We start from the raw sequence: 57,671 nt of genomic DNA on the forward strand, positions 1-57,671 counted from the left end.
ATTGGCTGCTTGCAGGAAAATACGTATGGAAACCACCTGGTCTTTTTCCAGGTCTATCTTCGGCTTCAATCCACTTTTCTTCAAACGCCATTTTTGCAAAAGAAGCCATTTCTTCACCAAAATGTGTAAAGTTCTCGATAATAAATTCTGCACCTTCTTGATAGGAGAGCTTCACTTCAGTGTTGCCCATTGGTGCATCAAGGTCATACCAGCTTAATTTTTCTAATCCTAGCAACTCCGCTTTTCTGTTCAAAAATTCAACAAGTGGCTGTTTATTCTTCGCGATAACTTCCCACATTGTATCGAGCGTTTCTTTTTCCATTCGATTAATGGCTAGCGGCTCTTTAAGAACATCCTCCCATCCGCGTTCTTTGTATACATTTAATCTGAACCCAGCTAAATGATTTAACGCTCTTGATAAATAATCTGATTGCTGTTCCCAAGCTGTTTCCCATTTTTCAAAGATTTCACGACGTACTTGTCGATCAGGATTTGAAAACTTATTCGCAGCCTGTCCAATGGATAATTGCTTTTCTTCACCATTATCCTTAAACGGAATCTTAATATTACCAACAACCAAATCATAGAGTTGACTCCAACTATGATACCCATCGATGGCTAAAGAATTAATTAAGCTTTCTTCTTTTTGTGATAATTTTTCAGTAGCGGCTGTTCGCCTTTCTGTCAAAACAAAGGATAATTCAGTTAACTCAGCTGAATTCATAATACTTTCCCACACAGAAGCATCATATTTTGTTAGCTTTTCATCTAAAATGGTTAACGCAGATTGAAAGGCTGCACTAAGCGTCGTTAATTTCGCACGATGCTCGTCTGCTTTTTTGTCCTCTATATTTTGAGCTTGAAGACAGCTGACAAATGCACTAGCTTCTCGAATTTTTTTCGTACCTAATTCAAATTTCTTTATTATGTTTAAAAGCTCTGTAGTATCAGAAATCGAATTAGTTGGTTCCCAATTATGTACGTCTGTCTTAAATGCGTTTATTTCCTTTTCCGTTTCTACTACGTGTTCAGCAAATGCAGGTGAATCACTTCCACCTTTAAAAAATACGTCTAAGTCCCACACAGGTGAATACATTTTTGTTGTCATTCAAAATCCCCCTTATTATCAACATTCTATTAAATTATAAATTAACTTTTTCGAAACTTCTATCAATAAGGCTGTCCATTTTTCTTTCAAGGGTAAAGCAATCATGAATAAATTGCTTTACACCAATCATTATTCACTAACAGCAATCCCCTAGAAAAAATACCCCCCCAAATATAATTAGTAGAATTAGCAATACGACTGCAAGAGCTAACCAAAATCCGCCTCCTCCATAACATGGCACAGGGTACGCCGGTGGGAAGTAAGCAAAGGTATACGGATAACCAAATGGCATTGACTCTTAACCTCCTTTATTGAATTCCTTTCTACAAAATATGTCCATAGCGAAAAAAAGTATAGGCAAACATGATAGTTTGTATAAATTTTCATCACCCATTCATTCAAATCTTTGCTCATTAAACACTTTTCCGTTACTATTGGGATCGAATATAAGAATAAATTAATAGTAGTTGGAGTGAAAAACATGAAAACGGCAAAATATTTTTTCCTTCCTGTTATCTTTATTTTTGTTCTATTCGCAGCAGGCTGCACGAAAAATGAACAAAATACAAATACAGAAAAAAATGATAAAGAGACTGCTCAAGTAAGTGAATTCGCCATTACAAAAGCTGCCCCCCAGCGAGTTGAACAAATATATGGGTTAGGCTATCCTGGAAATGATTCAGGATTATATGTCGCCTCACAAGATGGAATTAAAATTTTTGCAAATAAGATGTGGTATGAAGGAAATTCTCAGAGACATGAATATGTAGGATTCCAACCAACAGAGGAAGGTTTCATTGCGAGTGGTCATCCTGAAAAAAATACAAATCTAGAAGATCCACTTGGCATCATTAGAAGCAGTGACAAAGGGGCCTCCTTCGAAAAACTTGCCTTTTATGGAGAAGGAGATTTTCATTTTCTTTCTGTAGGGTATGAAACGAATATAATATATATTATTAATGAGAAGGAGCGTTCTACATTAAAAGCAGGTGTATATCGTTCTGAGGACGATGGGAAGTCGTGGGAGCCTCTAAAATTTAATGGTTTAAATACTGATACAGTCGGAATGATTGCCGCTCACCCTACAAAACCTAATCTAATGGCAATGTCAACAAGGAGCGGAATCTACTTATCTGATGATAAAGGTGATAACATGAAGCTCGTGACTGAACCAAATATGTCAACAGCACTCGCATTTTCTGGAGATAACCTTTACTATTCGTCTGTTGAAAATAATAAAGTTTTGTTTTATTCAATGGACATTCATTCATTAAAGACTAAACAAATAGAAATTCCCTTTTTAAATTATGATAATCCCATTACATATATTGCTGTCGATCAGAAGAACAATAACACCCTTTCGTTCTCAACCTATTTATATGATGTATACGAATCGACAGACAGCGGCGAAACATGGGGCTTATTATTAAAAAATGGGAAAATCGAGTGATTGACCGTCTCATCTGCATTCAATAGGAGAGGGTCTGTCTCATAAGTCAAATTATTGGCTTAGAGACAGACCCTTTCACATGTCTAAGATAGGGATTTATCTAATAGCTATTATCTATCGACCATTTTTTACGATTTCCATTGAGATTCTGTCCGATAGCTGTCTCCTATCGACCAAATTTTCTTAAATCTATTTAGATTATGCCGATTTAGGTTAGGGAAAAGTGTTGAAAATGGCATTCCATTTTCTTTTTAAAAATTACCCTATTGTACCCCAATAAATTAAATCCAATGAGAGGGCCGTTGAAGATATGATGGCAATATTGTCGCTTCGTTTCCTTTTGCAGAATTCATTTGCATTTGAGTGAGAAACATGCTTGTAGATAGATCGGCACCACTAAAGTCAGCATCTCGCAAATCGGCGCCGATAAAGTCTACACCTCTTAAGTCAGCATTTTTCAGTTGCGCGGCAATTAAATATGCACCTCTCAAATCAGCTCCTCTTAAATCTTTGCCATTTAAGTTTTTTCCAATCCAATCGACGACTCTATAATTGCGCTCTTTTATTTTTTTGGATTTATACATTTTCTCCATTAAATCATGACGAATAGCCTCACTCGTTTTTAAAAGCAATTCATTTACGGGGAGGCGATAAAGTGTGATATTTATTGATAGCAGCTCATCAGCTTCTAGCCTTGTTAGCATATTTAATTGTTCTAATTGTGTATTTAACTTTTCGAATAATGTTCGTGAAACCTTGTAGGACAATGCCTCCGCAACATAAGCAATCATCTCGTATAGCTGCTCCATAATTGGAAATACACGAAACATTTTCTCTGCAACTTCAGGACTTTCTCGCCAATCCTGTCCGTTAAAAGTAACTTGGGATACCATTTGTCCTGCACCTAAGCAATCAAATACTGTACAACCTTTAAATCCTTTTTCTCTAAGATCCCGATGTATTTGACAGCGAAAATCAGACATTAAATTAGGACAAGGCTTGCCAGCTTCCTTGTTAATCGCGAAATCACTTGACACAGCAATATTAAGAGCTGTACAACATAAGCCAAAACATTTCTGACAATCGGCCTGCAAGCTCTCCCTTATTTTTTTCGCTGTTTCAAAAGTAACTCCTGAATCATTCATCATTTTCATACCTTCTTAATTTCATATTTTCTGTCATATTATCTTATTTTTAAAATTATACTCTATTATCATTAACTATTTCGACTACTATATTGTTTTCCGCTTATTTCTATATGTTATATTTGATTTCCAACAATCCCTATGATAGAATTATTTTAACTCAAAACAAATAATGGGTTTAAAAAAGGAGCTTTTATGTTAATTGTCGTTCATAACTAATTCGTAATTAAATAAGGTTGAAATCTTCAAAAATTACATTCTCCTTGAATGTTTATTTTCTATGGGATTTTTTAACCTTTTGAATTAGTTAAAGAACAACGGATAACAATGCCTTCATGTTCAATTCTGAACCCTAGGTCCGTGCTGTTCAAGCACGGACCTTTATTTGTTTTGGGTATAGAAAAGGCACGAAATGACGTTTGTTCATTTTGTTGCCTTTTTTTATTTATTGAAATTTCATGAGTTACAAAAAATATAAAAGATGGGGAAAATCACAATGAATTTTATTGAAAAAGCAAATGAAAATCTAAAACTTGACGAAGGTTCAATTATTATTGAAAATCTATTAATCAAATGTTATCTTTCTCCTGGAATATCTACTAAAGAGCTTTCACGAAATTTATATCTTCCAGTCCCGATAACTGTAGCTATAAAGAAAGAGCTTATTAAAGCAGGTGTATTGCTTCAGGATAAAGGAGTGCGTTGTACAATGAAAGGAAAGGCCTTTGTTGAACAAGAACTTGGCTTTAAAGGTATAAAAACCTCCTTATATCAAAAATTATTAAAATATGATGGGAATGCTCTTCCTGATTTAAGTGACGTTTTACTTAAACTTCAAGATTTATTTCCATTGCGGCCACAAGTCGACGTACAAATCGATCAATCACAGTGTACACCTGATACGAGTTTAAGAAGAGCACTTTTATGCTTAAAAGAACATTCATTAATAGGCAAACGTATCTTATGTGTTGGAGATGATGACTTAGTTAGTATATCTATCGGTTTATTACTTAAAAAATTATTTCCTAGCGAGCACTCTTTTCAAACGCAGATCGATGTCATGGATATAGACAAGCGCTTTCTGAAATTTATAAAAGATTTTGCAGAAAAAGAAGGGTTGCCGATTAATTGTATTTATCATGATATGCGTCACCCATTTAAAGAAGATTATGTAGAAAAATATGATTGTTTTTTTACTGACCCGCCCTACACCTTGCAAGGGATGAATTTGTTTTTATCACGAGGTGTCAGTGCCTTAAAGAAGAGGAAAGGGTTAAATATCTTCTTATCGTTCGCCCATAAGTCTCCTGAATTCACGTTGAAAATGCAACAAGCATTCGTTGAAATGGGACTTAGTGTAAATGCGACTCTTCCTTCATTTAATAAATATGTCGGTGCCCAAATGATAGCGAATCGCAGCCAAATGATGATCATAAAAACTACAGACCATACAACTGTACCAGCAAACCTATTAGATAAATTTACGGGACCACTTTATACAGGAGAAGTAAAACAGTCGACAAGAATTTATCGTTGTACGAATTGTGGTGGTGACGTAAAAGTTGGAACCCAATGTAGTTTTCAAACTATTGAGCAACTAAAAAGAGAAAAATGTCCATATTGTTTTGAAAACACTTTTCTCCTAAAAAATAGAATATAAACAAAAAAGCTTTGCTTGCAAGGAGGGATGATTCCCCTCTTTGTCAACAAAGCTTATTGATAAAAACTAGCTATAATCATGGCTGCTGGATAAATCAAAAGTTGACCAATTAATGTTCCGAGAAGCTTTGTGCCTATTAACATGATGACCAGCGCTTTTACGTCCCCATATGGTCGTTTATTTCGTAACGCCTGGTCAGTAATAATGGCGGACTGTGGATCAACTAATAAAGTTAATAAAATCGCAGCAACACCGTTAATCATTCCAGATGAGCCTGCTGCAGCTAAATAATATTGTTCATCTACAAAATAAGCTGCATAATAGGCGGAAAGTACGCCTATCGTATAAATAGCCGTAATGACCGTATTAATAATTAAAAGTCGCTTCGGAATTTCTTTATAGCGTAAGCTGTTTATCATCCTTTTATGTGGTTTCGTTGTCTTTTTAACGATACGCTTTATATTCGACATGCTTAAGGCTTCTACTACAAGGGAAGGTACTGAACCTTTTACTTCAAGTTTATTTACTGCAATTGCAAAGAGTTTAAGAAACGTAGGGATTAATAGAATCCCAATGAATGTACCAATTGTTGCTGCGAAAATAACTAGTCGAATATCTGAAAGTGGATCTATTTGTTTCGCAATGCTAATTCCAATAAGTCCTCCAATTAGTGGAGCTTGAATCATATTTGCCGTTCTCGAAACTAAAACAATTATATTAAATAATGACATTGAAAGTGCGAACTTTCCACTTTTAACAGAATTTAACCGCACAGAATAAGCAAGCGTATCAACTAAATGAATGACAATTGTTAGGCCAATAAGCCAAAACAGCATGAATGTTCACCTCATCCTAAATATGGTTAAGCTCATATAGATGGAGACGATAACACTCTAGCAATTGTTACATATTTTAATCCGTATGTATGAAAAGAAATTCAGCAAAAATGTATTAGAAAAATTTCATTCACATCATTATTCACTCAAATTTAATTGATTTTAAAAATTTGAATGTGTATGATGAAATAAAAAATGAAGGAGATAAAATATGGAAATTAAGAAAAAAAATCCTGAAAATCTCGCACCACCCATTGCTCAATACCATCATGTTACGGTAATTCCTAAAGATGCTGAATTAGTGTATTGTCTGGACAAGTTGGCAATGATAAAAACGGCATTTTGCCAAAAGATATTGAGAGCCAATATATTAATGCCCTCGAAAATATTAAAGCCATTCTTGAAAGTGAGAATATTAGTACGAATAATATTTTTAAAATTAATTTTTGGCTGACAGAAGATATTAATAGAGAACTATTTTTAGAAAAATGGAATGAGTTTCATAACGGGAATCCACCTGCAACGATATATGCATATGTAGCTGGATTAGCGAACCCAGATTTAAAAATTGAAATTGAGGCTTGGGCAGCAAAATAAAAATTCATTCTGATTATTTTTCGACTAATGAGTGTTCTACCTACACTCTTTTTTTATTATAATACAAATGCTAAAGCCTAAATGGAAAGATTTCAAAATTTAGAGTCTCTCTTATGATTAACTCTTGCTTATTTCATTCCCTGAATAATAAGCCAACCCTTTTTTGTATGTTCATAAAATTGTACCGCTTGAAATCCAGTCCTATCAAATAGTTCTTTCATTTCATCCTTTGATTTAAAAGATTTCATATGATAATTGATTTTGTATATCTCGGCACCATTCCTAAGTTGCGTGTTAAGGCAATGATTCCCCCAATTGCTCCGACAAAATCTATTGGCACATGCTGCATAATAAAGCTATTGTTTGGAGAGGCGATTAATCCCATTCCTAATCCGATAAAAGCAAGAATGATGATTACGCCAACAGGAGATAAAGGATGAGGAAAAACAACACTTCCGATGAAGCCTAGATTATGAATCAAGCGATGGCCAAAACGATCTCCTAAGCTTCCCATTATAGGAAGTGATGAGGCAATAACGAGTAAATAACCGATTGTAATCCATTGTACAGTTCCTAAAATTGTGTGGAATATATTTGATAAATATGGAAGCGAAACATTTACAACACCTGCTGTAAAATGCGAAATAAAAGCACCGATACAGATCGCGACCATCATATAAAATGGTTTATTTTTCATAAGAGTTGAGGCAGTATTCAAAGAGGATCCATCCTTTCTCTGTCCGATAAAAATTAAACTTACATTTTTTAAACAATGCAAGTAACACATCTAGTTTAGCAGCTAAACAAAATGAACAAATCATGTTCTTTGTCATATAGTCGCAAACACAGTATTTTCTTGTAACGCATGTGAAGTTTTCAAAACTTCAACCGCGTTCATTCCTTCTGTAAACATATTCATTTCTAAAAACATGACTTTAATAATCTGTTTCATATTATTTAGTTTAGTATCTAAACTAAAATGCGTCAAGAATTTAACTCGAAGCTGATTCAACTGCTTACCTCCTCTACTTTATGGATGTAGAAAAAGGGAATAACTAAAATAACTAAAACTTGTTGAATCATATAAATAGCCTTTATTATTAATATGAATAAAAAAAAATTACAATGTATAGGGGTTGAAATATAGGTGACTCATGCAAAAGAAGTCCTTTTGGATCAATTATTGGCTAATGCAAATGACCCTAGCTGGTATGTTCCTTTTCACAAGTCGATAGAGGGAATCACGAATAAAGAGGCATTTTGGAAGCCTGATGCTGAAAGCCATAGCATTGCAGAGATTGTGCAACACCTTATTTATTGGAATGAAACATGGCAAGTAAGGTTTAAAGAGTCACATGTTAATGCTGTGCCACCAATTAATCATAATGCAGATAGCTTTCTTGTCCCCGAACATAAAACCTTCTCAGACCTTAAAGATCAGCTATTAAAAGTGCTGCTGCAGTGGCAAGAGCTGATTACAGAAGATCAGCTTGAATCAAATGTTAATGGATTTCCTGTGGAAGCAAAATGGTGGGGGATCATTGCAAACACAGCAACACATAATGCTTATCATATTGGACAAATTATGTATATCCGAAAAATGAAAAAATGAAATATATAGAGATGGCTATTTTTGATTAAAACATTATTGATTAAATTAATATATCGTTACAGAAGTATGAGGCACCTTTCAAAGGCCTTGTCCCAGTCATCATTCAAAAAGTTACATATTATAATAACCATAAATCATTTTTCTTTCGCTTAACCGTTTGCTTCTGAGCCTAAATAGGCTCTTTTTTTCATACATAAAACCGCCAGCTTACAATGAAGATTATTCATTTTTCTTATTTACCACTTTTATGATTTCATCTAATTTCTTTTCCATTTCAATCAAATCGGGCATTTTATTAACCTCGTTTCATAAATTCCTCTAGTTAGATTCTAGCATATTAGAGTTAATTTTAATTCTATTAGAATAGCGTTGAGGGGGATCTGAATCTTCTTGTCCTAAATCGGCATCATAATAAACAGTCACTATCTCCCCTATTTCAACTTTTTCATATTCATCTTTTTCAATAGAGAAATATACTCCATTTTTTTCGCGAGCAATCTTAATGATTTCATCATTTGTTTTATCAAACAATTCTTCACGTTGAATTTTTTCTACTACCAAGACTTGATTTTTATCTTGGAAAATCCTCTTTGCTATTATAGTACCTGTAAATTCCTTCATATTAACATCTTTTTGGCTTATTGATTGACAAGAAGCAGTGATAAAAGCTAGCAATAGTACAACAAATAATTTATATATTCTCATACCCCTCTCCTCTTGTTTTCATTTAAATTATTTAAACTTTTTCAATAATAATAACTAATGATAACACTTATGATGTTCTTATTTGAGTATCCCTTATTTTTTAGTGTAACATCTGCAATAGTAAAAACAGCTTATTTGTTATATAATGCAACAGTAAAAAGTTTACTCTTTTATTCTGTGAAGGAAGGGCATGAACTATGACCGAAAAAGAATTTAATGTAGTCGAGCACCTTGATGAATTACGAAAAAGATTAATCATTTCGGCAATAGCTTTCGTAATTTTTCTTATCGTAGGAATGTTTTATGTAAAAGATATTTTTCTCTTTTTCATGGGAGACCTAGATTATAATCTGATCGTTTTAGGACCAAGTGATATATTGTGGATATATTTCCATATTGCAACCATCGTTGCCGTTGCTGGAACAATCCCAGTAGCAGCATGGCAAATATGGATATTTGTTAAACCTGCTTTAAAGCCTATAGAAAGAAGTGTTACATTAGCTTATATACCTGCCTTGTTTTTTCTTTTTCTAGGAGGATTGGCATTCGGGTACTTTTTCATCTTTCCAAACATCATGAAATTTCTCATACATATGGGTAGTGATTTAATGGCTAACTCTTTTACCGCAGAAAAATATGTTAGTTTTTTAATTAATATGACCCTACCTTTTGGAATAGCTTTTGAATTGCCGCTTGTCTTGATGTTCTTAACAACCTTAGGCTTAGTAGATCCATATAAAATAGCTAAGATAAGAAAGTATGCTTATTTTATTCTAGTCATCATTGCTTCTATGATTTCACCACCTGAATTTTTTTCTCATATTTCAGTAGCAATTCCGCTGATTTTATTATATGAAATAAGTGTTTTGTTATCAAAAATCGTCTATAAACGAAAGCAAAGAGAGGATAGCATAACATACAGTGAGGAACCTAAGCATTCTTAAATTGAAATGTTAAAAATAAGCTTTATTAATAGGCTGGCTCAAAAGGTCGATAATAGCGACCTTTTGGGACCAGCCTAAATATTTTTCAAGTGAGAAGTTATTCTTAACCATCCGATAAGAGCAATTCCAAATGTTCCATGCTTTTTTCGAACCTGCATATCCATTAGTCCTTGACACATCCATTAGTTTAATAAACTATTTAAAAATTTAAATTGCTTTTTTGCCAAACCAATGAGCAAAAAATAAAACAGGGAAAATAAGGAAAATAAAAGGTATACTAATATATAAAGTATTCAAAGTTATAACTTGGTGTTTAAATAATGAATTAAACAATATAATCGTGTAAGGAAAGACTATTAATACTGATGTTATAACACCAGGGGTAATTGACCTTAGAAAAACAGACTGACCAACATGAGTGAATACATGTAGAAAAAAAACCGATATCATAACTGTAAATAAATATATGTTGCCAAATGGACCATGATTAATATATTGACTTGCCAGATAAGTCGAACTGCTAACAAATACAAAAATAACTAATACAGCAACTGAAAATTGTGCAGTTGACATTGAAAATTGTTTGATAACTTTATCGGCAATTTTTCTTGGCAACTTGTCATAAATGACATTTGAATTCTTCCCCATCCACTTTTCAATCATAATTATTTCTTCCAAATCATGAAGAACAAATATGATAGGAAATAGCCAGATAAGTGTTTGAACATTAAACCACTGTTCCATCCCGTTCCATTCCTTTCTCATTCTATTTTAACCTTGCTTCACCTCTGAATTTTCTTCATAGAACTTGAACATTATATCGATTCCTGATTAATTCTTTAGTTCGTATAAGGGACTCTTTATTACGACGCAACTAGTACTAAATGAAATCCCTTTTTAGCTAAATTGTGAGCAAATTGATTTCCCGTTCCTGATATTGCACCAGTTATTATTACTGCCCATGGACCATATTTTTTAATAAAATCATCCATCCATTACACCTCCTGAGTAAATACTCAATATTATTCAAAAAAAAATGCTCAATTAGAAATCTCAAGTCCTTTAAATATAAAATTTACTAGACTCTCAATATAGTTTTCATTTTCATGAGCGATTTCATCTGTTGCTCTTTCCCCAACTAAAAAATGAGTTAATAAGGTTGAAAGAAACATTGAGGTTGCTAATTCAATTGTCTGTTCTTCAACAGGACTAGAAACAGCTCTTGTAAGATGCATTTTAATTTGTTCGGACATTGAATGAATAAGGTCAACCACCTTCATGTTTACAGCTTTGTTTTGTACCATTTCGGGGGACCAAATAAATGATAAATAACTTTTATTACGCGATAAAAAATCAGAATACAAATGTCCTAATTGAATTAAAGCTGGAACTGGATTCATTTCCGATAGTTGTTTCATTTCCTTGTTCATTGACCCAGCAAATGATAACTCACTAATTAAATGATTAAGGAGTTCGTTTTTATCTTTAAAATAATAGAATATAAGACCTTCTGCTACACCACTCTTTAATGCAATTTCTTTTGTAGTTGTCGCTTTAAACCCCTGTTCTGTAAAAAGCTCCAATGCAGTATGTATAATCTTATCCTTTTTTGATACCAATAAATTCACCCCTGAAAATCTTATGTTTGAGTATTTACTCAATTATAAGCGATATTAAACTTCTGTCAATATATACCACAGACCTAATCGATATGTATGAAAAAAAGAAATACAATCCACTCTCGTTTAAATCCTATCATTAAAGTCATTAAGACATTTTTGATGGATCTTATCTATAATCGAGCTTTATTTAAAAATCATAATTGCATTTTATAAATGTCCTACAAAATATTAATATTTAATTAAAAAAGTCAAATCCTTATTGTACAGAAGGATTTGACTTTTTTAACGATAGTGTTACTTTAAATGGATTGCTATTTGAGCTAGTAGGTTCTTCATTATGTACTAGCTTGTTTATCCCACTTACGATAGCATCATATTCATTTAAATTAAAATAATCCATTGAATTGATCAGTAGGCTGATGCCATACTCGCCATCAAACAGAACTCTTGAATATGTGTTCTCAGTCCATCCATTATGGGAAATTCCACCATTATTTACTTCCCACCCCATCGCATAGTAAGTATCATTTCCCATGTAAGAAGTGGGTTGATGCAATTTGCTTATAGCATTCAGTGATAAAATACTTTTTCCTTTGAATTTACCTTGGTTCACTTGTGCAATCATATAGTTTGCCATATCCTCAGCAGTGGAAATAATGTAACCAGAAGGAACAGTGCCCTCGTGATTTTATCGATTTTCGAAATATCAAGATTACCATTTAAAGACTCATCTTCGTTTGCAAATACAACTCTACTAACACTTGTTAGTAGCATTAATATGGTGATCATTAACACTTTAAAAATTCCAAATTGTTTATTAGGCATATTTCTAATTTTCCTTTATTTTTATATTTAGTAATACCTTGTAATCTTTCATTATTGCATTTTCCATTTTAGTTGTTGGGTAGGGGCTTGATTACTTTTATTCCATTGCATTATACCTTCGTATGAAGTATCGTCTATAGTAGCAATCGTGCCTATTAGTATGCCATCTTTCCATTCAATGATTGGGATTGGATATTCAAATGACTCAAATAATATCAAATCCTCTGGAGGAGATATTTTTTGAAAATCTCTCAAATTGATAATAACTACTTGGTTTCGAACGACTTCAGAACCTTCATTTCTACCAAAGAGAAATGCTAAATAATCATTATTGCCCTTAAAATCTTGGAGATAACTTGAAACTGAAACCTGTATGGACTGTATATCCCCTTCCTTTTCTTCCAGTAGAAGTTGATTACAAAGCTTCGTTCCACAGCTGTAATTTACAAGAATATAATCCTTCTGATTATTTGTATATAAATATCTACCTCGAATTCTATTTATTTCACTATTTTTATCCTCAAACTGTTCTAGGTATGACTTTAAAATCGGCACCTTGTCAATGGATACATAGAGTTCTTCTTGGTTTGGTATTTTAACAGGAAGAATAAGTTCTTTTTGCTGATCCGTTTCAAGGCTATTATTTTTAGATTTTTGAGTTTCTTCTCTATCAAGCTTAGAGATATAGCTACTCTCCTTTGCTTGGCAAGAAACTAAAAATGTGATTATTAAAAACATAATTGCTAAGTGCTTCTTCATATTATCCTCCATTACTTGCAATGTTACTAATCAACAGCTAGCAATTTAATTAATTCTATGATTTTTTCATCGTTACCTAAGTCAATGGACACTAACTTTACATTTTTAATCATATCTGTGTAGAGTTCTTCACCGGCAGGGTAGTGACCATCCCAACGTAAAGGAACATTGTATACATTAATCGTGCCATCCCCATTCCCACTATAAGTTACAGATCCGTCCACTAAGCGACCACCTGCTAACTGGACAACATTTTCCGGATAGTTTGCGCTGGTCTCATCATTAGGATTAAGTGGGGTGCCAGCTGAAATTTGTCGAACATTCAATTCATCTAACTCTTGATTCGCTCCAAGTTGCAACCAAACCCGAGCATATTCGATTTCCTTGGAAGAATATTTAGATAATTGATTCTCTTCTTCGCTTTTAGGTGTATTATTTGATAACTTGTTTCTTGTTTCTTCTGAAGTAGTTTTCTTAGAATCCTTCGTTCCAGATTCTTTAGCTTTTATTGTGGACTCCGATTCATCTTCCTTCTTGTTTTCTAAATTGTTTTTTTCTGTATTGTCCTGCAAGTCTTCATTATTGGTTCCAACATGTGTTATCATTTTTCCTTTTTGATTATCGTCATCACTGCACGCTATAAGCAGTAATGCTGATGCAAATAAAATCAGCATTGAAATTAGGATTTTCCTCACTTTTTTTCCTCCAGATCAAAAAAACTTCGGCATATCGACCGATTAGATGTATTTTTGTTCGACTAATCCACCTACATAGAAAAAATGAAATTCGAGTTATGATGTAATTGAAATTTCAGATGTTTTAAATTTTACATGGGCCTTTAAAACAAAAAGGGCGCAATTATTCTTATTATAATTATTGCGCCCGTTTAAGTACATTTCTTCATAAAAATCTAGGAAATAACCACCATACAATAAGAATGATACTAACTATTCCCCAAATAGTGGTCCCTGCTATCCTCCAAACGATGGATCGGGTAGCTGAACTTTGATGGATCTTACTTTCCATATTTCTTGTTAAAAAAGCAACAACGACAAATCCGATTATAATGAAGCCAATAGCTAACCAAGATAATAAATCCACTTTTTATCCTCCTTTTTGTGAATACGTCCTAATCTGCTGCTTCGTAGTTTAAGTAAACTCCTTCGCAATTTCTATTATATTCTAACATAAATATCCAAACATCTTCGGAGAAAGTCTTCTACAAGTGCTCCTAACGCGAGTTGTGGATTTAAAAAAATCCTGTATTTAAACACAGGACCTTTAATCAACTTTTATTTTATATACTTTAAATTTGTTTTATCTTTTAACCCCTTCCATAATCCAAACAAAATCATTCAGATTAATAAAACTGACGGAAAATTGATTTGCCTCCATAAACTTCGTTAAAATTGGAATCGTCGTATAATATTCTCGCTCCAAATCTTCTGCAAGATTATGAAAGCCTTTTTCTATCGAATCTCTGATGGCTCTTTTATATGCTTCAACAGATTCATACATTGTATCTGCGAAAACGATTTTTCCACCAGTTTGGAGTAGATTACTATAGGCTTCAATGGCTTTTTCCTTCTCAACATCTGTAAGGTGATGGAAGGCATAGGAACTGACAATTGTATGGACTTCCTTATCTAGATGGAAATTGAGAAAATCCCCTTCTTTTATTTCTGCCCGTTCGCCTAGCTTATCGATAGCGAGTTTTCGCATAGATGGTGATGGTTCAAATGCAGTCACAGTTAACCCTCTTTTCAGAAGCTGCTTCGTAAGATTCCCCGTTCCCGGCCCAAATTCAACAACATGACCATAAGAACGATTTGCCACCTCATTAAGGATTTTCTCGTAATGTTCAAATACTGCCTTATATTCAATATCATGACCTGATACAGCATCATCATAGCTTTCTGCCCATCGTTCAAATATTTCAATAAATTCTTTTCCCATATTGCACTCCCCATATCCTATATATTTTTTATAATTCATATAGGTATACTATGATTTAATAAGAAACTTGTTCCTGCACTAATTCAACAATAGAAGACATGAGTTAGAATACACCTGCACAACGGTTAGGCATGACGGACAAAGTATTTGACTTGAAAATGTTATTTATCTTAGATAGGGTTCGTTTAATAATAACGAACTGAAGAAAGTTACCATCCTTTCAATTTCAATTTGCTTTTTGTTTGTAGTGGGATTTGTGATTGTTAGTAGTGGTTTTCTGAAAATAGATAAAGATATTATCAAATATGAGGGACGTATTTATTCTAATATTACGGAACTTGATTGGTTCGAAAAAGAAAAAAGTAGGTATCAGAAAGGGGAAACAATTGGAGAAATTAAAAGAATTTCAAAATCTTCCCTTTCTCTGTGGAATTTTTCAGCAACAAAATTACCAAAAGGAACTGTCTTATATCATACAGATGATACAAAAGAAGGAATAAAACCACTTATAATTTTAGCTGAAACAGAAACTGGTGGTATTCTATATTATAGATGGCTACCTAAAGAGTAACAATCTATTCTGCTCTTTACTTGAAGAACAAAAATTAAACACGATTAAAAACGCTTAGGTTTCCCCAAGCGTTTTTTAGTGCTAAAATAACTGTTAATTTTTTAACTCATGTCCAAAGCCTAACTTATTGTATTCACCTATTATTATGTAAAATAACTTAATAATCTATCAAAAGAATGGAGCTCGTCATATGGTTTTATTTCGGTATCATTCTTGATCATATGAGGATTGAACCATATGCCCTTTATATTTGCATTTTGACAACCACCAATATCCTTTTCTATGTCATCTCCAACGAATAATGCGGCTTCCGGTTGCACATTAAGCCTATTTAATGCTAATTCAAATATACGTTTGTCAGGTTTACTAAATCCCACTTCTTCAGAAATAATTATTATATCAAAACAATTATTTAAATGAGTATTGATAATTTTAGCTTTTTGCCTCTGAGTTGAACCATTTGTTATAATTGCAACTTTAACTTGAGTCTTTATCGTATTTACGATATTGATCATATTTTGGTCTATAGAAAAACACTGAGGAAAATTGGTATTCCAAAAATCTTGTATATCATTGCTTGGCAATCTATATTTTGGTGGAAATTCATTGAAAAATGATTCCAAAACCTTTGCTTTATCATTAGAGCCATAGCCTCTATTATCATATTCTTTGAATTTTCGCAGCATTTCTTTTTTTACTGAATGTTTAACATCCTCATAACACTTTTCTAAAATAATTAAAAACATATTATCTACTGCCTTATCCCTATTAAGTAAGGTATCATCTAAATCAAATAGCATTGCTTTATAACCTCTCAATAACTTTCACAGCCTTTCTCACATTATATAAATAATCCCTAGTTCGAACCTCAAAACGTTCAATTTACCGAAAAATACAATCTTAAACTATCATTCTCTTCAGTGGGAAGGAGGTTTTCTTTTATCCTTCCATTTAGTTATTGGACATTTTTTTAATTGTTTGTAAACCCTTAATGTACATCTTGAATATTTTGTTCATTTACCTTGTCATATATAAATTGTACCACACCATATTTTACCACATTCTGTTTACTCCTTGTTTAAAGTGTTATTCGATTAAATAGCTCGATGGTTGAAAAAGTGATGACCCTTCCTTATCTTAATACACCTCTTATTAAGATTTTTTCTTTTTTACTCCAAAGAGTAATTAAAATTAAATTAAAGAGTAATTTTTATTGCAATTTAAAGCCATTTAATTTACTATATAAAATTAAGGAGGTAGGTTATGGAAAAAATGGATGACTTGAGATTAAATGTAAGTTTATTACGCAGGAAAGTACCGAATCTAACAAGTGCAGCCAGGCAAGTTGGCTTACGACCAGCTACCGTTTCTAACCTATGCACAGGAAAAATACCTGTTGGCAGAGCTGAGGTTCGAACTTTAGTTGCACTAGCATCATTAGCTAATTGTAGTTTGGATGAACTGATTATCAGAGGGGAGAAAGTCGAAATGATAGAAACGAAAATCAAAACGTTAGATTTATTTGCTCCTTTAGCAAAAGGAGGTACTGTCGGTTTGGTTGCGCGCCCTGGAATGGGTCAGCTCGTTGTATTAGCAGAATTACTCTATCGATTTAAGAATGAGGCATATAAAACAATCCTTTTAATGCCTGAAGGTGATTACCAAGGGTTAAATGATCTCGTTGAAAATGCAGAAACTATTACAAACTCTATTGAAGACACATACGAGTGTATTGCGAAAATTGGTGGAGACAAAAATATTATGTTCGTTGCAGACAGAACCCATGTAATAACAGGAGGCATCCAACAACTGCAGGAGAATCTTCAAGGGATAGGAATTCATTCTGTTACAACTTTCCTCGTTGATTTGACAGGCGAAGTTGTTGATGAAGATTTACCTTATGGACCACTTGAAACCTTTTGGCAATTCGATGTTGATCTTGCTGCAAGACACCGCTATCCAGCCGTTAATCCTCTAAGTTCAACATCATCTGTTCTCGAAGGAGCTCATTTAGAACAAGAACACTTCGCCATTCAACAAAAAGCATTAAAACTTCTTCGCCGCTATCGGGAACTCCGTTCATTAGTGAGTGTTAGCGGGATTGAACGAATTCCGACATCTGAATTACAAACATATCAAAGAGGAGAAAGGCTTGAAGCATATTTAACTCAGCCTTTTTATATTGCCGAACCCTTTACAAAAAAGTTAGGCCAAGCGGTTACCCTGCAAGATACTTTGAATGATGTAAAAGAAATTATGAACGGTGCCGTAGATTCTAAAGATGTATCAGAACTAGAGTTTATTGGGAATTTACAATCCTAATATTTGGAAAGAGGTCTAAACAATTGACCATTCATTAATTGGTCCTGTCTATATAAGAGAGGCAAAGCCAGGTCAAACTTCAGAGACTTACGAATTACACAAATTGTCATTACTTCAAAAGGAGTTCATGCATTTCTTCCCTTTGGAGTACTAAGATAGGACAGAGAAAGCGCTTCCTTTTTTGAAGAAGCGCTTTCATCTTTTGCTTTATATTAGTAAATCATGTTATTTGATATGGGGAAATTTCAATTGATGCCATTCATTTTGTTCTACGTTTATACTCTGATGCTGGAACGGTAAAAAGTCTTCGCCACATTTCAGGACATAGTGTAAATACATATGTTTGGAGAAATGCTCAAGGGATTAGAAAGTACGTTAAATACCATTGGTACCCATTTGAAGGGATACAATACATTGGTCGGGAAGAAGCAAATAGACTAGCCGCTGAAAATCCTGATTACGCTGGTAAAGATTTATATGATGCGATTGCCAGTATTAAACCCGTGGAATATGGCTTATATGTCCAGCTTATGGACCCAAAGGATGAAGCAAATCTTTCTTATGATCCTTTAGACGATACAAAAGTATGGGATGAAATAGAGTATCCCCTAATACCAGTAGGCAAAATGGTATTAAATAAAAACCCTGATAATTATATGGAACAAGTAGAAAAGGTCGCCTTCTCCGTTTCTAATTTACTAGACGGCGCAGAATTATCTGATGATAAAGTACTGCAGGGCCGTGCCAATATTTATAGTGATTCTCAAAGAAGAAGAATTGGAGCTGAATTTCGTAAATTACCTGTTAACCAACAGCAAAATTGGACACCAGCTAATCAAATAACAAGTGGTGATGGAAGATATGTTGAAGGCAAACTAGAGAGAACTTCTATAACAAAGCAAGATGATTTTGGGCAGGCTGGTGAATTCTATACGAAGTTAACTCAATTGGAAAAAGAACATCTTGTCGAAAATTTAGCTAATGATTTGAAAGTCATATCTGATGATATTAGAAAGAAAGTAATGGAGTATTTCAATAAAGTATCATCTGACTTAACAAAGAGAATTGAAATGGAAATGGGAAAGTGATATGAAGATTAAAAAACGTCATTATTTCGATTAAAATGACGTTTTTTTAAAAATTATTTATGTTTCCTTTATATATTTACATAATCTTCGTTATTGGAAGTGAAATGAGCTTACACATCCAGGCTGTTGATGATAGCTAATATTTGATGATCTGTCCATTTGCCATTAATTTTTATATTTTCTTTTGCTATACCTTCTTTTATAAACCTAACTTTTTCCAATACACGAATAGATGCTATATTGTCAGGCATAGCTCCCGCTTCAATTCTATGTAGTTTTAATTCTCTAAAAGCAAAGTCCACAACAAGTCGAAGAGCTTCTGTTGTATAGCCCTTTGCATTAAACTCCTTATCTAAAGTAAATCCCGTATAACAGCTTTGGAGGTCTCCCCTAGCAATTTGAGTTAATGAAATGTCTCCGATAAGTTTATCAGTAGCTTTTAAAAAGATTCCAAAAGCATATAATTGCCCTTCATCAGTCTTTTTTAATGCCTGTTCAATGCGTATTTTTTGATGTTCTTCTGTATAAAAGGTATCTGGCAGTAATGGGCAAACTCGTTGAAAAAATTTGCGATTTCTAGTATGTAAGTTTGCTAACTCGCTGGCGTCAGAAGTTTTATAAAGTCGAAGATATATTTGTTGTCCTACTAGTTTCATAAAACCCCTCCGATTCCTTTTAATACAATTTTATCATGGTTAATGAAGGAAAAGAATGATGAATATCGGCTTGAAGGAAAAAGTTAATGATTGTTTTTTGAATTTAATATCTCGTTAATTCTAACTTTTGGGTTTCATTCTTTGGCCCAGTTTCCTTACTTAATTCTAGATGTTCCCGAAGAAAATGAGATAGCTTTTGTCTTTCATTATCGGAAACAATGTAGTACCAGATCTTTTCGCCTTGTTGATTAGGTATTATTTGACCAGTGCCATTCAATTTATATTCTCGAATGTTTTTTCTAATATCTTTATATGTTGACTGAATACTTACCATTTTATCTAGACGGAAGTTTGTTTTGATGTTTTTTGCGACTGCCTCAAAAATATGGTCAAAACTCCACAATGATGAAATATTTGAACCTTTTTCGAGAATTGATTCAATGATTTTACGCTGTCTTTTTTGTCTTCCAAAATCCCCCTCCGGATCGTCATGGCGCATTCTTGAAAACGTCAATGCTTTTTTTCCATCAAGTATTAGCTCCCCTTCTTTGAAGGATTCACCGCCAGCCGAAAAGGCTAAATCGTTATAAACCGTTACACCTCCTAAAGCATCGACAATATCTTCAAAGCCCTCCATATTTATCTTAACGTAATAGTCTATGGGAATATTTAGAAACCTTTCAACTGTCTTCATTGACATTTCTACATCCCCAAAGGCATAGGCATGATTTATTTTATCTACTGTGCCATGTCCAACAATTTCTGTACGTGTATCCCTAGGAATGCTTAGCATATTGATTGATTTCACATGTGGATTTACTGTCATGACAATCATTGTATCGGAACGCCCTTTATCGTTCTTACGCTCATCAACCCCTAGCAAAAGGATAGAAAACGGGTCACCGTTTTTGACAATGATTTCTTCGCTTCTTTTTTCAGATTGCATTCGTTCTCCATGGTCATAGATAGTTTTAACAGCTTGATTAAAAGAATGATAGAAGAAGTATGCATAAGTTCCTCCCCCTAATATTGCTGTCGACAAATAGTAGTAATAAGGCATAGATCCATTTCTTCTTTTTCTTCATATGATTATTCCCTTTCATTTAATAATTTATCTATTTCATATTCGCCTTCAACGCTTGGTCAATTAATATTGTTAATGCTTCAATCCCTTTAGACACTAAGTGTACACCATCAGGAGCAAAATATTCCGGATGGTTTTTAGCTGCAGAATGCCAGTCAACCAATGTGATATCATCATTCACTTTCGCTTTCTCTGCTAATGCACTGTTCACTTTGCCTTCCCACGGGCGGGGTACACGTGTATTTACTAAATAAATATGAGCTTTTGAGAATGATTGAAGTAATGAATCTATCGAAACATTAGAGAAATATCCATTTGTACCTAATTCAATGATGACAGCATGATCAGGCTGATTAAAACTTGTGTAGGATTGTGCGAGTTGAACTGCTTGGGATACTTGTCTTCCGACTTTACCGTCAATCGTCATGTCTGGATATTTAATATGCAGGCTTGCAGCAATGTCTAGCATGACAGAGTCCCCAATGGCAAGGATTTTCTTATAAGGTTTATTTACAGGTGTGACACTTGTTTCCGATTTCTCCTTTTGAAATGAATCTTTGTTCTGTTCAACTTTTGACGTTAATTCTTTTCCATTATCTTGATCGGTAGGATTTTTCTCTAATGTAATGCTTTCCTGACTTTCAGAGGAGCCAGTAGTAGAACCTTTACTACTTGAGGACGGCTCCAGATGATTTATTTTTTCTTGAGTTGGATATGTCTCCATAGATTCCTTTTGAACATCCCCTTTTACTACACCAGTGATACCTGTAGTGAACACCAAAAAGAATAGTGGCAGGAGGATCGTTGTTATTTTTCTAACCAAAGTTAATCTTCTCCACTTACAAACATTCATTGCAAGGTACTGTCGAAAAAATGCCCTAAAGCCATGTTCTCGAATTGGCTTTTCAATAAAACGATATGAAAGTTCTGCAATGATAAATGTGACCACTACTTGCAAGCCAACACGCCAGTATTCTGGATTTCCTATTTCAGCCACAGGCGTACTAAGCACAATAACAGGGTAATGCCAAAGGTAGATTCCGTAAGATCTTGAACCAATCCAGCAAAGGGGCTTAAAAGAAAGCAATTTTCCTAAAAAACTAACTGGATGACTAATACAAGCTATCAGGATGGCTGCATTTACACAAACCAGCAGCATCCCTCCTCGATAGAGAAAAGATTGAAATTCATCTAAAAATAGAATAGAAAGAATAAGAACACCAAATGTGATGAAACTTGTTATATTTAATATGTTTCCTAACTTAATAGATAGATTTCCAGAAGAAAGTCTCTTCATTGGCCAGACAAAGGCAAGAAAACAACCAATAAGTAATTCAAAGGACCGTGTATCTGTCCCATAATAGACACGGCTGGGATCTACACCAGGTTGATACAATAAGCCCATTAATATAGCTGAAAATATTACGCCAATAAGCAAAAGGATTGTAAGGTTGCTACGCTTTTTAAATATATAAAATCCCGCAGCTAAAACGATTGGCCATAGGATATAAAACTGTTCTTCTATCGCTAGAGACCATAGATTCTTTAAAGGTGATGGTGAGCCGAGACTATCAAAATAGGACAGTTTGTGAAAAATAAACCGCCAATTACTCACATAAAAAAGAGAAGAAATGGCGTCTCCTCGAACAATGTGTAAGAGATCGCGATTAAACAACATAACCCACACAACGGTGGTCATAATCATTACATAAGCTGCTGGTAATAATCTTCGAAAACGTTTGATCCAAAATTTACGCAAGTTTAGATCCATTTGATTTCCCTGAGCCGGTAAAGCAATAGATGTGATTAAATAACCAGATAATACAAAAAAGATATCGACTCCTAAAAACCCGCCTTTAGCCCAGCTAAAGCTAAAATGATAGGCCATGACGGATAGGACAGCGAAAGCGCGGAGTCCATCTAATCCAGGAATATAGTTGTGTTTCTGTGTCATGCTTAAAAAGCCCCCTCATATAACATCTTTCTTTATGGTATTTAGCCATACTTTCTCCAATCCTATTTAATCAAGCAGAAATAGTTTTGTTCCATTTAACTTTTTAGTTCCAGATAATAGACGTTAGCACCTAACTATTTTGTTTTACTAAAATAATAAAATTCAAATGGTAATAACTTCCGTTTTATTTTGCAATAAATAAAAAAAATCCACTTTGAACATAGATTGCTCAAAATGGATTCTTACTCAGAAAGATTTATATTTAGTTTTTATAAAAAATCGAACTATATTTCAAATCAACAATAACTTACATAGGTTCAGAATATTAACTACATAGATATAGTTTTTGTTGCGACTGTTTGTTGAAATGCCTGATCATGCTCAACAATAACCATTGTGGGATTAAATCTTTGAATAATCTCTTCAATCTGTATGCGCGAATAAATATCAATAAAATTTAACAGTTCATCCCAAATATACAAATGAGCTTTTTCACATAAACTTTTGGCTATAAGCAGCTTTTTCTTTTGTCCACCAGAAAAATGAGATATATCTTTCTCAAATTGAATTCGGTCAAAATCCATCTTACGTAGGATGGATTTAAATAACGTTTCATCAATCTCATGCTGTTCAATAAAGTCCGATAACAATCCCTTCAGATGAGAAGTATCTTGTTGGACATAGGAAATAATCAAGCCTGAACCTAAATTTATGGAGCCTGTATGCTGTATCGGATTTCCTAGAATTAGTTTTAGGATACTACTTTTTCCGCTCCCATTCTTTCCATCAAGTACAATTCGGTCACCTTGTTCAACATTAAAGCTAATTGGCTTATTCACTATTTGGTCATCGTACTTAACAGACACATCAGCCAAAACAATCAATTCATTTGATTGAAAATCCAATGGTTCTAATTTTAATGACTCCATTTTTTCCACATTTTTTAGTAATTTTGACTTTTCCTCAATCGCTTTTTGTTGCCTTGATTCAAGGTTCTTTGCTCTCTTCATCATCTTTGCCGCTTTATGTCCTACAAACCCCTTATCAAGCTTAGAACCCGAATTTGTTGTCCCGTTTTTGGAAGCTTCTACTTGGCTAGACCAACCTGCTGATCGCTTTGAAGACTGCTTTAATCTCCCGATGTCTTTTTGTAGACGCTGATTTGTAGCCTCCTCATGTTCCTGCTGTCTATCAAAATTTAACTTCCATGAAGAATAATTACCGCTTTGAACTTCAATATTTGCCCTATTTATAGATAAGATATGGTCTACACATCCATCTAAAAAGATTCTGTCATGTGAAATTAAGATAAAACCCTTTTTCTTCCTTAGATAATCAGAGACTATCTTTCGCGCATCAGTATCTAAATGATTAGTTGGCTCATCAATTAAAAGAAATTGACCCTCAGTCAAAAAAAGTGCAGCAAGCAACACCTTTGTTTGTTCTCCATTTGATAATGTTTTAAAAGGTCGGTACATGACCTCGGCATCAACATTTAGATAGGATATTTCACGAAGAAATTCCCAATCTTCCGCTTGGGGGCAAATTTCTTCAATGATTTCATAAGTATACTTGTTTTTATCCGAAACAGGATAAGGAAAATAATTAAATTCTACTGAAGAATTGATTTTCCCACTATACTCATATTTCCCTAATAATAAATGAAAGAAAGTTGTTTTACCTCGTCCATTTCTACCGATAAATCCAAGTTTCCAATCCGTATCTATTTGGAAGTTTACACCTTCAAAAATATTGTCAAAGCTGCCTGGATAAGAAAAAGTTAAGTCTTGAACTTGTATCATTGACATAATAATTCCTCCTTTGTATATCAACACTTTTTACTTTTTATACAAAGTCGGCACATCCATCTATTCTAAATTTCTCCGTACAATCTTGATGGATATTATCGACTTATACGGAGTATTACATGCGTAACAATCGTATCTGAATTGCTCATTTCTTTCCCTCCTTTATTTATTTAATTGGCTGCGTTAAAGCACATTGTTGATTTTGAGCACAATGTTGATTGGAGTGGAAGGCGCGAGACTCCTGCGGGACAGATGAGACTCCTCGGGCGCTTTAGCGCCGAGGAGGCACACCGCCCGCCCCGCGGAAAGCGAAGCGCCTGAGCGGAAATCAACATTCACTTTTACACAGCCATTTAATTAAAAGTACAGATTAAAAAACATCAATCTTATCTATGGGAGAATAAAAAATCCTCCCAATTTGCAATTGGAAGGATTAGTCTTTCACTAATAGTAAATAAGTTCTTTTTTGCCATAAGATCATGACAAAAAAGTGTAAACTGATTTATAAAAATGGATAGACTAACCCTATATTTTGTCGTTTGAAGTTATTCATTTCAAATAAAAATATAGATTAGTTAATCATTGTCCATTCATCAGTCCTCTCATAATCTTATTTTTATATTAACAAATTTTTTTAAGGATTACAATTCAGCACCATCTTCACCTCAAATTACTGCTTATTGCTCTTTTGATAATTTCCATACAATTGACCACACGCAGCATCTATATCAATTCCAAATTGACTTCTAATGGTTACATTAATACCTGCTGCTTTTAATTTTTTGTAAAAATTAACAACATGACCTTCATCAACTTCACCGAACCTTAAAGGAGAGCTGACGGTTGGGTTATATCTGATTAAATTTACATGATATAAACGTCCTTCCTTATATCGACCTTTTAATAGACTCACTACTTCTTTAGCATGATCAATAGAATCATTCATACCAGGTAACATAATATAAGCGATGTAAACTTTTCTGGAAGTTACTCGTATATGCTCATCTAATGTATCCAACACATCTAATAATGGATATTGCATATTAATCGGCATCAACTTACTTCGTTGCTCATTAAAAGGAGAATGCAACGAGAACGTCAAATTGACTTGCGGATGATTCAGAGTCATTTTTTTTATACTTGGTATAATACCAATCGTTGAAATAGTTAACCTACGAGGGCTTAAAGCAAAAAGCATAGGATCAGTGAGTACATCTAAGGCATCGAAAACTTGCACATTGGCTAACGCTTCTCCCATCCCCATAAAAGAAATACTATCAATTGAATGACCTTGTAAGTAAAAATGGAGGATTTGGTCAGTTATTTCATCTGATGTCAAATTTCTTTTTAATCCAATATCACCTGTAGCACAAAATTTACACCCAAAATGACATCCGCACTGAGAAGATATACAAAATGATTCCCACCCAGCTTTATATTTCATATTTACCGTTTCTATTTTTTCATTTCCTGATATTTCAAATAAGACTTTCGTGACTTGCTCAGAATGTTGCTCCTTTAAAGGAACAATATCTAAAATGGACTCTCCAAATTCGTTAACTAACATTTCTCTTAACGATTTTGGAAGTACATTCATTTCATCGAATTTATCTATTCTTTCTTTAAAAATGGCATTCAAGATTTGTTTCATTCTAAAACTTGGGCAATCATGTTCCCCTAAAAATTCTTTTATTCTTCTATACTTATTGCTTAGTTTTAATTGCATCTTTCTCATCCTTTCATAAGACTCTCTAGTTTTATAGGAGTAAATAGAAAGGAGTTGACTATCCCTTAAGTTAAAAATAATCGCAAAAAAGCACCGATAGAATTATCGGCGCTGAACTTTAAATAATATATGCACAAATAAATAAACAAGGACTCTAAGTCATTGCGTTGTCATTTATTCGCCATAGAGGCAAAGCTCCGATAACTGTTTTTATATGGTTGTATAGCATAAAAAAGGACAGACTACTCCCTTTGTCCGCTAAATCATTACCAATTTTTACATTTTTACCAAACAGAATTCTAAAAACAGTTAACATTGCTTGCACCTCCCTTTGTTGAATTTATTATAGAGTAATCTAACATAAAAGTGAGTATATGTAAATTTATTTGGAAGTCCATTCATATAGAATATCAGGTAAATTTTCTTCATTTTCATGTCCTCTACCTATGATTTCAAATCCATTTTTTTTATAAAATCGTTGTGCATTCTCATTTACTTCAAATGTGTATAATGTTAATCTCCCACTTGATTGTGCTTTTACTCTATCTATCAATGTTTGACCTATACCGATTCCTTGATGATCTATATGAATATAAAGTTGGGTTATTTCCTTTTCATTATAGGCTATCACCCCAACTACTTTTTCATCAATTAACGCTAAATCTATTTTACACTGTTCAGATAATATATGATTTAAATAATAAACGTGATTTTCAAAGGAATGAATTTCTTTCTGGCCAATTGCCTGTTCCTTGCTATCTCGCCACATAGCCACTGTTTGTTCAGCGTATTTGGGGTTAAACTGAGTAATTGTGATTTTGTTTTTGTTCACTACAATACCTCCTTAAGTTTTTTAATTGCCCATAAGTATTAAATTTTTCGTGGTATTCTTCCTTCATTAAATAACTCGATCGTGGATAAGAAAAAATCCTACAATAATGAAGTGACCCCTAAAAGTTAGACACGGTTATCTCATTAGGCAGCGGATTGGGTATGAGTCCGATATTGTATCGGACTCATGCCTTTTAATTTAGCCTTAATTCGTTTGTTGTTATAGTACTCGATATATTTTTCTAGTTCTAGTTTAAAATGTTCTACACTTTCAAATTCTTTCAAATAGAGAAACTCTGATTTCATGATACCAAAGAAATTCTCCATAACGGAATTATCATAACAGTTTCCCTTACGGAACATACTCTGGGTGATTCCTCTTTTTTGTAAAGCCTGACGATATTTCTTCATTTGATACTGCCAACCTTGATCTGAGTGCATAAGTAGCTGGTGATCTTCCGGCAACCGTTCTAGTGCTTGTTCCAGCATCGTTGATACGAGAGAGTACGTTGGTCTAGAGCCAATCGTGTATGTGATAATCTCCCCATTGAATAAATCTAATACAGGTGAAAAGTAAAGCTTCTCTCCAAATAATTTAAACTCTGTAATATCCGTTACCCATTTCTCATTCGGATGATCCGCTCTAAATTGACGATCTAAAATATTGGGCACAATTTTACCTACTGCCCCTTTATAAGATTTATATTTTTTCATGCGTACAAGGCATTTTAAACCTAATTCCTTCATGATTCTTTGTACTTTTTTATGATTCACTTTTTTACCACGATTCGCTAATTCATCACGAATTCGACGGTATCCATAACGACCTTCATGTTCGTCATAAATAGCGCTTATTTCGATTTTTAAATCGGCATCTGGATCGGGTTTATCCATTTGTTTTACATAATAATAGTATGTGCTCTATGGATCCCAGCTAGCTTCACTAATTCTATCACCGGAAACTCATGCCTTAATTCATAACTACTTGCGCTTTGTCTTGTTTGGTGATTTTTCCTTGTTTTGAACTAAGGCATTCAACTTTTTTAAATACGCATTTTCCATTTCAAGCTGCTTAATACGTGCTTCCAGAGCTTCGACAGATCCTTCGGCTGGTAATTGATTTGTTTGTTTCATAGACTCTTTTTTCATGGATAGACATCCTTTCTTCTTGGATTGAAGGGCATCTAATCCTTGTGTTTCAAATTGCTTTTTCCAAACAAGAATTGTGGACGGTGCCGCTATATTAAAGATAGCTGCTGTTTCAACAAAGGACGTACCGTGTTCAATCATATAATTTAGTACGTCTAGTTTAAACTGTTGTGTGTAATTTGTATATCGCTTTATAAATGCATCAACACCATTGTATTCGTATTGTTTAACCCATTTAAGAATTGCCTTATGATTAGTTCCTAAAGATTTGGCTATTTCATATGAACTCTCATTTCCATTTAAGTAACGACTAACTGCTTGTACTTTGTCTTCTGAAGTAAATTTAGCCATATAAAAACTGCACCTCCAATTGTTAGTTGGTGTCTAACAATTGGGGTGCAGTTCAATATTTTTATTGTACTAACGATACTCCAAATTAATAATTAATTGTGGAAGAAACCTACTCATTTCTTAAACGCTAAGCTTTTGCCCCTTTTATCAATATTCATCATAGATATCGTCAGCATTTTCAAATCGAATTTCTTCAGAATTTAACGTACCCATTTTATCACTTCGATCCTCCCTATTACCTGGGAGGTTACCTTCTGGGACTAAATCTTGATTATCTCTAAATACTGTTTTTTGTTTCTTCTTATCATTGACGGCCATATTACCACTCCTATTCATTATTGTATGAATAGTTATTATCCCCAGATTTTTAAGCTCCATCCTAACTACAGTCTATATTTTATTGGACCTACTATAGCTAAAGATTATGGACATATACATAGGAATTAGTATCCTTCTTCAATTTCATCTGTACCTTAGTAGAACCTCCTCTAGCAATTATTGAAACGAAAGAGGATACTGTTCGAGAAGCATTTAATAAATACCAATATCCTTGGCATGAGAAAGATCCATTTGACAGCCAATATCAACGATGGGTTTTAGGACATCCTGATTTTCCTGAAAAAATTAATGCGTTACTTTATGCTCGAGAACATGCAATAAAAGAAAATAAAAAGAAAGATGCCAAATTTCTACGTGAGGATTTTTCAAAATTAGATGTAATCATTAGAGATGAAAGAAATGGTCAATACGTTAGGCTTGCTAAAGGTGCTAATCATTAACTTTGGTGTTTCTCCTTTTTTCTTCTTATCTTAAAAAATCTATTCAGGTTTTCTATGCAAACTTTTTAAAAATTATATTTCAAACTTCTCCTCTCTTGAAGAATTATCCCCTTAGTATAGTTATTTTAGTTCTCAATGACATGGAAATATACACAACAAACTCCATTTGTGGTTTAATATCGAAGAGAGGATAATAGTGTAATAATATTAAATAACTTCTGAAGTTAATAGATAGCGAGGGTATTAATTGAACAGATGGATGCTTTTTTCAGTCATTGGTATGGGTATAATTATGTTTGCTTTAGTTTCTTTTTTGTTGGTTCGCCATATTATACAAGAGAAAGTTCTTAAAAAAAGTAACGAATTGATAGAAAATGGCGGTGTAAGCGAACTGGTAGAATTAAATATAAACGAGACTAAACAATATATTTTTATTGAAGGAAAAGATAAACAAAAATCAGTTATTTTATTTCTTCACGGCGGTCCTGGTCAGCCGCTCCCATTTGGGGTAAGTTCAAGAGGTGTTTATCCGGAAATAACTGAAAATTTTATAGCTGTTTATTATGACCAGCGGGGTGCAGGCAAAAGTTATCAAAGTGATATTCCTTTAAATACTATGAATATCAATCAATTTGTAGAAGATACAAATGAAATAGTGGATTATTTGAGGGAACGGTTTAATCAAGACAAGATTTATTTAGCATGCATGTCCTGGGGTTCTATTATTGGAATGAAATATGTTGATCGGTATCCAGAAAAAATCGATACATATTTTGGTATTTCTCAATTTGTTAGCAACACTAAAACCCAAAAATTATCAACCAAATGGTTAAGCGAAATAGTTGAAGATAAAAAGATAAAAGAAGATATTGCTTCATTTGGCAATCCCCCTTATTCAATAGAAAATGAAGAGAAATATAGCAAATATATCAGCAAATATGGCGGAGATAATTATAGCGATGAAACGATTTCCAAAGTCAATATCCTTAGTTACCTAAAACCTATGTTATTCAGTCCCGATTATTCATTGGGAGATATCTACAAAGTCGTTTATAGTGGCGCAAAGTTTAGTTTGTTTGAATCAAAAGTATTACAAAAAGAAATACAACATGAAGTTGACTTGCAAGAAGAAGTGAAAATAGTAAAGGTTCCTATTTATTTTTTCCAAGGAATCCATGACCAATTAACCAATTATGATTTAACAAAGGAATTCTTTAATGAATTGAACGTTCATGGGGAAAAGGAATTTATCCCGCTAGAAAAATCTGCACATTACCCAAATAAAGAAGATTTTAAGATATTCATTGATAAGATGATAGACGTCTCTAAATAAACCAATCTCCATTTAAGCCCTTCCTGCCTGAATAACAGGAAGGGCTTACTCTTTAACGTCACTAATATAGCTAGTTTTTCTATTTTACTTTAATTACCTTCTTAATTGAAAAATATCTTTTTTTACAAATATTTTTTGTAATCTTCTACTATTATTTGAATAGTATTAAATGCTGCTTTTGCTTTCACTTTATCAAAATTTTTTCGAGATCCTGTTAATTTAAGTGTATTGTTACACAATCGTTTTTTGTCAGTTGAATAACAACCTTGTTTTGAATTAATGTTTCTTTAAGAAGTTTAGCATTTCATTGAAAGCGTTTTGGGATGATTTTTCATTAAACTTAGAAGAGAATGGGTCACTGAATCCGTGTTGCCCGAAGTATTTATATATCTCGATATTCTTCTCTTTATTCAATTTTGAAATTAACTCATCCACACTAAATGATTGTTCCTCTTGAGGAAAGAACAAAATTATAGGGCATAGAGGCACTATTTGTGTGTAATTCCTAATTCTTGAACCATAATACCCCACAACCCCATCAAGACACTCCTCCTCACTACACAACCAAGCAATAGTTGCTCCAACACTAAATCCAATAATATATATTTTTTGGTATTCATTTTTAACACTTAATAATAAATTCTTTATTTTTTGTACAGCGATTGAGAACCCTATATTCTCTATAAAATTGAAATAAGCAATCTTCTCTTCAAAATAATCAAATGGTTGTTCTCGTTCTAATAAGTTCGGACAGATAACGTCAAAGTCTTGTTTTGATAATAAATCACAAAATTTTTTTATATGTTGATTAATACCATAGATTTCATGTATCACAATAATCAAAGTATCTGATTTTTTTAGGATCTGAAGCATTTTATTCCCCTTCAAAGTCATTCTACAATCATATAATCAAAAGAAATTATATAATTTCCTATTGAACTGTTGTCCATTTATATCACAAATTCAAACCCCGTCGCTCTTTTGAATGGCGGCTTATATTCTTTAAAAACCAATTTTATTTCTGAAAGATCATCAGGTAATGATGGTGATACGATGAATGTATAAGATTCGTGTCCTCCTGAGCCTCCCCCTCCTTCGTTTCGGCAGTCGTAATCGGCCTCCTTTTTTACTTTACAATTTAGTTTACCATTTCCTTGTTCAACAATTTGTCCCTTTTCATGAAGAAAGACGCTTTCCTTATTTCAGAAAAGCGCCATTTAGTTTAAAAAGAAACCCCCTTATTCAAAGACAACCATTTCTCCGACATCTACAAATCCAAATCGCTTATAGATATTTTTCCCATCATCTGAAGCCTGTAATACAACTGGTTTTTGTTTATCCTTTGTTTGATTTAGAAGAAATTGAAACATTTCACTGCCAATTCCTTTACCTCTAAATGTTTCTTTTGTCATCACATCATAAATACCATAACTATCTTTGCTTTCTATTAATAAACCAGTAGTTACAGCCATTTCGTCTATGCATCCAATAAACATTTGAACTTCTGAACCTAATTTTATTTGTGAAAACTTATTAAAATAACTTTCTAAGGCATCTTTTTCTGGTGTACCTTCAAATAAGCTCATAAATACCTCTATATATTTTAAAAGTTCTTCTTTATTTTTCACATTAGTAATCATAAGCTGATGGGAAATTCTTTGACCAACATTAAGAGTATTTTCAAGTTTCATCATTACATTACGTTCCGTTTCTCTTAGGTCATATTCTTGCATAAGTTTTTTCCAATCATCGTTTAAATACTGAGCATCAATCCAAATACTAAAGGGATATTCTTTATAAGAAAAATTATCGATTCCATTTCTGATCTTAACTGCATTTTTGATATTTGGAGATTTCGGCAATAATACATTGAATGTATCAGTAGGAATTTCTGTATTTGCTATGACGAAATCTTCTTCCTTTGTAAGTTCTCCACTAACTGCATGAGTAAATACTTTTAATTTTTCTTCAAAATTGTTTATTACTAATTGTTGATTTGTAAGCATGTTTTTGCACCTTTCAATTTAATTTAGCGCGCTCTTTTTTATTATAAGGTCAATTAAATTCTAAAAAAACTGTGTTCACAGTATTTATATCCTCCCATAATTTTCAGAAAAAATAGAAGCGATTCATTTTCTTTTCTCAATAATACTAAAGCATTAGAAAGCAACTTAATTGTACATGATCATACCGAATTAATTAACTCACCTTACTCCCTCGCTACCCGGCAGCAGAACTTGCCAGAGTAAAAATATCTTCAACAAAAGTTCCGGATTATTAAAAACTAATAATACTCCATCAATTTTTAGTATTTTTTCTCCGTGTACCCAAATAAAATTCTTCGTCATTAATATTAGCTCTCCTTGTCATATCCTCACTATCGTCCCCGTTAATTTAAGTACAATGTTTCAATGATTATTTTAATATATTTACAATCAATATCAGTAGAATAGAGATTGAAAGGAAACCAATCATAAAATAACCAATATATTTTAAGGGTCTTGGTAACTTCTTCAAGTCTGCATTGGCAAGATTTGAAACATTTCCTTCAATCTTATTCATATGGTCTATTGCATCATTGAAAGGTTTTTTATCCTCATCCATCCTCAATTCCCCCTTTATTATACATAATTCCCTCATTTCATAAAATTTTATTAAAAACATCTAAGTTTAATCAGTATTAATTTTTGATGTTTGAGTAGTCTGGAACAAACCCACGAATAAGGTCAAACCAGCCACAATTGGAGTGATTCCAGAGATAGTTAATTTAAACAGCCAAAGTGGAGGTGGTTCATTACTAAGGTAAGAAGAGAAGGTTGCATTAGAAGCGATAGTAGATACTATCGGAATATAAAGCGAAATAAATAGACATGGAAGGGTTACGCATAGTAATAATGATTTATTGATTTTAAACGACCTTCCTTTTAAGAAAAGTAGCGAAATGTAAACGCCGAATAAAAAAGGTTCAATTGAATTAAACCAAATTAGAGGCAATGTGTTAAAAGTTCTGTCAACGGTTTGTTTTACTGTTTGTTCAATATGATAATCAATAATGATTAATCCAAATAAACCTACAACCCATAATAATTTCAGGACCGATTTTGACCACTTATTAAGCATACTAAAACCTCCTTTTATCAACTGCTCCTTTACTTCAATAAGAAAAGGCTATTCTCCTTCTTGAAGAATAGCTCCTTTTACTTTATTTAAAAACTTTATTCAATTCTTTGTATACCTTGTAAATAAAATTCGTTATTTTTTCATCGTACTCAGGGTATGGATAGTTTAATGAAACAGCTACTTTTTTTGAATACAATCGGAACATATCACAACATAATTCAAAGGCTTTCCACGTTTTTGAATTTCCGGCTAATGAATAAGTTTGAATTAATTTTTCATACTTTTCGTTAGAAATATATTGATTAATAAACTTATAATTCTTCCCTATACTGAAATTATACCCCTTTCTTTCCCCAATCTCCCAAGATATCATACGTAGAAGTTCAGGACGAAGAATTTGGTTAAAGTGGTCTATAGCAAATAAAAGCTCATTTCTATATAACCCTTTTGTCACATATGTTGCTACACTCCAAAACTCATTACAACAATCATTAAATTCTCGTTCAGTCGGCTTCTTAATCCAATACTTTTTATCAGTTGGTACTACATTTTCAGTAATACGCCTATCTTTATCAATCAATATTTCGACTAATCCATCTGACTCAATAAAATATTGTTCAAGGTCTTGTAAAGGTATTAAACCTAAATCAATCTTAATTCCATCTGCAAAATACATAATGTATGTAAAGTAATTTTCGTATTCAGCAGGGAAAAGCTCCATATCTTCTGGTTTTTGCATAAAAACGCGTTCTCCAAAAACGTTTAGCCAATGATCATCCTTCTTATATTCCTCTATATTGGTCACAAATAAAGTTAGGTCATAATCTTGAAAAGCGTCTTTTATAATGTTTGGATTAGTTCTAGAACCTTCAAGTACTGACAATCTGATTCGATTATCATTCATAACGATGTTTTTAAATAAGTTTAGCATTTCTTTATCTGAACGCAATCATATCTCTCCCATTCATTAATTTAAAATAATGATATCATCCCCTACTCAATAACTGTAATTATTCACAAAGCCGTATTATGGAATAGTTTTGTCTCCAAAGGGGGAAGGTGTCGGACCATCTGTTGGTGGAGTAATTGCCGAATATGCCCATTGGTCTTATATACTGCTTTTGCCTATCGTGACAATTATCACTGTTCCATTCCTTGCAAAACTATTGAAACAGGAAGAGATAATAAAAGGAATGTTTGATACTAAAGGAATAATATCTATGTCCGCAGGTATTGTATTGTTTATAATGTTTACGACATCTTATAGGGTTTCCTTTCTTATCATTAGCATTATATGTTTCTTAATATTTGTTAAACATATTAGGAAAGTGTCTAATCCTTTTGTTGATCCTTCGCTCGGAAAAAATGTCTCATTTATGATTGGAATCATTTGTGGAGGACTTATATTTGGAACCTTAGGATTTATTTCTATGGTCCCTTATATGATGAAAGATGTCTATCAATTAAGTACCGCTGCAATTGGGAGTGGGATTATTTTTCCTGGGGCAATGAGTGTTATTGTTTTCGGTTATATTGGGGGATTGCTTGTTGACAAAAAAGGTTCTTTATTTGTGTTAACAACGGGAGTTATATTTCTTTCATTAAGCTTTTTAGTAGCTGCCCTTTTTATAGAAACAACACCTTGGCTCATAACAATTCTAATCGTTTTTGTTTTTGGAGGGCTTTCTTTTACGAAAACAGTTATATCCACCATTGTTTCAAGTAGTTTGGAACAAAAGGATGCTGGTGCTGGAATGAGTTTGCTTAATTTCACAAGCTTTTTATCAGAAGGAACGGGTATTGCAATTGTAGGTGGATTACTATCAATACGTTTGCTAAATCGAAAATTATTACCTATAAATGCTGATCCGTCCACTCATTTGTATAGTAATTTGCTATTTCTTTTTGCAGCAATTATATTCTTTAGCTGGTTGGCTACTATGAATATGTATAAACGCTCAAGAAGAAATATATAAAAGAACTTATAAAAGAACAGCAACTACAAAGAATTTTATAAACTAAATTAGTAAATTACAAAATTCTATGTAGACTATAAATAAGTAAAAGGTTCTATATTTTAAAAAAAGTGTTATAATGTATACAAATAACATAAAATAAAAAAGACAGTAGGTGCTGGAACATCCACTGTCCTATACAATAGTCGCCCCTCAAAGAGTGGCTGGCTCATATGGTTCCAAGAAATAGACCAATCCCTGTTACTTGTCAGGTCTCAAGGGAGGTCTATTTCTTTTTGTTTTGCGACAACATGGCGACAATAAGCGAGCCGAACGTTAGCATTAACATAAGTGCTTCAAATATTGTCATAAAGCTTCACCCCCTTTTAAAAGCATAGGAGTGAGCCAGACCACCCTTGAGTGAGCCGATTCTATTGTTGTGCATATTATAAAAAAGTCATGGAAGATTTTAGTTTCTAATTTGAGCACTTACTTTTTGTAGCTTTCTATCCTTTCCTGCCTCTTCTTCTTATAAAGAAGCAGCTGCAGTTATAAGCGCCTTTTTTAGTCTTTGAAGAAGAAGGACTTTGTTGCAATACTGGCGACTGCGAGATATCGTAGCTCAAATCAATCTCCATAACTTTCTTATCTTGCAAAAAATTCTACATTCAAAGGGATGAAAATCGCAAGATACTATTTCTTTTTATAAAAGGAAGAAATGTAGGAATTAGCCCAATAGGGTAATGTTAATCAATGGGTTTGTATGAAGGAATGAGAATTACTGAATTTAACAAACAAAAGTTACACAATTTTTTATATTTAATAGCATTAAGAGAATCAAGCACCCTATATATGGGAAAACATGTAAAAAAACTAGTTGATCGACTAGCAAGCACCTGAAAAATAATCTCCGTTACTTCTTTAAAACAAAATAGTTTTATATCTTAGAGATTCAATTTAATTAAATTACTATTTATGGTATTTATTACATATTACTATCAAAAACAAAATTTGTAAATAACAAGATTGAATTTTTAGAATAAACAAACATATAATTATAAAGGATAATTATCAAAAATCAACCTAAAATAGATAAAGATTAACATACTTATCCTACATTCTTTTTATTATTTCAACTCTCTCTAAAAATAAAACAAAATTTTTTCAAAATGCAATATGTAATTATTTTGGTATGACAGGAACCAAGTGCACACTATTTTGAATTCTATCAGGTGCTAAATAATTCTCAATGCAAGGTAAATTCGCCAATTCATATCCTGAGGTTGGAAGCCAGTCAGTATACAAACACCTTCAAGCATCAGTAATATTTGGAAAAACAGCTCATGTACTTTTAGGTACCACTATTTTCTCCATATCGCTAGGGAATTCACTCATATAGCGACACCCCATACCATATCCATACTTAACAGCAAGATCAATGATTCGAACGACGGTATTATTTTGAAGTTCAAATGCTGCTTGCGATAAACGTCTTCGCCTAATAAATTCAGAGAAAGCTAATAAATATCGGTTTGGACATATACTTTCTTTAATTCAGTTTATTGGGATAAAGTGAAACTTAATCAGTGGGGGTTTTCCTTCATCCCCCACTGATTATTAGTTGAACCAATCGGGCTTTTAGGGGCTGTTAGATCTTCCACTTAGAATTTTTATTTCCACTACATTCTTGAAGTGGGGGTCTTACAACCCGTTAATGCGGGATAAATATAGAAAAAACACTACCTTCTCCCTTCACAGATGATACTTTCATATACCCACCTTGCTGAGTCACAATTTTGCGTGCGAGATACAGGCCGATACCAACGCCTTCTGTCTGCTTTGCGTTTTGTCCGCGATAAAATCTTTGGAAGATAGTATTTATCTCGTGTTCTGCTATTCCCGTCCCATTATCTTTCACATCGATACGTGCAAATATTTCATATTTCTGAATGGTAATATCAATCTTTCCTTGTTCCTTTGTATATTTCACTGCATTATCAAGTAAATTCACAATCGCTTCTCCCGTCCATCTAACATCATGCTTTATGACAATAGACTCTTCTGAGTGAAACGTAATCTCGATCTGTATATCACTTGCCTTTGGTAATATTTGCTTTATAGCAGTAAGCACTGTGTTTTCAATCGACTGATTCTCCATATTCAGTTTAATAATTCCTGTCTCTAGCCGTGACATTTTAATCAAACTTTCCATTAGCCAATTTAAGCGGATTATTTCATTCTGAACAATCTGTGTAAACTCAATCCGCTTATCCGTAGACAGTTTCTCATCAAGCAACATATTATAATACATATTCAAATTCGTAAGAGGTGTTTTTAGTTGATGGGAAATATCCGAGATCAATGATTTAACGGCCTTATTGTCTTCTTGATGCCTTTGATTTTGAGCTTTAAGCATACTCGATAATTTAATAATCTGTGTCTGAAGTTTAGAAAGCATCGTATCCTCTAATGTAGAGAAGGATACATGATCTTTCATATTCATGAGAGACTGAATCGTTTCTGACAATTTTTTCAAAACGATATTCAATTGTTTACGAACGGCCAGTGTATATCCTATGAATAGTACAAAAAGTAATATAATGAACAAAATACTAGATAATAGAATCTTATTACTCGCATTTACAACGACGAGAATTGTAATAAAGCCTCCGCTTAATAATATAAATCCAATCATGGCGCCTATTATTATTTTTGAAAAAGTCAGGTTCACCGTTTTAGTCACCCCAAGTGTAGCCAATTCCAAAAACCGTCTTGATAATAACAGGATTTTTCGGATCCTCTTCGAGCTTATTTCTAAGTCTTTTGACATTTACACTGAGTGTATTCTCATCGACAAAATTTCCATCTATATCCCAAAGCTTCTCAAGGATCATTTGCCTAGTTAACACTTGTCCACTATTCTGTGCAAGAATCGCCATTAATTTAAATTCATTCGCTGTTAGCTTCACTTCTTGGTCATTCTTATAAACTTGCATTTTTTCAAAATGAATCTCTAGATTATTATAATGATAAAGATTATCGCTCTCACTTGTACTACTTCTTCTTAAAATAGCTTTGAGTCGTTGAGAAAGAACGAGCATACTAAAGGGCTTCGCTATATAATCATCTGCCCCTAAACGAAAACCATTCACCATGTCTTGCTCTGTATCATTAGCAGTTAAAAACAAAATCGGCACTTGAGAGGATTTGCGAATTTCTTCACATAGACTAGCACCACTTTGATCAGGCAGATTGATGTCCAGAATGATAAGATCAATCTTATTATTTGTAAAAAATAACCAGCCCTCGTGAAAGGAATATGCTGAAATCGTATTGTAGTTTTCTTGCTGAAGCATAAATCTTAGACCTTCATTAATAAGCCGATCATCTTCAACGATCAGGATCGTATTCATATAATCATCCCCTTATTTTCACTACTATTGTAGCATATAGAGGAGGCATATTTTGCATATGCCTCCTCTCGTTTAATCCTATTCTCTTAGCCGTTCTATGATACTCAGTTTATTCGTCATATTGTAAGCAATCAATGGAACCGTCAAACATATTCCAAATACAAGAATGATAGAAATAAAGAAAGGAAGCCACGGGAATGTATAGATTGCATAGGTAGCCTCCATTCTGAATAATTTAAAAGCTCCATAGCTTATTAGGCTTCCTAAAATTGCAATTAATGCTGTCGATATAACTCCATACCATGTCCCCTCAAGCAGAAGCATTTTTGTTAACTGTTTACGAGTCATCCCTATGCTTTCCATAACAGCAAACTCAATCCTTCTAACTCGAACACCTGTATACATTGTATTGATGTAGTTAAGAATTCCGATGAAAGCAAGAATGAATGCAATTCCACCGCCTAAAATGTAAAGCGTTATTTTCGAAGACTGCATACTTTCTGCTGTTTCCAATTTCGACTCCAGATATAGTTCTCGATCTTCTGCAATCATAGTTCTTAGCTGTTCTAGAATCTCTGGCTGCTTGTCTTTCTCAGCCTTTATATTCAGTTTATATATCATTGGCTTATCTACTATTTGCTTAAAAGCTTCATGGCTTATATAAGTATTTGGTGCAATCATTCCACCGGGTGCTTGAAACATCATATTTACGAATCCACCAATTTCGAAGCTTCTATTTGGATGATCGGTTAGCTCAAAACGATCTCCAAGCTTAAAGTTTTCTTCATCCCCACCAAGCAAAGCGATTTCACCTTTATTAAATCGGTCCATATCAATGGGCTTTTCTAGATTTTGATTTAGTTCTTTCACATACTTCGTGTCAATTCCAATCGCATTTGCCACAAATCTATTCGGTTTGAGCAATTCTTCCTTGCTCGGACGTTCCATTTCAGTTCTATTGGCAAAAGCATCAACATGCTTAACAAATACGTCAGGATCATATTTTACTTCTTTATTTTCTATATACGTTATTCTAACATCGGTAACACCATTGATCTGCTCAATTTGTTTAACCATATCTTCCGTAATCTTATCTTTGCGTTCATCCTCATAACCAATAGACATCGTATTGTTATACAGATCAAATTCATTCTCCCAATAGCTGTCTACAAAATTATCAGTATCCATACTTAGTACAAGTGTATTAACTGTCATAAAAGTCGTTAGCCCCAGAAATAAGGAGAGGAACACGACAAATGCACGTTTCTTCTCTCTGAAAATATTGCGTAAAGCCATTCGGTTCAGCTTAGAGCCATAGCTCGTTCGAGCCGTCCTCGCCTTCATAGTAGTTCCAGTGTACCGAATCGCTTCAATCGGAGAAACTTTACCTGCAACACGAGCAGGCTTAGTGCAGCTAATCAGTGTGGTAATAAGTGCAAATATTGCAGCTCCAATAAAGATAACTGGGCTGAATGAAATCTCTACATCGCTATTTAATGTTGAAATGCTAAGCGCCATTGGAACGAAGACAAATGATAATAACATACCTAATGCAATTCCTATAGGTATCCCAATAAAGGCTAATTTTAAAGCTTGACCGATCACAATCCTTCTTATCTGTTTAGCTGTTGTACCAATTGTTTTAAGAAGGCCGTAAAACCTTGTATCTCGAGACACAGAAATATAGAGCACATTATAAATCAATAAATATCCACTTAGTACTAGAAATAATACGACACCAATATAGCCTATAAGTGTCGCAGTATCAGCACTTTCTGCTTGATCATAAAGCGGAACAATTTTCACCTTTTGCTCCGTACTTAGCTTAATATCTTGCTCTAGCTGCTCTACTAAAGCCGGTACATTCTTGTCACTATTAAAAATGATAGATGCAGCTCCTGATTTAGCAGGATACCTTTCTTTTGACTCAGCAAAAGAGGTTGAAACGAACAGGCTCCCAATATTGCCTGAACGAATATTTACATATTCGGTATACCAGCCACTTAGGACAAAAGATTCAGTTATTTCATCAGACAGCACACCATCTTTCTCAGTTGTGTAAGTAAGAGAAATCTCCATTCCGATCTCTGGATTCTCGATGCCCATTGCCTTCAGAATCCAGGTTGGCGCTAGAATTTCATTCTTTGCCTCTGGATAACTCCCCACTATTTCTTCATTTAACGGTGCACGAAAAGTGTTCCATTCATTTTGGTCAAACCAATGCAAATTCACCGAAATATTTCCCATTTCAGGTGTATTGGATACATAAGCAACACTTGTGCCAAGCCCAACCTCTTCAACATAATCAAGTTTCTCTAGCTGCTTAACCTGCTCATCAGTCGGTAAAGTCAATGCTGCATGCGCTAATGTCCCCATCATTTTCAAATGTTGATTTTCTATCGACTTCAAAAAACTCATCCCAATACTAAAAACAAACGTAATAAGTAGCGTTGTAAGCACAATCGCTAAAATGACAAATCGATTTCTCGTTTTATTATTTCGTAAGGTTCTGCTTGTTAGTTTGGCAATGACCTTTTTGTTGTTGTTAGGAAACATCATGATTCATGACCCCCAACAATTTTCCCGTCTTCGATACGTATAATGCGATCAGCAAGCTGTGCAATCTCTTCATTATGTGTAATCATCATGATTGTTTGATTGAATTGACGACTAGTTACCTTGAGTAATCCAATAACCTCCTGACTTGTTTTACTATCCAAATTGCCCGTAGGTTCATCTGCTAGAATAATAGCAGGCTTAGTGGCAAGTGCTCTAGCTATTGCGACCCGCTGCTGCTGTCCTCCGGATAAATGATTTGGGAGGCTTTCAAGCTTATCGTGAAGTCCTAATGTTTGAATAATATGTTTAATAAATTGCTGATCAACCTGATTCCCATCCAGTTCAATTGGTAACATAATATTCTCGAGTACATTTAAAATCGGAACAAGATTATAGTTCTGAAATACGAAGCCAATATTTCTCCTTCTAAATATTGTCAGAGCTTCATCATTCATCCGGAAAATATCATTTCCCCCAACGGTCACTTCTCCACTTGTCGCCCTGTCTAATCCACCTATCATATGCAGTAAAGTAGATTTCCCACTGCCAGACGTTCCGACAATCGCAACAAATTCACCTTCATTAATTTCCAAGTCAATTCCATCAAGTGCTTTCACTTGATTTGCATCTTTATTGTAATATTTTTTAAGACCTACCGTTTTAAGTATCCTCATGTTTTACCTCCCCATCTCTATATAGATTTGAACTTCGTATATTAAATTATAAAGTCCACTTCTTACGATCTAGTGACAGGCTGACAAAAAATCCCCAGGAAACACATCTTTTATAATAAATGAAGAATCCATTTTGACGTAGGTTTGATATGCTCCCTATTAGATAGACAGATTAACTAAAAACTTGTTTATCTAAAGGGAGTATTCCTATGATCTTTTCCGGAACAAAAAAAATCAAAAGATTACCGAACCTTTTTCGCTAGAGTGACAATATAGTATGTAAAGCTGCTTACTCTGGAGGGCCTTCTGAATGCAAAATGAATATATGTATCAATTACTCACAAAAATGAAAGGTGGTGATCAACAGGCAGTTCGTACGATGTAGGCTGTCAACTATCAGGGCGTCTGCTTAGCCTAGAAACCTTACATTATTTTAAGAATCAATGGTCAGGAGCCGAATCCATTGAAGCAATATTTTCAACGAATAGATAATTTGTTATAATAAGGAAATACGTAAAACCATTGAGGTGAAAATATATGTACTGGACTCCTCTATTTGAAAACGATGTACCAACAGTACTCTCCCAATCTTAACGGAGAGAACTCAAGAATAGTATTTCTCTCCGTTAAGGCATAACAAGCCTAAAAAACACGGAGGGTACAAATATGAAAAATACAATAATCGGTTCTTTATTTTTAGTAATCAAGTATTTGGGGAGGATTGCTATATTTAGGGATCATATCAACAGCCATAGCATTTCTATTGTGGAATCGTGGTCTACAAATTCTAAATGCTTCTAGTGGTGGAGTTTTCTTCTTTTTCCAACCTGTTGTTGGAACATTATTAGGTTGGTTGATATTAGAACAGTAGCGGACTCAATCAAATCTCAATATATAAAAAGGTAATGAATACTCAAACTGATGGAGGAATTAAAATGGTAACTTTTGACGATTTTCAAAAAATAGATATGCGTGTCGGAGAAATTATTAGAGCAGAAGCATTCCCTAAAGCAAGAAAACCTGCATATAAATTGTGGGTTGACTTTGGAGAAGAAATAGGAATTAAACAAAGTAGTGCTCAAATAACAGATTGTTATAGTTTAGATGAACTAGTTGGTAAGCAAGTAATAGGAGTAGTTAATTTCCCTCCTATGAAAGTTGCTGATTTCAGCTCAGAAGTTTTGGTGATGGGGACTTATTCTGAGCAAGGTGTAGTTCTAATAGAACCTCAACAAAGGGTTAAAAAAGGCGACCGATTAGGATAAGTTCTAAGAACACAAATGATACATTTCATTTGTGTTCTTTTATACAAACCCCCAGTTTGTTGAACAAGAATGAACTCAATAACTTGTTAAAAATACTTTCCCTTTTGTTTTATTAAATTCAACAGCGTCAATTGCCTTTTTGACTTCCGACAAGTCATATTTAGAATCGACCCTCATCAAACGTAACTTTTTATTATCTATTAGCTGTATTAAATGATTAAACATTTCCTGCCATTTTTTTGCTGATACATTTTTATTCCAATTCCGCAAATGAAACATATTCGCATTCACTTTTGCTTTATGTACAATATCTGCCCAATTTACTTGTATCCCAGATAAAAGACCGATTGTTAAAAAATGTCCATCAGGACGGACACTAAAAGCTAATTCATTACCATCCCAACCACCAATAGAATCAATGGCAGCATCTGCACCCATTCCACTTGTTAATCCCATAACGGTTTCATTTAAACGAATTATAGAGGTGTCTAGTACATTAGAAGCACCGAGATGAAGTAATTCCTCTGTATGCTTATTATTTCTAGTCACTGCAATCAATCGAAAACCTAAAATCTTTGATAATTGAGCAAAAATATGCCCAATAGAAGAACCACATGCATTAACCAATAAAACATCATTTGGCCTTAATTTTAAAAATTCCGTACAAACCACCCATGCTGTGACGGGATTAATATACATTTGTGCTGCAGTAAAATCATCAATAGAATCAGGTATAGAAACGGCAAATTCTGCTGTTGTCTTAACAAATTCTTGCCATGTACCTTCCCCACGTAAAGGTAAAACCCGTTTACCAATAAGGTCTTTTGAAACTAAAGGACCTAAATCCTCTACAAACCCAACCCCTTCATAACCAGGAATATTTGGTAAAGAAATTCGATGTGAATAAGCCCCTCTAATTGGAATTAAATCAGAAGGATTGATAGGTCGTGCCAACATACGAACAAGAACTTCATTATTTTTTGGTGGTTCAATTGGTTTATATTCAATTTTCAACACATCTTTAGGACTACCGAATTCGTAGAAATTAATATATTTTCCATCCAAAACAATAAAGACTCCTTATTATAAATTAGAATTATTTTTTAATTTGGAATTTCATTAACGTTGTAAATCCTGTTTCCTGATTCCAGCCCTTAAAGGAATGCAAAGATTAGTGCCTAACATTGGTTTTGAAAAATGTTTAGTCGCGTAGATACCCTGCTGCGATAACAATGTTTTTTTATTACGCCGTTGATTTGGTCGTGCTTTATCATTCAACATACACAATAATAACTATAGAATCTGCATGGCTTCCATCCGAGCTCCATATTCGGATAGAGTTGCCTCTATCAAATGTTTTTGCCCAATGTGATATAAAATCAGAATATTCAATTTGCTCATATTTATAGTATTCTGCTGAAATGGCCGTGAAAAAATAGTCTGTTTTTTCATAGCACATATATATTCGGCTGTTCTTTGTTATTTCTATCGTTGCGTTTTCTCTCTTTTCATTTGCATTAGAGATACTTTTTTCGAGAGTTAATACTGGTTCATCAAAATCTATAAACTTACCATTAAGATAAGAAGATGTTTTAATAAAATCTGCTACCAATTCCTCATTTTCAGTGATTACCTCTTTCGGGGACAAAACCAAAAGATCTGTATTATATACAAGTAATACCCCCACACTAACTGCACCAGTCATTAAATGCAAGATGAGTGTATAGATTAGAAATGCAAAATTAGATTTTGTTACTCTTTTTATAAAGCGGAATAATTGATATCCAATCAACACACCGACGGTGTTTAGAATGAGATCATCAATGTCCGTGCTTCCTAATCCAAAAACAAACTGTACTATTTCAATAATGGTGCTCGTGCATATTCCAAGGAGCAAGATGATTTTCCCTGATTTTCGAATCAAAGTTGGCAAAAGTATTCCCAAAGGAATAAACAGAACAATGTTGCCAAGAACATTCTCAATGATTCTTTCAAATGAAGTTCCAGTTTTTATCATTTCCAAGATAGAAACAAAGGGTACAATGCTTATGATTCGCTCACTCGTTCCGATAGCAGCTGATAGATTGAACAACGCTACCTGTTTGAATAAAGTAATGCGGAATAGAAGCAGACAGTAAATGATCAAAACAATCCATAAGGAATAACGGATCATTTTTTCTTTTCGTTTATCTTCCATATTGTTTACCTCTTTTTATATTCAAAATAACTTGTCCGTTTTGAATATATTCTATCAAAGGAAAACAAGTGATTTATTCTCTTTTCATTTTCTAAATCTTATTTTTTTCTTATAATTTATGGTTGAATTGGTAATGTAATGATAAATCTTGTAGTTTCCTCTGAACTTTCTACGCTTATGTTTCCGCCATGCAACCTAATAATTTCTTTTGCAATTGCTAAACCTAATCCAGCACCGCCTTTGTCCGAGTTTCTAGTTTCGTCATCACGATAAAATTTATCAAACAGACACTCTAAACTTTGAGTTGGTATGGTTTTTCCTTTATTTTCAATAATTGAGGATATATATTCTCCCGATGAATGTGCGGAAAAAGTAATCGTGCTATTAGAGAAACTATATTCAATGGCATTTTTAATAACATTCATGAATACTCTTGCGATTTTTTCGCTGTCTGCAATAATATACAAATCACTTTCAATCTGCAAATCTAATTGAAGGTTTTTTCTCTCTAAAATTGGGAAGAACTCATCAGCTAATTGTTCGAAAAGAAAACTTAAATCAACTTCTTTTTTTGACAATATTTGATTAGACAAGCTGTATCTTGTAATATCAAAAAATTCATCAACTAAGTTTTCAAACTTTAATGCCTTGCTAAATGCTATCCGCGTATATTTCAAACGCTGCTCTACGGGCATGTCGGGTGCTTCGCACAATAAACTTAAATATCCGACTACAGAGGCCAAAGGTGTTCGAATATCGTGGGCAAGATAAGTAAGTGTATCAGATTTTTCTTTTATTTCCATTTCCAATAAATGCTGTTGCTCTCGATTTTGTGTTTTTAATAGATTAAGTTGATTTTCCAAATATTCAAAACCCTGTGGTAACACGATTTTTTCCGTTGTTTTATTAAGAACTTCATCCATGGTATCCACTATACTTATTATTTTTTTTGAGTAATACAATTCAATTACGATCCAAACAAAAAGCTGTGAAATAATAAAAGTAAACAAAATGACAGCAGGTTCATATGAATGGATTAAGTATGACATATCATAACCAATGGTTTGTTCAAGAAAAATATAAAAACTATCCTTTGAAACTATACTAATTATCAGATAGACTACACCAAACCCAACCAGTGCAATGGTTCCCCAAACAAAATGATGAAGCAGCCGGACTTGACTGAACTTTTTCGAAAAACTTTTATTTTGGTTATTCAATGATATACCCAACCCCCCATATTGTTTTTATATATGTAGGTTTATTAGAAATATCATCTAGCTTTTCCCGTATGTTCCTTATTTGCACCATTACTGAATTGCGACTGTTTTTAAAATATTTTTCACCCCAAACTTTTAGAAAAAGTTCATCTGCACTAAAAACTTTTCCTCTATTTTCAGATAGCAGCCAAAGTATGGCGAATTCCGTGGGAGTAAGATTTATAGTTTTTCCGTTTAATTTGCACTCATGTGCTTTTTTATTTAATGAAAGTCCCATAATTGATATAGTATCTAATGTGATGCCTTCTTTTCCATCATACTCTTGTACACGCCTTAACTGTGCTTTCACACGTGCAACTAATTCAACAGGAAGGAATGGCTTTGTCACATAATCATCAGCACCTAAAGATAATCCAGCAACTCGGTCTATTCCGTCAGTTTTGGATGTAAGCATAATGATAGGATATGTATGCTTTTTTCGAATCATTTTGCATAATTCAAACCCATCTATATCAGGAAGCATTATATCTAAAATGGCTAAATCAAATTTTTCATTTTGTATATACGACAGTGCTTCTTTAGAAGAATAGCATTTAGTTACTTGAAATTTTTCATTCTGCAAGAATACTTCTAATAAGTCGGCAATTTCTTTTTCATCATCCACAATTAATATTTTACTCAAGCTGTTCACACCTTCCCATTTATGCTCTTCCATCCAAGGGTATTTCAGAATTTTTTGGAATCATCCACACTCGACTAAACCGAACTACACCCTTTACTCTATTTTCTTCTCAGAGCTTCTGAACCCAACATTCTGTAACGTTCTATTTTCGGCTGCTTCCTGCACAGTCATATATTCCATGTCAACGTAATCTTTTAAGGTATATATTAACTATTGTATTCGTTTAACCGAATTGATCAAGAGAATAAATCTTATCTTTATCAGTCGTATAGCCCTCTATTTTTCCTTAAGAGAGAGGCATTTTTATGCCTTCTTTTTCTCGTTGGTAAGGAGAGTTCGTGAACATGTTTCAACATTGAATTATATTCAGTTAACTTTACTATTTTTAATATCCATTAATTGAAAAAACCACTCACAGTATTTACATATGAGTGGAATAAATTTAACTAGTCGGCAATCTAATAGGAATTATTCATTTGGATTTATAATAGCTAACACCTGATGATCTTCCCAAATACCGTTAATATTAACATTTTTAATGGCTATTCCTTCTTTATGAAAACCAGCTTTTTCTAAAACTCTTATTGATCCGATGTTATGTGGCATTACTCCAGCTTCAATTCTATGTAAGTTAAGGGTATCAAAAGCATAATTGACGATTAACTTAACTGCTTCTGTGGTAAAACCGTTACCATTATGTTCTTGATCTAAGTCGTATCCAATAAAAGCACTTTGTTGAGGTCCACGCATAACTTGGAATAAGCTGATAGTGCCAATGAGTTTATGACCATTTACTTTATAGATGCCAAAATAGTATTCAATATCTTTTTGTTTGTTTTGTTCCCATTTTACTATTAATTCTTGCTGAGCTTCTAATGACCAGTAAGTAGTAGGACGAGTGATTGAGTGCTTCTCAAAAAATGAGCGATTTTTATTTTGCAAAAGTAGTAATTCGTCAGCATCCGAGAGAATAAAAGGTCTAAGATAAATATTTTCACTTTTAAGCATCTAATCTTCCTTTCACTATTTAATACATTACATTATATCAGAAAGAAAAAACGTTATCCGAAAGGAAAAAATATTTCATAAAATCAATTTTCATCAAATTTAAATATTGTGTTTAATTTTGTCATATTTATCCATCTTCGTTATTCTGAATCTAGTCCAATTGCGGAATAAGAAAGGGCATTTAATCAATCTTTTTTTTAGAAATACAAGAGCCAATGTTTCTCTTTAACTAATGTAACTCTAAAAAAAGAGAACAAGTATACCAAACATAAGTGCATTAGGATTTGTCTCATATATCGATTTAATGCATTTTCAACATTCAGTTCCACACGCCCAAAACCTGTAATTTACTGCATATTCTTTTCATAATTTATAAGTGTCAAGTACTGGTTTATTGGTTCCTCCCCTGTTTTTTTAAACCCGAGTTTTTCATAAAAATGGCGATTTCGATGATCATCTTTTGGGGTGTGAAGCGACCACTTTCGTACATGAGGGAATCGTCTTTCTAGCTCCTGTACTATTTTAGAACCTAAACCTTTGTTTTGAAATCGGGAGCTAAGAAAAATCGAAAACAAATAATAATGAGTATAGTTCTGTATGACAATGCAGATTCCGCCTGCAAGCTTATCATCAACAAAAATAGAATAATGCAAAGAGTTTTGCATTCTAAATAAAAAATATTCCAAGGATTCAGTTGCTGGATTTGTATCGTAATCCTTATATTTCATTAAATCGAAATAAAACGCTTCTTTTTGAATCTTTAACAATTCGTATGCTTCTGTATTTTTTGATGGTAAAATCTTAAATTTCATCTCCCTACCTCCTAAGCCATTTAGACGTTTAGTAAGAGAAAAATTCCGGTTTCCTCCTTTTTTACAATTTAAAGAAAAACTTATATAATACAGTTAAAATTCACTTTTCAATATAGAAAGTTATTAGATTCTCTATTAGAGAATCATGCTGATGAGCCAGATAAACAGCTTTATTATATTATGACAACTGCCTTTCAGATAGATGAACCATTATTCAATAAAAAGTTAAACTATTCCTTTTCGTAGCGTTTTTACTGTTTTTAACTTTTCTGTTCAGCCTTTTGGTAAAAGAAAAAGATAACCCTAAAAATAAGGAAAACTCTACTATTAATGATTTAAAGGAAGGAATAAATTACGTTTGGAGTATAGAACTTCTTAAAAGAATGTTGATGATTCTTGTTATCATTAAAATTACCTTTAAAGCAAGCTTTTTCATATTTATCCTGTCTTTTTAAAGGCAGAAATAAAAGGACATAAGTTTAGATAACTACCTAACTCATATCCGAATGACTGTCTCAGTATAATGACTAACCTATTGTGTTCATATAAAGCACTTTTGTGTTTCTCCTTTTTCCCTTCCTATCCTAATTATTTTTCCGCTTTTCTTTCTCTGCCCGATAAAATTCGTGAAACATTTTCATTAAGGCACGCTTTTCAATTCGAGATACATAGCTTCTAGAAATGCCAAGTTCTTTGGCAATTTCTCGTTGTGTTTTTTCTTTCTTCAAGTCGAGCCCAAAGCGACCGATGATGACTTCCTTCTCTCGGTCATCAAGAACGCCAATATATTCTTTTACTCGTTCAAGCTCTAAATTCAACTGAATCGTATTAATAATGTCCTCAGAATCAGATTTCAAAACATCGATCAAAGAGATTTCATTCCCTTCTTTATCCTGGCCAATCGGATCATGAAGGGATACATCCTTCTTCGTTTTCTTTAGAGCTCTAAGATGCATGAGTATCTCATTTTCAATACAGCGGGCAGCATATGTTGCCAGCTTCGTTCCCTTTCCCTCTGAATAGCTTTCAATTGCCTTAATTAATCCGATCGTTCCAATTGAAATTAGATCTTCGGAGTCTTCCCCAGTATTTTCGAATTTCTTTACGATATGAGCTACAAGTCTTAAATTATGCTCAATCAGCATGTTGCGGGCATAAGTATCGCCAGCAGCCATCTGCTGCAAATATTTCTTCTCATCAGCAGCCGATAGCGGTTGAGGAAAGGCATTGTTTTTTACATAAGAAACAAGAAAGACGATCTCCTTAACCAAATACCCAAGTGCAGTTAATATTCCAGACATTTATTCCACCCCCGCTTTCAAACAATAGATTATAACTAATACTTATGAGCTTTAAGAGTTGTTTTTGTCTGTCCACCTGCATTTATTTTCCTTAATAACATTATTTCTAAATAAATAGGGGATTTATCCATTTAAATTCCTTCCATCCTGTCAATTTTACATTATTTTTTACGTGCCTAATTTCATATATTTGCTGTAAAACAGGCGTATTCAATAGTACATTGTCCTTCCGAGATACATATATATGCATGGAATAAGCTTATAAATTCCTAAGGAGGAGTATTGAATGAGTAATGATATGATGGAAGCTTTAGTCAATAAAGTTATTAAAATAAACAGAGGCGGACCTGAATCATTAACTGGTAAATTATTAGAAACTGGAAATGACTTTTTAATCTTATTATCACAAGATGACGGAGTAACGTATATGAAGAACCAACATATTAAAAGTATTTCTGAAAATTCAAAGGATAGTCAGAAATTCAATTCTTATTTGCTAGAGACTTTAGATTATAAAACCGCCTATAACTTTTCCGACCTTATGGATAATCTTAGATACCAATGGGTAAAAATTAATCGCGGCGGGCCTGAAAAGGTAGAAGGCGTTCTTTATGATGTTAGCGATGATTTTGTAACAGTCATAAAAAATGAAGAAATCGTTCGTGTGTCAATGTATCATATTCGTAGTATTAGTTACGGTTTAAAAGCAGAAAAAAATCAAGTCGAATCAAATAATTAAGCCCCATAATTGATAAAGGAAGACAATAAAATAAAAAAGGAGTCTATGAGAAATGAATCACTTAAATGAGAATTTGTCCTTACTCGTTGGGCACGAGCTTAATATTTTATTAAGCGACGGGAACTCAATTGAAGGTGTTTTGGCGAGTATTAAAGATGATTATTTAGTAATAGAAACAGATAAGTATTTTATTTACCATAATCTTAAAAATGTAAAAGGTTTTTTGAAAAACACAAAAAAATTAAAATCAAAATATTTTACAGATTTATCAGATGAAGCACATACTTTAACAGATGTGCTTAGAAAGCTGCAAACAAAATGGGTTTCAATCGATAGCAAGGTGAATCAAAATAGTGATGATAATCAAAGCAATAAAGGTTTTTCTGGCTTTTTAAGTACTGTAGAAGATGAATATGTCATTTTAATCGGAAAAGAAGTGCAAATGTATTTAAACACTGCCAATATTAACAATATTATTCTTGAAAAAGAAGATACGAGTAGTAATTCTAATTCTGCAGATGATTATTCAAGTTCGTACGGAGCTTATACCTACACTGGAAGAGATTCCATTTTTGGGGGAGGAAGAAAATAAATAACGATAAGTTCATATCTTTTCTGCAAATAGTGAAAGGAGGTTCAATATTTGAAAAACATCTTGAATAAATTAATTGGCGAAAAAATCGCACTTCAACTTCCTGGTAAAAAGATGATTCATGGGATGCTGAATGATATCGGAAGTGATGTCATTGTTTTATTTGACGGAAAAGACTATCTTTATTTACCAATTGTTCATATTCAAAATATTCGTAAATTAGAAGCAGCTAAACATGAAATCTCACCCCCAAGCGATTTGCCCCATATTGAACATGATGACGAGCTTTCTTTAAGAAAGGTTTTAAATTCAGGAAAAGGGATGTTCACAGAAATTTACATTACAGGGAATCAGCCCATTCCGGGCTATATTTCGAGTATTATGAATAATTACTTTGTCTTTTACTCACCCGTCTATAAAACAATGCTTATTTCACTAAACCATTTAAAATGGATTATGCCATATACAGCTAATCAGCGCCCTTATAGCTTAAGTAATCAACAATTACCAATGAGTCCCACAAATATATCTCTTGCGAGAACATTTGAAGTACAAATTGAAAAAATGGTCAATGACTTAGTCGTTCTAAATGTCGGAGAAAATGCTAATTTAATTGGAAAAATAAATAGCTTGCAAAATAATTTTATTGAGCTTATTACTGCAAGAGAAGAACAAGTTTATTTAAACATGCAACATATTAAAACAGTCCATTTTACAAACATTTAAAAAGCCGTTTTTACGGCTTTTTTTATGTGATATGATAGCAGTAATCGTCCATGAGATGGAGATAGCATTTTTTGATGAAAGAGGGAGCATAATTGACTGCACAACGATTAATTTTATTATTAGTTATGGTCATTGTACTGATTGCGAGTGTTGCAGAAATAATATTTAACGGGTTTTCTTTAAAAACCATCCTTTTACTGGCCGCCACAGTTATATTAGTCATTTTCCTCTGGTTTCGACCTGAAAACAGGCAATAAAAAGGATTAACCAAATGGTCAATCCTTTTTATTTTTAGTCGGCACTTACTTCAGTGAAAATGACTACACCAATTGTCGCACATAATACTAGCCCCATAACGATTGAAAACAATTTTTTCAGCTCCTGTCAAACTTCCTTATTTAATAATTAAATTAAATTTACCATAATCACATTGTTTATATTTACAGTGAATATGAACTTTCTGTTAATAAATAAGTACATTTTCTAGGAGAGCGTTTTTCTCAAACGGGTGTTTAGTTTCTTTTCTTTTTTCTAAATTCCAGTGTCAATAATAATACATGCAGTGACATTAGATTTTCCCTCCTAACTTACATTCGCTAGGTGGTATCTTTCTCCACCGATAAAATAGCCTGCTTTCCTTGCATTAGAAATAACATCTTCATTACCACCTTCCAATTATTGTATTTAAAAATTAAAATGGGTGATTCATTGTCGTGTGTTGCTTGTGATTCTCTTCATAAATTTTCATAACCATTTCATTATGAAGTGCTTCTTCAACCGTTACTTTTCTTTTCTTAATCGTAATCGTAAAAAACAAAATATTTAGTGTCATAAGGGTTTTCACCTCCTTTAAGATATCCTCATTTAAAATGGCTGCAGCTTGGCACAAGCCGAATCTACGCAAAAAAGCCGCAAAGAGACATTGCTCCTGCGGCTAAAATGGCATAAAAAAGCCACAGGTGCACGATCCTCCCTGCGGCATGGATATCTAATAAAGAAAAAAATTAAGCGATCCATTCAACGTAGGTCGAATTCGTAAAATATACAGTTTGATTTGATTTTCCAACAGAAACTAAAGCATAAGTCATTTTATTCGACCTCCTTTTTTTGAATTTTTCACTTCATGGCAATTATATCCACAATAATCAAATTTGTAAACCTTTTTTTGTATTTTTCTAGAAATAAAAATAAATATCTTTATTCTTTTAATGCAGCAACAATTTTCATGACAAGCTCAGCTGAATGCAATGCAGCTGTTTCAAGAAATTGCTCAAATGATATATTAGACTCTTTTCCCGCGATATCGGATAACGAGCGTATCACGACAAATGGAACTCCAAATTGATAAGACACTTGTGCAATTGCTGCTGCTTCCATTTCTACAGCTTGAAGATTTTTAAATTTTTTATTAATATAATCAACCCTCACTGGATCATTCATGAATGAATCACCTGTCGCAATTAAACCACGTACAACTTGAATATTAGAAATTTCATTTGCACAGTTTTCAGCAATTTTGAGCAATTGACTATCCGCAAGGAAAGCAACAGGTAGCTGTGGAACCTGACCATATTCATATCCAAAAACCGTAACATCAACATCATGATGACGAACTTCAGTTGAGATTACGACATCTCCAACATTTAAATCTGGATTAAGCCCTCCAGCAGAGCCAGTATTAATAACATAGTCAGGCTTATATTTTTCTAATAAAACAGCCGTTGATAAAGCCGCATTCACTTTTCCGATACCAGAACGAAGAAGTACGACCTCTACGCCTTCCATCTCCCCAGTTGTATATTCACAGCCAGCAATTACTTCCTGCTCTTTTCCAGTTATTTTCTCACGTAATAGCGTTACTTCCTCTTCCATTGCTCCAATAATTGCAATTTTCACAGTAAAAAACCTCTCTCTTTAATTATTCAGTTTTTTTATCTATTTCAACCAATTCTTCAACTTTCGTCGGTTTCCAGCCTTTACCATCTACCCAATCCATATAAACTCGATATTTTTCTTGCTGATCTTTCGATGAGATTGTTCCAACCGCACGATTATGACCGTTATTGCCAATGAACCAGATTGTCATATTACTTTCATCGACACCTGTTGCATATGTGATCGCCTGGATCATTTCGGTCCAGTCAACAGAATCTTTATCAAAAACAGTAGTGTGCTCACCTGTTTGTACTGTACCAATCGGTTCCCAACTTGAATTTTCAATGGTATTTTTCACATTTTCATTTTCTCCACCAGCAGTGACAACTTCATCATTTTTATCAGCAGGAGTCACTTTTTGTTCAGAGGGCTTATTTTTATCTTCCTTGTTAGTCTGGTCAGTTTCATTATTATTCGCCTGTTCTCCATTTGTTTCAGTTTCATCTTTCGACTTGGACTGATGATCTTCTTTATCTTTGTTATTGTCAGCAATATCTTCGGTATCTTCATCCTGTTTGTTTTCAGTCTGTTTATTAACGGATTTATCAGGCGTATTATCATCATTTCCTCCTAGGAAAATGATAGACGAAACAACGATTATTAGCAAAATAACAAAACCAATCAGCAAATTTAAAATCAAATTTGTTCGTCTTCTTTTCCCTCGTGCTTCAGAACGTGATTCTCGATTATATGAGCTGTACTTCAAAAAAACTCTCCTCCCCACTATCTATCTATTGTAGGCTATTACACTATTTTAGCATGACTATATTCAAACATGAAAATTTTTATCTGTCCATTATTTCACTGATTTGTCTCATATTTGTGGATTTCTTTCACAATGTCCGCAAAAAGAGTATTCACTCCACCTGTTCCATTCGTAACATCTAAACTAACTGTTACGAGTGCATATTTGGGCTTATCAAACGGAAAATAACCTGCAAACCATTTGTTATATAGCTGTTCACCATTTAACATCCTTCCAGTTTCTCCCGTTCCTGATTTGCCGGCAACCTCATAGGGTAAACTTTGAAACCATCTTCCCGTTCCTTCTTCATTCATTACCACTTCACGCAAAAGCTTCTGCAATTTCATCGCGGTATAAGGAGAAACAATGTCGCCCTCTATTTTTTTCTCTTTAAAATCTACAAGAGAAGTTCGATTTTTATACTCAATTTTTGAAGCAATTCGCACCATATCTTTTTTTCCTCCCCTTGCAATTGTTGCCATCATATTTGCTACAGCAAGAGGAGTCGCTCTAACTTCATGCTGGCCAATTCCAGTTAAGGCAACAAAGTTGCTATCCTTTTTTGCCTCATCCGTTAGAAAAACTCGACCCTTTTCTTCGTCTTGAAGTTGTTTGAAATCTACAAAATGATATATATCTCCGCTCCAACCAACTGGACCAACTAATGAAAGCCGTTTAGCATAATCCTCTAATATATTGGCATCTATTTCCTTTAATTCCTTTGCTATCGTTGCGAATGTATTATTACAGCTTTTCGCAAAGCTTTCCGTAAAATCTAACATTCCATATTGAAAAAGCTGATCAGGCTCCCCATTAATTTTCTTACTACAATCAAAAGTACGTGCCGCATCTGCGAGATTATATTCTATTGCAGCGGCAGATACAACAGTCTTAAATACGGAGCCGATAATTTGTTGCTTTAACATTTCATTTTCAATTCCACCCGTTTTTGGCTGAAATGGATCCTTCTTATTGATTTGCGGACGTGAAACCATAGCCAAGACAGAATTTGTTTCAATATCTAACAAAACAACTCCACCTTTATTGATTCCATGCTTAACAACAAGGTTTTCAACTAAGGTTTGGAAATCATGATTAAGCGTTGTTTTAATGTTAACCGGATAAAAGGGATTTGCTGGTTCCACATATTTCACATTAATCCCAAATAAAGGACCACCAATTGCATCAACATGATAAATAAGCTTTGATTTTCCATCAGGTAAAAGAAATTCATCGAAGCTCTTTTCCATCCCAGTAAGGCCAATCATCGTTTTTGCAGAAATCTCTTTATCTGGATAACGTTTTCGAAAAACAGCTTCATTTTCTCCTGTTATGCCTACTAAATGCTCTGCTAAGTTTTCTGTTACATGATATTTTTTATCAACTGCGAATACACCAGGGATTTTTAAAACATTTATTTCATCCATTTGCTGCTCGGTTAATTGCAGCGGTTTTTTCCCCCCGTAAGCAAACGGTTCTTTTGCGTTATTCACTTCATAGCGAAGAGCATACTCAGATATACCTGTAATTTCAGAAACCTTCTTACTATTCCATTCCATTTTCTTCAAAAATGGAAATAGTATCAAAACCGAAAGATTTTGATGAGTAATCGGAGTCCCATCACTATAAAGAAAGTTTCCACGGCCATTATCAAGAATCATTTCCTGTGATCGCTGATTTACACTCGCTTCTAGTAAATTAATTTGCCTGCTCGTAAAATGTTCAGTTGAGATTAATTGAATCTGGGCTAATCTGCCGAGTAAAAAAACAAGCCCGAAAATACATAAACTAAGCCATATTACTGCTCTTTTTCTCCACATAAAAAAACACCTCGTCAAAAGTGTTGACGAGGTTTGT

Annotated in this window: 58 protein-coding genes and 5 pseudogenes (1 of these 63 only partly in view); 17 read left to right on the forward strand and 46 right to left on the reverse strand. The window is 33.6% G+C overall.

All coding sequences use genetic code 11. The features are described 5' to 3' along the window. Positions 1-1,108, reverse strand: the 5' portion of a protein-coding gene (locus tag KDN24_RS17735; RefSeq protein WP_409972236.1) for a M3 family oligoendopeptidase. Its footprint begins 689 nt before the window's first position; only the first 1,108 of its 1,797 coding nucleotides appear in the window; the start codon lies at positions 1,106-1,108; its stop codon lies beyond the left edge, outside the window. Between the two features lie 481 nt (positions 1,109-1,589). Between KDN24_RS17735 and KDN24_RS17740 the strand changes: the two genes are divergently transcribed. Further along, positions 1,590-2,558: a F510_1955 family glycosylhydrolase gene (locus KDN24_RS17740; protein ID WP_409972235.1), complete on the forward strand. Its 969-nt coding sequence runs from the start codon at positions 1,590-1,592 to the stop codon at positions 2,556-2,558. 281 nt (positions 2,559-2,839) lie between these two features. Here the strand turns inward: KDN24_RS17740 and KDN24_RS17745 are convergent, their stop codons facing one another. Beyond that, positions 2,840-3,706, reverse strand: coding sequence for a pentapeptide repeat-containing protein (locus tag KDN24_RS17745; protein ID WP_491348100.1), 867 nt, complete (start codon positions 3,704-3,706; stop codon positions 2,840-2,842). Positions 3,707-4,199: 493 nt separating this feature from the next. Between KDN24_RS17745 and KDN24_RS17750 the strand changes: the two genes are divergently transcribed. Further along, positions 4,200-5,363 carry a bis-aminopropyl spermidine synthase family protein gene (locus KDN24_RS17750; RefSeq protein ID WP_409972233.1) on the forward strand — a complete coding sequence of 388 codons (1,164 nt, stop codon included), beginning with the start codon at positions 4,200-4,202 and terminating at the stop codon, positions 5,361-5,363. A 53-nt stretch (positions 5,364-5,416) separates the two neighbouring features. Here the strand turns inward: KDN24_RS17750 and KDN24_RS17755 are convergent, their stop codons facing one another. Next, positions 5,417-6,199, reverse strand: coding sequence for a lipid II flippase Amj family protein (locus KDN24_RS17755; protein WP_409972232.1), 783 nt, complete (start codon positions 6,197-6,199; stop codon positions 5,417-5,419). Positions 6,200-6,505: 306 nt separating this feature from the next. Here KDN24_RS17755 and KDN24_RS17760 point away from each other — a divergent pair, with 306 nt between their 5' ends. Then, a complete protein-coding gene (locus KDN24_RS17760) occupies positions 6,506-6,796 on the forward strand; it encodes a RidA family protein (RefSeq protein WP_409972231.1) in 291 nt (96 codons plus the stop codon). Positions 6,797-7,273: 477 nt separating this feature from the next. Here the strand turns inward: KDN24_RS17760 and KDN24_RS17765 are convergent. Together KDN24_RS17765 and KDN24_RS17770 are read right to left on the reverse strand one after the other, a co-directional pair. Then, a pseudogene (locus tag KDN24_RS17765) lies at positions 7,274-7,493 on the reverse strand (MFS transporter); the annotation flags it as partial. A gap of 132 nt (positions 7,494-7,625) precedes the next feature. Continuing rightward, positions 7,626-7,808, reverse strand: a complete 183-nt coding sequence (locus tag KDN24_RS17770; protein ID WP_409972230.1) for a hypothetical protein — start codon at positions 7,806-7,808, stop codon at positions 7,626-7,628. Positions 7,809-7,943: 135 nt separating this feature from the next. Here KDN24_RS17770 and KDN24_RS17775 point away from each other — a divergent pair, with 135 nt between their 5' ends. Then, positions 7,944-8,408 (forward strand): DinB family protein, encoded by a 465-nt coding sequence (locus KDN24_RS17775; RefSeq protein ID WP_409972229.1) that lies wholly within the window; start codon positions 7,944-7,946, stop codon positions 8,406-8,408. 318 nt (positions 8,409-8,726) lie between these two features. On the opposite strand, the gene KDN24_RS17780 is transcribed toward KDN24_RS17775, so the two are convergent. After that, the gene (locus tag KDN24_RS17780) at positions 8,727-9,113 is read right to left on the reverse strand and encodes a DUF3221 domain-containing protein (protein ID WP_409972228.1); all 387 of its coding nucleotides are present in this window, start codon (positions 9,111-9,113) and stop codon (positions 8,727-8,729) included. A gap of 197 nt (positions 9,114-9,310) precedes the next feature. Here KDN24_RS17780 and tatC point away from each other — a divergent pair, with 197 nt between their 5' ends. Beyond that, the gene (gene tatC / locus KDN24_RS17785; protein ID WP_409972227.1) at positions 9,311-10,057 is read left to right on the forward strand and encodes a twin-arginine translocase subunit TatC; all 747 of its coding nucleotides are present in this window, start codon (positions 9,311-9,313) and stop codon (positions 10,055-10,057) included. A 207-nt stretch (positions 10,058-10,264) separates the two neighbouring features. Here tatC and KDN24_RS17790 read toward each other — a convergent pair whose 3' ends face one another. The 8 genes from KDN24_RS17790 to KDN24_RS17825 all read right to left on the reverse strand — a co-directional run bounded on the left by KDN24_RS17790 (position 10,265) and on the right by KDN24_RS17825 (position 15,219). Continuing rightward, positions 10,265-10,822 (reverse strand): HXXEE domain-containing protein, encoded by a 558-nt coding sequence (locus tag KDN24_RS17790; protein ID WP_409972226.1) that lies wholly within the window; start codon positions 10,820-10,822, stop codon positions 10,265-10,267. A gap of 98 nt (positions 10,823-10,920) precedes the next feature. After that, positions 10,921-11,049 (reverse strand): hypothetical protein, encoded by a 129-nt coding sequence (locus KDN24_RS17795; RefSeq protein WP_409972225.1) that lies wholly within the window; start codon positions 11,047-11,049, stop codon positions 10,921-10,923. A gap of 48 nt (positions 11,050-11,097) precedes the next feature. After that, positions 11,098-11,676, reverse strand: coding sequence for a TetR/AcrR family transcriptional regulator (locus KDN24_RS17800; protein WP_409972224.1), 579 nt, complete (start codon positions 11,674-11,676; stop codon positions 11,098-11,100). A gap of 259 nt (positions 11,677-11,935) precedes the next feature. Next, complete coding sequence (locus KDN24_RS17805) at positions 11,936-12,304, reverse strand: hypothetical protein (RefSeq protein ID WP_409972223.1); 369 nt, start codon at positions 12,302-12,304, stop codon at positions 11,936-11,938. A gap of 251 nt (positions 12,305-12,555) precedes the next feature. Then, the gene (locus KDN24_RS17810; protein WP_409972222.1) at positions 12,556-13,263 is read right to left on the reverse strand and encodes a hypothetical protein; all 708 of its coding nucleotides are present in this window, start codon (positions 13,261-13,263) and stop codon (positions 12,556-12,558) included. Between the two features lie 26 nt (positions 13,264-13,289). Beyond that, complete coding sequence (locus KDN24_RS17815) at positions 13,290-13,937, reverse strand: YdeJ family lipoprotein (protein ID WP_409972477.1); 648 nt, start codon at positions 13,935-13,937, stop codon at positions 13,290-13,292. Positions 13,938-14,163: 226 nt separating this feature from the next. Next, a complete protein-coding gene (locus KDN24_RS17820; protein WP_409972221.1) occupies positions 14,164-14,364 on the reverse strand; it encodes a phosphate starvation-inducible protein PhoH in 201 nt (66 codons plus the stop codon). A 216-nt stretch (positions 14,365-14,580) separates the two neighbouring features. Then, positions 14,581-15,219, reverse strand: coding sequence for a class I SAM-dependent methyltransferase (locus KDN24_RS17825; RefSeq protein WP_409972220.1), 639 nt, complete (start codon positions 15,217-15,219; stop codon positions 14,581-14,583). A gap of 256 nt (positions 15,220-15,475) precedes the next feature. Here KDN24_RS17825 and KDN24_RS17830 point away from each other — a divergent pair, with 256 nt between their 5' ends. Continuing rightward, positions 15,476-15,790 (forward strand): hypothetical protein, encoded by a 315-nt coding sequence (locus KDN24_RS17830; RefSeq protein WP_409972219.1) that lies wholly within the window; start codon positions 15,476-15,478, stop codon positions 15,788-15,790. A gap of 143 nt (positions 15,791-15,933) precedes the next feature. Here the strand turns inward: KDN24_RS17830 and KDN24_RS17835 are convergent, their stop codons facing one another. Next, positions 15,934-16,590 (reverse strand): HAD family hydrolase, encoded by a 657-nt coding sequence (locus tag KDN24_RS17835; RefSeq protein ID WP_409972218.1) that lies wholly within the window; start codon positions 16,588-16,590, stop codon positions 15,934-15,936. A 472-nt stretch (positions 16,591-17,062) separates the two neighbouring features. Here KDN24_RS17835 and KDN24_RS17840 point away from each other — a divergent pair, with 472 nt between their 5' ends. Next, entirely contained in the window at positions 17,063-18,112 is a 1,050-nt protein-coding gene (locus tag KDN24_RS17840) for an ATP synthase beta subunit C-terminal domain-containing protein (protein ID WP_409972476.1), read from the forward strand. Between the two features lie 251 nt (positions 18,113-18,363). After that, a pseudogene (locus tag KDN24_RS17845) lies at positions 18,364-19,200 on the forward strand (catalase); the annotation flags it as partial. Between the two features lie 110 nt (positions 19,201-19,310). On the opposite strand, the gene KDN24_RS17850 reads toward KDN24_RS17845, so the two are convergent. From KDN24_RS17850 to KDN24_RS17890, 9 genes and pseudogenes are all read right to left on the reverse strand, one after another. Then, the gene (locus tag KDN24_RS17850) at positions 19,311-19,856 is read right to left on the reverse strand and encodes a GNAT family N-acetyltransferase (RefSeq protein WP_409972217.1); all 546 of its coding nucleotides are present in this window, start codon (positions 19,854-19,856) and stop codon (positions 19,311-19,313) included. Between the two features lie 103 nt (positions 19,857-19,959). Beyond that, complete coding sequence (locus KDN24_RS17855; RefSeq protein WP_409972216.1) at positions 19,960-20,916, reverse strand: LCP family glycopolymer transferase; 957 nt, start codon at positions 20,914-20,916, stop codon at positions 19,960-19,962. A 55-nt stretch (positions 20,917-20,971) separates the two neighbouring features. After that, positions 20,972-22,894 carry an acyltransferase family protein gene (locus KDN24_RS17860; RefSeq protein WP_409972215.1) on the reverse strand — a complete coding sequence of 641 codons (1,923 nt, stop codon included), beginning with the start codon at positions 22,892-22,894 and terminating at the stop codon, positions 20,972-20,974. A 329-nt stretch (positions 22,895-23,223) separates the two neighbouring features. Beyond that, the gene (locus tag KDN24_RS17865; protein ID WP_409972214.1) at positions 23,224-24,702 is read right to left on the reverse strand and encodes an Lsa family ABC-F type ribosomal protection protein; all 1,479 of its coding nucleotides are present in this window, start codon (positions 24,700-24,702) and stop codon (positions 23,224-23,226) included. 670 nt (positions 24,703-25,372) lie between these two features. Continuing rightward, complete coding sequence (locus KDN24_RS17870; protein ID WP_409972213.1) at positions 25,373-26,428, reverse strand: Cfr family 23S rRNA (adenine(2503)-C(8))-methyltransferase; 1,056 nt, start codon at positions 26,426-26,428, stop codon at positions 25,373-25,375. 154 nt (positions 26,429-26,582) lie between these two features. Continuing rightward, the gene (locus KDN24_RS17875; RefSeq protein ID WP_409972212.1) at positions 26,583-26,744 is read right to left on the reverse strand and encodes a hypothetical protein; all 162 of its coding nucleotides are present in this window, start codon (positions 26,742-26,744) and stop codon (positions 26,583-26,585) included. Between the two features lie 66 nt (positions 26,745-26,810). Next, positions 26,811-27,197, reverse strand: a complete 387-nt coding sequence (locus tag KDN24_RS17880) for a GNAT family N-acetyltransferase (protein ID WP_409972475.1) — start codon at positions 27,195-27,197, stop codon at positions 26,811-26,813. 206 nt (positions 27,198-27,403) lie between these two features. After that, positions 27,404-28,759: pseudogene (locus tag KDN24_RS17885) on the reverse strand (IS3 family transposase). Between the two features lie 147 nt (positions 28,760-28,906). Further along, entirely contained in the window at positions 28,907-29,077 is a 171-nt protein-coding gene (locus KDN24_RS17890; protein ID WP_409971852.1) for a hypothetical protein, read from the reverse strand. Between the two features lie 338 nt (positions 29,078-29,415). On the opposite strand from KDN24_RS17890, the gene KDN24_RS17895 reads away from it, so the two are divergent. Together KDN24_RS17895 and KDN24_RS17900 are read left to right on the forward strand one after the other, a co-directional pair. Continuing rightward, entirely contained in the window at positions 29,416-29,538 is a 123-nt protein-coding gene (locus KDN24_RS17895; protein ID WP_491348493.1) for a CysS/YqeB C-terminal domain-containing protein, read from the forward strand. A gap of 247 nt (positions 29,539-29,785) precedes the next feature. Further along, positions 29,786-30,871 (forward strand): alpha/beta fold hydrolase, encoded by a 1,086-nt coding sequence (locus KDN24_RS17900; RefSeq protein WP_409971853.1) that lies wholly within the window; start codon positions 29,786-29,788, stop codon positions 30,869-30,871. Positions 30,872-31,147: 276 nt separating this feature from the next. Here KDN24_RS17900 and KDN24_RS17905 read toward each other — a convergent pair whose 3' ends face one another. The 6 genes from KDN24_RS17905 to ant(6) form a co-directional block, all read right to left on the reverse strand. Then, on the reverse strand, positions 31,148-31,744 hold the full coding sequence (locus KDN24_RS17905) for a dienelactone hydrolase family protein (RefSeq protein ID WP_409971854.1): 597 nt from the start codon (positions 31,742-31,744) through the stop codon (positions 31,148-31,150). Between the two features lie 365 nt (positions 31,745-32,109). Beyond that, positions 32,110-32,877: a GNAT family N-acetyltransferase gene (locus KDN24_RS17910; RefSeq protein ID WP_409971855.1), complete on the reverse strand. Its 768-nt coding sequence runs from the start codon at positions 32,875-32,877 to the stop codon at positions 32,110-32,112. Between the two features lie 198 nt (positions 32,878-33,075). Continuing rightward, a complete protein-coding gene (locus KDN24_RS17915; protein WP_409971856.1) occupies positions 33,076-33,219 on the reverse strand; it encodes a hypothetical protein in 144 nt (47 codons plus the stop codon). Between the two features lie 67 nt (positions 33,220-33,286). Continuing rightward, positions 33,287-33,475, reverse strand: a complete 189-nt coding sequence (locus tag KDN24_RS17920; protein WP_409971857.1) for an amino acid transporter — start codon at positions 33,473-33,475, stop codon at positions 33,287-33,289. A gap of 66 nt (positions 33,476-33,541) precedes the next feature. Beyond that, positions 33,542-33,991 carry a hypothetical protein gene (locus KDN24_RS17925; protein ID WP_409971858.1) on the reverse strand — a complete coding sequence of 150 codons (450 nt, stop codon included), beginning with the start codon at positions 33,989-33,991 and terminating at the stop codon, positions 33,542-33,544. A gap of 82 nt (positions 33,992-34,073) precedes the next feature. Further along, positions 34,074-34,940: an aminoglycoside 6-adenylyltransferase gene (ant(6), locus tag KDN24_RS17930; RefSeq protein ID WP_409971859.1), complete on the reverse strand. Its 867-nt coding sequence runs from the start codon at positions 34,938-34,940 to the stop codon at positions 34,074-34,076. A gap of 103 nt (positions 34,941-35,043) precedes the next feature. Here ant(6) and KDN24_RS17935 point away from each other — a divergent pair. After that, a pseudogene (locus KDN24_RS17935) lies at positions 35,044-35,967 on the forward strand (MFS transporter); the annotation flags it as partial. A gap of 265 nt (positions 35,968-36,232) precedes the next feature. Here the strand turns inward: KDN24_RS17935 and KDN24_RS17940 are convergent. From KDN24_RS17940 to KDN24_RS17960, 5 genes are all read right to left on the reverse strand, one after another. Then, positions 36,233-36,316: a putative holin-like toxin gene (locus tag KDN24_RS17940; protein WP_409971999.1), complete on the reverse strand. Its 84-nt coding sequence runs from the start codon at positions 36,314-36,316 to the stop codon at positions 36,233-36,235. Between the two features lie 1,341 nt (positions 36,317-37,657). After that, positions 37,658-38,677, reverse strand: a complete 1,020-nt coding sequence (locus tag KDN24_RS17945) for a sensor histidine kinase (RefSeq protein ID WP_409971860.1) — start codon at positions 38,675-38,677, stop codon at positions 37,658-37,660. Between the two features lie 4 nt (positions 38,678-38,681). After that, positions 38,682-39,359, reverse strand: a complete 678-nt coding sequence (locus KDN24_RS17950) for a response regulator transcription factor (RefSeq protein WP_409971861.1) — start codon at positions 39,357-39,359, stop codon at positions 38,682-38,684. A 78-nt stretch (positions 39,360-39,437) separates the two neighbouring features. Then, on the reverse strand, positions 39,438-41,918 hold the full coding sequence (locus tag KDN24_RS17955) for an ABC transporter permease (protein ID WP_409971862.1): 2,481 nt from the start codon (positions 41,916-41,918) through the stop codon (positions 39,438-39,440). Continuing rightward, positions 41,915-42,592 carry an ABC transporter ATP-binding protein gene (locus KDN24_RS17960; RefSeq protein WP_409971863.1) on the reverse strand — a complete coding sequence of 226 codons (678 nt, stop codon included), beginning with the start codon at positions 42,590-42,592 and terminating at the stop codon, positions 41,915-41,917. Before KDN24_RS17960 ends, KDN24_RS17955 begins: the two co-directional genes overlap by 4 nt. 706 nt (positions 42,593-43,298) lie before the next feature. Here KDN24_RS17960 and KDN24_RS17965 point away from each other — a divergent pair. Together KDN24_RS17965 and KDN24_RS17970 are read left to right on the forward strand one after the other, a co-directional pair. Then, positions 43,299-43,454: pseudogene (locus KDN24_RS17965) on the forward strand (EamA family transporter); the annotation flags it as partial. Between the two features lie 73 nt (positions 43,455-43,527). Continuing rightward, positions 43,528-43,857: a tRNA-binding protein gene (locus KDN24_RS17970; RefSeq protein ID WP_409971864.1), complete on the forward strand. Its 330-nt coding sequence runs from the start codon at positions 43,528-43,530 to the stop codon at positions 43,855-43,857. Between the two features lie 75 nt (positions 43,858-43,932). Here KDN24_RS17970 and KDN24_RS17975 read toward each other — a convergent pair whose 3' ends face one another. From KDN24_RS17975 to sigK, 7 genes are all read right to left on the reverse strand, one after another. Then, positions 43,933-44,922, reverse strand: coding sequence for a zinc-dependent alcohol dehydrogenase family protein (locus tag KDN24_RS17975; RefSeq protein ID WP_409971865.1), 990 nt, complete (start codon positions 44,920-44,922; stop codon positions 43,933-43,935). Positions 44,923-45,127: 205 nt separating this feature from the next. Further along, a complete protein-coding gene (locus KDN24_RS17980) occupies positions 45,128-46,054 on the reverse strand; it encodes a VanZ family protein (protein ID WP_409971866.1) in 927 nt (308 codons plus the stop codon). 116 nt (positions 46,055-46,170) lie between these two features. Further along, positions 46,171-47,274, reverse strand: a complete 1,104-nt coding sequence (locus tag KDN24_RS17985) for a sensor histidine kinase (RefSeq protein WP_409971867.1) — start codon at positions 47,272-47,274, stop codon at positions 46,171-46,173. Further along, complete coding sequence (locus KDN24_RS17990) at positions 47,267-47,989, reverse strand: response regulator transcription factor (RefSeq protein WP_409971868.1); 723 nt, start codon at positions 47,987-47,989, stop codon at positions 47,267-47,269. Before KDN24_RS17990 ends, KDN24_RS17985 begins: the two co-directional genes overlap by 8 nt. 435 nt (positions 47,990-48,424) lie before the next feature. Next, the gene (locus tag KDN24_RS17995) at positions 48,425-48,964 is read right to left on the reverse strand and encodes a GNAT family N-acetyltransferase (protein WP_409971869.1); all 540 of its coding nucleotides are present in this window, start codon (positions 48,962-48,964) and stop codon (positions 48,425-48,427) included. Positions 48,965-49,311: 347 nt separating this feature from the next. Continuing rightward, a complete protein-coding gene (locus KDN24_RS18000) occupies positions 49,312-49,776 on the reverse strand; it encodes a GNAT family N-acetyltransferase (protein WP_409971870.1) in 465 nt (154 codons plus the stop codon). A 584-nt stretch (positions 49,777-50,360) separates the two neighbouring features. Beyond that, a complete protein-coding gene (sigK, locus tag KDN24_RS18005) occupies positions 50,361-51,077 on the reverse strand; it encodes an RNA polymerase sporulation sigma factor SigK (RefSeq protein WP_409971871.1) in 717 nt (238 codons plus the stop codon). Positions 51,078-51,363: 286 nt separating this feature from the next. Between sigK and KDN24_RS18010 the strand changes: the two genes are divergently transcribed. The 4 genes from KDN24_RS18010 to KDN24_RS18025 all read left to right on the forward strand — a co-directional run bounded on the left by KDN24_RS18010 (position 51,364) and on the right by KDN24_RS18025 (position 53,391). Then, positions 51,364-51,816: a hypothetical protein gene (locus tag KDN24_RS18010; RefSeq protein WP_409971872.1), complete on the forward strand. Its 453-nt coding sequence runs from the start codon at positions 51,364-51,366 to the stop codon at positions 51,814-51,816. Positions 51,817-51,868: 52 nt separating this feature from the next. Next, positions 51,869-52,408, forward strand: coding sequence for a hypothetical protein (locus KDN24_RS18015; protein ID WP_409971873.1), 540 nt, complete (start codon positions 51,869-51,871; stop codon positions 52,406-52,408). Between the two features lie 51 nt (positions 52,409-52,459). Then, positions 52,460-53,134, forward strand: coding sequence for a YwrJ family protein (locus KDN24_RS18020; protein WP_409971874.1), 675 nt, complete (start codon positions 52,460-52,462; stop codon positions 53,132-53,134). Positions 53,135-53,226: 92 nt separating this feature from the next. Continuing rightward, positions 53,227-53,391 carry a hypothetical protein gene (locus KDN24_RS18025; protein WP_409971875.1) on the forward strand — a complete coding sequence of 55 codons (165 nt, stop codon included), beginning with the start codon at positions 53,227-53,229 and terminating at the stop codon, positions 53,389-53,391. 434 nt (positions 53,392-53,825) lie between these two features. On the opposite strand, the gene KDN24_RS18030 is transcribed toward KDN24_RS18025, so the two are convergent. The 4 genes from KDN24_RS18030 to KDN24_RS18045 all read right to left on the reverse strand — a co-directional run bounded on the left by KDN24_RS18030 (position 53,826) and on the right by KDN24_RS18045 (position 57,634). After that, positions 53,826-53,966: a YrzI family small protein gene (locus KDN24_RS18030; RefSeq protein WP_409971876.1), complete on the reverse strand. Its 141-nt coding sequence runs from the start codon at positions 53,964-53,966 to the stop codon at positions 53,826-53,828. A 365-nt stretch (positions 53,967-54,331) separates the two neighbouring features. After that, the gene (mtnN, locus tag KDN24_RS18035) at positions 54,332-55,030 is read right to left on the reverse strand and encodes a 5'-methylthioadenosine/S-adenosylhomocysteine nucleosidase (RefSeq protein WP_409971877.1); all 699 of its coding nucleotides are present in this window, start codon (positions 55,028-55,030) and stop codon (positions 54,332-54,334) included. 22 nt (positions 55,031-55,052) lie between these two features. Next, on the reverse strand, positions 55,053-55,775 hold the full coding sequence (locus tag KDN24_RS18040; protein ID WP_409971878.1) for a DUF1510 family protein: 723 nt from the start codon (positions 55,773-55,775) through the stop codon (positions 55,053-55,055). 95 nt (positions 55,776-55,870) lie between these two features. After that, positions 55,871-57,634 carry a peptidoglycan D,D-transpeptidase FtsI family protein gene (locus KDN24_RS18045; RefSeq protein ID WP_409971879.1) on the reverse strand — a complete coding sequence of 588 codons (1,764 nt, stop codon included), beginning with the start codon at positions 57,632-57,634 and terminating at the stop codon, positions 55,871-55,873. Between the last annotated feature and the right edge of the window lie 37 nt (positions 57,635-57,671).

The organism is Cytobacillus sp. Bva_UNVM-123, assembly GCF_046351715.2.
Lineage (GTDB): Bacteria > Bacillota > Bacilli > Bacillales > Cytobacillaceae > Cytobacillus.

Bases quoted from the DNA above. Each gene is read 5' to 3' on its own strand.
- sigK (WP_409971871.1), bottom strand. From the start codon at position 51,077: ATGTCTGGAATATTAACTGCACTTGGGTATTTGGTTAAGGAGATCGTC.
- KDN24_RS17840 (WP_409972476.1), top strand. From the start codon at position 17,063: ATGGATGACTTGAGATTAAATGTAAGTTTATTACGCAGGAAAGTACCG.
- KDN24_RS17890 (WP_409971852.1), bottom strand. From the start codon at position 29,077: ATGGCCGTCAATGATAAGAAGAAACAAAAAACAGTATTTAGAGATAAT.
- KDN24_RS17870 (WP_409972213.1), bottom strand. From the start codon at position 26,428: ATGCAATTAAAACTAAGCAATAAGTATAGAAGAATAAAAGAATTTTTA.
- KDN24_RS17995 (WP_409971869.1), bottom strand. From the start codon at position 48,964: ATGCTTAAAAGTGAAAATATTTATCTTAGACCTTTTATTCTCTCGGAT.
- KDN24_RS17850 (WP_409972217.1), bottom strand. From the start codon at position 19,856: ATGAAACTAGTAGGACAACAAATATATCTTCGACTTTATAAAACTTCT.
- KDN24_RS18015 (WP_409971873.1), top strand. From the start codon at position 51,869: ATGAATCACTTAAATGAGAATTTGTCCTTACTCGTTGGGCACGAGCTT.
- KDN24_RS17755 (WP_409972232.1), bottom strand. From the start codon at position 6,199: ATGCTGTTTTGGCTTATTGGCCTAACAATTGTCATTCATTTAGTTGAT.
- KDN24_RS17745 (WP_491348100.1), bottom strand. From the start codon at position 3,706: ATGATGAATGATTCAGGAGTTACTTTTGAAACAGCGAAAAAAATAAGG.
- KDN24_RS17855 (WP_409972216.1), bottom strand. From the start codon at position 20,916: ATGCCTTATTACTACTATTTGTCGACAGCAATATTAGGGGGAGGAACT.
- tatC (WP_409972227.1), top strand. From the start codon at position 9,311: ATGACCGAAAAAGAATTTAATGTAGTCGAGCACCTTGATGAATTACGA.
- KDN24_RS17880 (WP_409972475.1), bottom strand. From the start codon at position 27,197: ATGTGGCGAGATAGCAAGGAACAGGCAATTGGCCAGAAAGAAATTCAT.
- KDN24_RS17955 (WP_409971862.1), bottom strand. From the start codon at position 41,918: ATGATGTTTCCTAACAACAACAAAAAGGTCATTGCCAAACTAACAAGC.
- KDN24_RS17835 (WP_409972218.1), bottom strand. From the start codon at position 16,590: ATGCTATTTGATTTAGATGATACCTTACTTAATAGGGATAAGGCAGTA.
- KDN24_RS17780 (WP_409972228.1), bottom strand. From the start codon at position 9,113: ATGAGAATATATAAATTATTTGTTGTACTATTGCTAGCTTTTATCACT.
- KDN24_RS17960 (WP_409971863.1), bottom strand. From the start codon at position 42,592: ATGAGGATACTTAAAACGGTAGGTCTTAAAAAATATTACAATAAAGAT.
- KDN24_RS17920 (WP_409971857.1), bottom strand. From the start codon at position 33,475: ATGGATGAGGATAAAAAACCTTTCAATGATGCAATAGACCATATGAAT.
- KDN24_RS17750 (WP_409972233.1), top strand. From the start codon at position 4,200: ATGAATTTTATTGAAAAAGCAAATGAAAATCTAAAACTTGACGAAGGT.
- KDN24_RS17790 (WP_409972226.1), bottom strand. From the start codon at position 10,822: ATGAGAAAGGAATGGAACGGGATGGAACAGTGGTTTAATGTTCAAACA.
- KDN24_RS17805 (WP_409972223.1), bottom strand. From the start codon at position 12,304: ATGATTGCACAAGTGAACCAAGGTAAATTCAAAGGAAAAAGTATTTTA.
- KDN24_RS17875 (WP_409972212.1), bottom strand. From the start codon at position 26,744: ATGTTAACTGTTTTTAGAATTCTGTTTGGTAAAAATGTAAAAATTGGT.
- KDN24_RS17740 (WP_409972235.1), top strand. From the start codon at position 1,590: ATGAAAACGGCAAAATATTTTTTCCTTCCTGTTATCTTTATTTTTGTT.
- KDN24_RS17810 (WP_409972222.1), bottom strand. From the start codon at position 13,263: ATGAAGAAGCACTTAGCAATTATGTTTTTAATAATCACATTTTTAGTT.
- KDN24_RS18010 (WP_409971872.1), top strand. From the start codon at position 51,364: ATGAGTAATGATATGATGGAAGCTTTAGTCAATAAAGTTATTAAAATA.
- KDN24_RS18000 (WP_409971870.1), bottom strand. From the start codon at position 49,776: ATGAAATTTAAGATTTTACCATCAAAAAATACAGAAGCATACGAATTG.
- KDN24_RS18045 (WP_409971879.1), bottom strand. From the start codon at position 57,634: ATGTGGAGAAAAAGAGCAGTAATATGGCTTAGTTTATGTATTTTCGGG.
- KDN24_RS17990 (WP_409971868.1), bottom strand. From the start codon at position 47,989: ATGGAAGAGCATAAATGGGAAGGTGTGAACAGCTTGAGTAAAATATTA.
- KDN24_RS17910 (WP_409971855.1), bottom strand. From the start codon at position 32,877: ATGCTTACAAATCAACAATTAGTAATAAACAATTTTGAAGAAAAATTA.
- KDN24_RS17970 (WP_409971864.1), top strand. From the start codon at position 43,528: ATGGTAACTTTTGACGATTTTCAAAAAATAGATATGCGTGTCGGAGAA.
- KDN24_RS17860 (WP_409972215.1), bottom strand. From the start codon at position 22,894: ATGACACAGAAACACAACTATATTCCTGGATTAGATGGACTCCGCGCT.
- KDN24_RS17915 (WP_409971856.1), bottom strand. From the start codon at position 33,219: ATGACGAAGAATTTTATTTGGGTACACGGAGAAAAAATACTAAAAATT.
- KDN24_RS17940 (WP_409971999.1), bottom strand. From the start codon at position 36,316: ATGACAATATTTGAAGCACTTATGTTAATGCTAACGTTCGGCTCGCTT.
- KDN24_RS17950 (WP_409971861.1), bottom strand. From the start codon at position 39,359: ATGAATACGATCCTGATCGTTGAAGATGATCGGCTTATTAATGAAGGT.
- KDN24_RS17815 (WP_409972477.1), bottom strand. From the start codon at position 13,937: ATGCTGATTTTATTTGCATCAGCATTACTGCTTATAGCGTGCAGTGAT.
- KDN24_RS17925 (WP_409971858.1), bottom strand. From the start codon at position 33,991: ATGCTTAATAAGTGGTCAAAATCGGTCCTGAAATTATTATGGGTTGTA.
- KDN24_RS17905 (WP_409971854.1), bottom strand. From the start codon at position 31,744: ATGCTTCAGATCCTAAAAAAATCAGATACTTTGATTATTGTGATACAT.
- KDN24_RS17825 (WP_409972220.1), bottom strand. From the start codon at position 15,219: ATGGGAAAAGAATTTATTGAAATATTTGAACGATGGGCAGAAAGCTAT.
- KDN24_RS17865 (WP_409972214.1), bottom strand. From the start codon at position 24,702: ATGTCAATGATACAAGTTCAAGACTTAACTTTTTCTTATCCAGGCAGC.
- KDN24_RS17980 (WP_409971866.1), bottom strand. From the start codon at position 46,054: ATGGAAGATAAACGAAAAGAAAAAATGATCCGTTATTCCTTATGGATT.
- KDN24_RS17795 (WP_409972225.1), bottom strand. From the start codon at position 11,049: ATGGATGATTTTATTAAAAAATATGGTCCATGGGCAGTAATAATAACT.
- KDN24_RS18030 (WP_409971876.1), bottom strand. From the start codon at position 53,966: ATGACACTAAATATTTTGTTTTTTACGATTACGATTAAGAAAAGAAAA.